This is a genomic window from Vibrio sp. OPT41 (genome assembly GCF_015163595.1).
In the GTDB taxonomy this organism is placed as follows: Bacteria; Pseudomonadota; Gammaproteobacteria; order Enterobacterales; family Vibrionaceae; genus Vibrio; species Vibrio alginolyticus.
The window spans coordinates 231,957-289,627 of record NZ_JADDYH010000014.1; the positions used below are offsets into that span (position 1 = coordinate 231,957).

Below are 57,671 nucleotides of genomic sequence, written 5' to 3' on the forward strand. Positions count from 1 at the left end.
CCCCGATCCGGATGATGATCGTCCAAGCGTGACTATTTCAGACGCTGGCACCATCAATGAGGGTGACACAGCGAACTTCAAAGTGACGCTATCGAACGCGTCTGAAGCGGAAACGCAAGTAGAGTTGGGTCTTAATCTCGGCGATACCGAAGTCGGTGACTTAGGCACCTTAGAATACAACACAGGCTCCGGTTGGGTTGCAGTGCCAAACGATGGCGTGGTAACGGTGCCAGCGGGGCAAACTGAGTTTGATGTGCGTATTGCTTCCATTGATGACGCCGTTTATGAAGGTCCTGAAGATTTCAGTGTGACAGTGACTGGCATTGGTGCAGTGCAAGGCAGCGATACGGGGACAGCAACGATAGTGGATGACGGCAGTGGTCCGGGCCCTGATCCGGATGATGACCGTCCAAGCGTGACTATCTCAGACGCTGGCACCATCAATGAGGGGGATACAGCCAACTTCAAAGTGACGTTGTCGAACGCCTCTGAGTCCGCTGTTCAAGTCGAGCTAGGCCTGAACTTAGGTGACACCGAAGTTGGAGACTTAGGCACCTTAGAATACAACACAGGCTCCGGTTGGGTTGCAGTGCCAAACGATGGCGTGGTAACGGTGCCAGCAGGGCAAACTGAGTTTGATGTGCGCATCGCTTCCATTGATGACGCCGTTTATGAAGGCCCAGAAGATTTCAGTGTCACGGTGACCGGCATTGGCGCAGTACAAGGCAGCGATACCGGTACGGCAACGATTATTGATAATGATGCTCCTCCTTCTATTTCAAATGTTGTGAATGCAGTTGTTTCGGAAGAAGGTTTAGCTAATGGTATCCCTGATAATACAGGATCACCTTCAGACACCACTAACTCCGCAAGTTTCTCAGGAACATTCACAGTTGCCGATCCAGACACGGCGAATGTTTCAGTGGTATTGGCAGGCCCTAACAACCTAACATCAGGAGGGGAGCCTATATCGTGGACGTGGGACAACAGTACTCAAACGCTGACTGCGAAAACTGCTCACCTGAGCGTTGTTGCTACTGTTGTGCTGAGCGAGCCTTCAGCTTCAGGTCAAGGCTCTTGGGACTATACTATTACTCTGTTTGAGCCACTTGATCATCCTGTTAATGATGTGGAAGACATCATCAACTTTGATTTACAGATTTCTGTAAGTGATGGACAAACAACAACATCTCAAAGCTTAAATGTGGCCGTTGAAGATGATTGCCCATACGTGCCTGTTGTTGTTCAACCCGTCGATGTGTCGCTTACTGGTGCACCTAACGTTCTGACAGGGCGCATAGATTTTGCAGGAAGTGAGGCAGACGCAACCAGTCGAACATTTGGGGATGTTGTTGTGACTGCAAACGGTTTTGTGTCTGACGAATCTGTGATGCTGGGAACAGCTGAAATCAATCAATCATCAGAAGGGATTGGCGTTAAAAGTTCTGGTAACAACGGCTTCCAATTAGAAAACGAAGTCGATTATCGATTCGCGGGTAATGAGGGTGTATCAGAGCAGTTAATCATAGACTTAGGCAATAAAGTTGCTTACGGAGCAGAAATAGAATTTGAGAAAATGTTTGGTGGTGAACTTGAGAAAGGAATCGCATCTTTTTATAGAGATGGTGTATTAATTGCTCAGCAATCGTTCAGCTCTGACGCAAGCAGTGGTGATTACGCGGCAAATTTCAATGTTCAACAGGGAGGCTTTGATAAAATCATCCTCGAGGCGACCAGTAATGGCAATGGCCCGGATACTGAAGACAACAGTGACTTTACCGTTAAATCAATAACCTTTACAGGTGCGTACTCTGGCGTGCCAATTGCTAGTGCGGATGGGAACCTCGGTGCTGTATATGGAGCTGATGGCCCTGGTTCTATAGTCTTAAATGGAGGTGAGGCTGGTTTAGAGACTCTAGATGGTAAAGACGTGTTGATATACGTCGATCCACAAAACTCTAATAGACTGATTGCAGAGGCTGATGGAGAGCTTGCATTCGAAGTTCAACTTACACCTAGCACTGGAAAATGGGAGTTCTTCCAATACTTACCTTTGACCTCACCTTATGGCGATGGGGATATCGATTTTAACTACACGATTACTGATAATGATGGAGACAGTAAAACGGGGTACTTTTCTGTCAACCCTTACGCCCCACCAATCGTAGAAGGTGTAACTCTAAACGTTTCTGAGGAAGGCTTAAGCAACGCCATTGCTGATGACTCTGCTCTAAACGGCTTTGATGACACAACTGACTCGAGTACTGATGTAGAACAATTGACGCTGGGTCAAACCGTTGATTCTGTTACGCTCAGTGAACCATCTACAGCTCTTACTAGTAACGGTATCTCTGTAACGTGGACGTTATCAAATAACGACCAAATGCTTATCGGTTCAGCGAACGGTGAAGAGGTTATCAAAATATCAGTCAATGATACTGGAGTGGTATCTACGGAGCTTCTTGGTCCGATTGATCACTCCAACCCATCTGGAGAAGACACCTTAAATATTGAGGTGCCTGTGCTTGTCTCGAATGCTCGTGGTCTTACTAACTCCACAACGGTCAACGTTATTGTGGAAGATGACTCACCAGATTCTGCATCTATTATTCACGATGTAGTTGCAGAAACTAAAGAAAGTGCCAACGTTCAGCTCATAATGGATGTCTCGGGTTCTATGCGAACGGATAATCGCTTGCAGATAATGAAAGATTCGGCAACTCAGTTATTGAATCAATATGAGTCTATCGGTCAAACGCGAGTTCAAATTATTACTTATAGCAGTACAGCATCCACTTACGCTATAGGTGCTGCGACGTGGCTGACGGTCGAGGAGGCCAAAGCGTATATTGAGACGCTAACTGCGGGTGGCGCGACTAACTATAACAACGCGCTAAATGAAGCAAAACAGTCATGGGATGATGTAGGTAAGTTAACCAGTGCGTCGAATGTTAGTTACTTCTTGTCAGATGGTCAGCCAAACCCTGCGTCATCATTTATAAACGACGCTCGCGAGCAGAGTTGGATTGATCACCTAACCGATCCTGATAATCAGATAACAGCCCTAGCGTATGGTATGGGCGTTAATCTTATGCCGGAGCAATTAGATCGCGTAGCATATGATGGCTTTTTGAATCAAGACCTTGATGGTGTTGTGGTTCCTGACGTAACTCAATTACCTCCAGTTATGTTGCAGTCAGTGATTCAACCTGTTGGGGGGAACTTGATGTATACCACTTCTCCAGATACAGGTATTGGTGCAGATGGTGGTTATATTAGCGAAATAGAACATGACGGTGTCACTTATTCGTTTGATGGTACAGACCTAATAGTTACTGACAATAACGATGGTATTTCGCATGCATTTGACGACACAACGATGCAGCTTACTATCTATATCGACAGCAAACATACTCTGGAAATCGACCTAAACGATGGTACGTATGCATTTTATGGTGCGGTGGGTGATACAGTTGAAACGTTAGACTTCGATTATGTATTGACGGATAACGATGGCGATCAAAGTGAGAATACCCTGCAATTCATTATTGATGAAAACGGAGGAGTAAATGCTTCAAGTAATGGCTCTGCAAATATTATTGAAGCTGAAGTAGATGTAAGTCATGACATCTTGATCGGTAATGATAACGAGGCAGATGTCTTTAAATGGGTCAACGACTCCTTGGATACAGGAACAGATCTAATTAGAGGTTTTGAGAGAGATTTGGACACCTTAGATCTGAGTGAAGTAGTTGAAGATGCAGGGCACAATACGATAGAAGAACTTCTTAATAGTATTGACTTGAACATTGATGGCGATGACTTATCTCTAGAAATAACCCATAACGATGGAAACTCAATTCAAACTATCGTAATAGAAAACGGGGCGACAGAGTTTAGTGATTTAATCGTGGGAAATGCGGACTTTGAGAGAGATGTGTTATCCGCACTAACTAAGGTTAACTTAGAGCCATAATGAAAAGGGCCAGTAGGCCCTTTTCTTCTGCTTTGTCTTACTTATTCGTAGCCTAAAGCACTTTACATGCAAAACCTTTTAAGTAGAAGCCTTCTGGATATGCTGTATCGGTTGGGTGGTCAGCGGCTTGCTCAAAACGCTCCACAAACTTTACTTGGCGGTTAGCGTCTACGGCTGCATCAGCGATGATTTTCTGGAACAGAACTTGATCCATCAAGCCAGAGCACGAGTAGGTCAGTAGCGTGCCGCCCGGTTTTAGAATTTGCATTGCTAGCATGTTGATGTCTTTGTAACCACGACATGCGCCGTTTAGTTGTGCTTTGCTCTCTGCGAACTTCGGTGGGTCCATGATCACAACATCGAACTGAGTTCCTTGATCACGATACTCACGAAGCAGCTTAAACACGTCTGCATTTAGGAAGACGGCACGCTTCTTCGAAATATCAAACTCGTTTAGTTCTGCGTTGAATTTTGCGGTATCTAAAGCAGGTTGTGACACGTCAGCGTTAATCACACGCTTTGCATCACCTTTTAGAGCGTAAAGTCCGAAGCCACCAGTGTAAGAGAAGCAGTTAAGAACTTCTTTGCCTTTCATATATTTCATCGCTTGCTGGCGACTATCACGTTGATCTAGGTAGAAACCTGTTTTGTGTCCGCCAACGATATCTACACTAATCTTTACGCCGTTTTCTTCGATGACGACAGATTTTGGAGGCACTTCACCGTGCAATACGCCAGTGGTCTCTTTCAAACCTTCTTTCTTACGAACGGCCACGTCAGAGCGCTCGTACACATTACAATCAGGGAAGCACTCAACCAGAGCGTCAACAATAGCCTGCTTATTGTGTTCTGCGCCAGCACTGAGAAGTTGGCACACAAAGAAATTTTGGTAACGGTCGATCGTAACGCCAGGTAAGCTGTCAGACTCTGCTGCGATAAGGCGATAACCCGTAAGGCCATCACGTTCGATAATGTCTTCACGAAGAAGTTGTGCGTCTTTAAGTCGTTTAACGAAAAACGCGGTGTCGATTTCTTCTTTCTCAAAACTCCAAATACGAGCACGAATTTGTGAAGCTGGCGAATATGCCGCCTTAGCTAGCCATTTACCGTCGTGAGTGAATACATCAACCGTTTCGCCAAGAGCAGGTTCGCCCTCAACTTTGTTGATGCCTCGAGAGAAGATCCAAGGGTGCTTGCGCTTGACCGATTTCTCACGACCTTTAACCAAATAGATAGCAGCTGTCATTTCATTAGCTCTTGTTGAATTTTGAAAGGGGCGTATTGTCCGGGATGTAAATGGTAAAAGCAATATCCCTCGGCAATCCAGTACATTGTAGTGACTTTTAAATACAAAAAAGGTCACTAAAGTGACCCTTTTATTGAATTTGCTGTAATAGATTCCGTTGCTATGCTTTAAGTCCAGTAAGTAGTGCTTCCATTGTGTCGCTTTGCTTACGCAGTTGATCAACGTTTTGTGAAGTCGTGCTTATCATATTGCACACGTTATCTGCTTGAACTCGAATTTCTTCAACGCTTGAGGCGATATTGTCCGCGACTACACCTTGCTCTTCAGCTGCTGTTGCAATTTGAATGCTACTGTCGGAGATAGTTTGATTTTTATCTGCCAAAGAGCCGATTTCGTGATTCACTTCCGTCATGAGGTTATGTCCCTCATTTGCATTATTAACTGTCACTTCCATCAGCTTAGTAAGCGACTGGCTGTTACGCTGTAATGATTCAATCATCGTTTGGATTTCAACTGTCGCTTGCTGAGTGCGTCCCGCAAGAGCGCGAACCTCATCCGCAACGACCGCAAATCCACGACCTTGTTCTCCAGCACGTGCAGCTTCAATAGCCGCGTTCAGAGCAAGTAGGTTGGTTTGCTCGGAGATCCCATTGATGGTTGTCACGACTTCATCAATTTGTGCTGCATTGGCATCTAACTCGGCAACGGCTTGAGACGCAGATTGAATCTCATTAGAAAGGTTCGAAATCGAGTGAAGCGTATTCTCAACTTTCACTTGTCCAGACTGAGCCACGTTACGTGCATCATCGGTTTGCGTGCTTGAATCGTGAGCTAGTGTCGCGACTTCTCGAATCGTTGATGCCATCTGTTCAGTTGCACTCGCAAGAGAGTTGAGGTGTTCCTGCTGAGTCGCTGAAATATCTGAACTGTGATGAATCGATTGATTCAGGTCTGAGCTAATTTGTTGCATTAACGCCACAGACTCTTGAATCGACAGCACCATTTGTTGCTCTCGTTCTGCAACTTTGTCTATCGTAATAGCAATTTCACTAAACTCGTCGCGAACAGGGAAGAAGTTCATTCTCGCAGTTAAGTCGCCACCAGCAAGGGTGTTTAATGCTTTGTTCATCGTGAACATCGCGCCGCCAATAAACGTCATGATGTAGTAAACGCCAAGAGCGAGAATAAACAAGCTCACACAGATGATGCTCACTTGAGTCGTTGATAGGGCAGTCCATAAAGAAAGTTCATGGTTTGCAACCAAGCTGTACGCACCATTTAAAACTGACACGGATTGCGGCCCTGAGCCAATAGAAACGGTTTCTGAACCCGCTATGAGGCTTGCTACTTGAGATTGAGAAAGGTTGCCTGCCTCTATCAGACCTTTCATAAGCATGAGCTCTTCTTGGTACATACTTGAGAGCAGTGTATTAGCCGCGCTATTAAGGACGAGAGTGAGAATGACTAAAGCAAGAAGAGGGAGAACGAAGAGCAAATAGAACTTTTCTTGAATCTTTAAGTGAATGAGATACTTATCAATCCAGCGGAATGGAATTTCTTTCATAATTATAATAACCGTGCAAAAACCCACTATCCTTAGTGGGGTGAATAGACGAAAAGAATATATCACTCAGTAAAAAGAAGCGGTACAAAGATGAACGTAAAGTGTGAGAGATTTATAGTAAAAGGTCATGTTCAAGGCGTGGGCTTTCGTTACCATACTTCCCATCAAGGATTGAAGCTAGGGTTAACAGGTTATGCGAAGAACCTAAACAATGGTGATGTTGAAGTGATGGCGTGTGGAACAGACGCGCAAATAGTTGCGTTTTCGGAATGGTTACAAGAAGGACCGCGAACGGCAACAGTAGAGCATGTGATGCAGGAACCTGCGTCGTATAAGCCGTTACGCGGTTTTAAAATTTTATGAATTTACAAGCATTTAGCTGGCTTTGGTAGGCCGGCTAATTTGGTTGCTTGTTTGGCTGGCCCCTTTTTAAACAGCTTGAATAGATACTTACTGTTACCTTTTTCTGGGCCGTGCGCTTTTTCCATCGCTTTCACAAGCATACGCACTGCAGGGGAGGTATTAAACTCTTCATAAAAGTCTCGCACAAAATGCACAACTTCCAAATGAGCATCCGTAAGCTCGATGTCTTCTTCTTTTGCTAAAAGCTCAATCATACCTTCTTCCCATTGAGTATGATCCAATAAGTAGCCTTGAGCATCCGTTTCAATTTCTTTGCCGTTGTAAACGAACATAACGTTTTATCCGTTAAGTAAACATGGATGTTTATAGATTAGCGACAGCCGAGAATGTTCTCAACAAAAGAATCTCGAAGTCGTATCGAGCGAATCAAAAGCGTACAAAGTAGTGGCCTATAACTGAATACTCTTAAATTATATTTTAAGCATAAGTTTGTTTTTTTATTCGTGTTGTTAGAAAATTTTCGGGGTTGATATCGGTGGTTTTGCATTGTTATGCAATTCGCTTGGTGTGATTGATTTGTCAGTTATATTTATTGTTTTAGATAAGTCGATCACAACGAATATAAACTAGTTTTAAATCAAAAGAATAAATTGAAAAAAATCGTTATGTTCACCCATGCTTAACAACAACACGGAGCAATTCAGGAGTGTATGGAGTGGTCGAATCTTTTCGTTTCCATTGGATGGGCGGTACTGCAAGCATGCTTTAGCATTTTCTCTTTTCTATGTCTGACGGGATTTGTAAAACATAATCCTATAAAACCGAAGTATGCTTGGTTGCAGTACATCTATGGGCCGTTACTTTTTTTGACTTGGGGAGTCATGTTAGTGACACCGATTATGTCGGCCTACATATTTTTTAGCGTAGCTGGTAAATCAGTAGTCTGGTTGCCCGCGCTCAAGATGTTCGGTTATTGGTGGGTTGCGTTTGGAGTATTTTGCTTTTTGTCATCAGTCGATGAGCGATTGCGAAGTCGCGGTTTGAATTAAGACAAGTTATACCTTGAAATCAGTTTACAAACTGAGAGAGGTGATTATAAAGCGCTCATACAAGCGATATAGCGATTGTTTGAGAATTAATAGCTTAAACGTTGTGTTTGTTTTCATAGACCGATATTCTCATTGGATTAATGAAAGCCTGTATTCAGGTTAGAAACAACAATGATGACAAGGAGTTAGTCATGTCGAAACAACGTTACATTGAGATTAATGACAATGTAAAATCCACTTGGTCCATCGAGCGTATTTGGCAACTTGCAGAATCCTTACCTGTAGAAGAAATTTCGATTGATGATATCAAAGGCCCAAATGAAGTGACTTGGTTTAGTCATGAAGGGCCACAGCCAACCTGCCGTGAAATTGCAAAACATTGCCAACGAATCAACAATGCTGATTTGTCGTATCCGGTAATCTTAACCAGTGACTATCGTGTTTTTGACGGTATGCACCGAATCGCCAAGCAAATCATGTTAGGAGAGGAAACGATCAAAGTGAGACGCTTTAGAGAAAATCCAGAAGCTGACGAAGTTATAGAGTTGTCAGTAGAGCAGGCGTAATACACTGAATTGCACACAAAGAAAAAGCCCGAAGGAATTACCTTCGGGCTTTTTTATTCTACTTAACGAGAAACGATTAATCGTCGTTCATGATGCCTAGAATGCTTAGCAGACTAGTGAACAAGTTAAGGATGTTTAGGTACATCGAAATTGTTGCACTGATGTAGTTTGTCTCTTCACCACGAACGATACGACTTGTATCGAATAGGATGAAACCAGAGAACACGAGTGCAGAAACACTGCTGATTACTAGGTGAGCCATTGTTGAACCAACGAAGATGTTAATCAGCGCTGCAACGATCACAATGATCAAACCTGCCATCAGGAAGTTGCGCATGAAAGAGAAATCTTTCTTGCTTGAAATGGTGTAAGCCGATAGGCCAAGGAACACCATACCAGTCAAACCTAGAGCTTGAGCAATGATAGTAGGACCGTTTGGAATTGATGCGTAGTAGTTAAGCATTGGACCTAAAGCACCACCCATTAGAGTCGTGAAAACGAATGTCCAAACGATACCAGATGATGAGTTGATTGCCTTTGGCATAACAAAGAACAAAATACCAATCGCTGCAACCTGCATCACAATTGCCATGATTGGTGAAATTTGCATTGCCATAGTCGCGACTGCTGCGATAGCACTGGTCATCAGTGTCATCGACAGTAGGAAGTAAGTGTTTTTCAGTACTTTGTTAGTTTCTAGTGTATTAGGAACACTTGTTGAACGAGTAAACATTGGACTGTTCATAATTATCCTCAATAAGGGAGTTTACTATTGGTACATTTATGGGGCTGAAAGTTCAAAAAATCAAGCCCTTTTCATGCATATCCTAGATAAAATGATAATGGAAATAAGATGTTATGTATTTGGCAACTTGTAACACAATATTACTGCCTAGCATAGCTATGTTGATTCTCACACAGATTTTTGAATTTAGTAACAAAAGCACTGGCTTCATAGAAACCAGTGCTTTTTTATGTCGATTCGGCTAAATCTTAGTGGTGTAAGATTTGCGCTAGGAAGTTTTGGGTCCTATCCGATTGAGGATTCTCAAAGAAATCGACCGGGTTGTTTTCTTCGATGATCTCTCCTGCGTCCATGAATATCACGCGATCGGCAACCTCTTTAGCAAAGCCCATTTCATGTGTCACACAAAGCATAGTCATGCCTTCCTCGGCGAGTTCGACCATTACATCCAGTACTTCGCGAACCATTTCCGGGTCGAGTGCAGATGTTGGCTCATCAAAAAGCATGACTTTAGGGTTCATACACAAAGAGCGAGCAATCGCCACGCGTTGTTGCTGACCACCAGACAACTGACCGGGATACTTCTCCGCTTGGTCTGGAATTTTTACACGTTCCAGATATTTCATCGCAACTGCTTCTGCCTCATCTTTTGGCATCTTCTTCACCCAGATAGGCGCGAGCGTACAGTTTTCCAGTACGGTTAAATGAGGGAAGAGATTAAAGTGTTGAAAGCACATGCCCACTTCTCGGCGTACTGCTTCAATGTTCTTTAAGTCTTCAGTTAATTCCGTACCAGAGACGTAAATGCTGCCTGTTTGGTGCTCTTCAAGACGGTTAATACAGCGAATCATCGTTGATTTTCCCGACCCTGATGGACCACAGATAACGATTTTCTCGCCGCGCTTAACGTCGAGGTTAATATTTTTTAGTACGTGAAACTCACCATACCATTTATTCATGTCCTTCAATTGGATCATGTAGTCTTGTTGTTGCGTCATAATACGTCCTTGATCTTGATGAGTTATCGTTTGTGACCGGTATGAAGTTTGTTTTCAAGCCATATCGAATAGCGCGACATGCCAAAACAAAATACCCAAAACACTAACGCGACAAATACATAACTTTCTGTAGCAAAACCTAACCATTCAGGGTCGGTATTTGCTGCTTGTCCTATACCGAGTACGTCAAACATGCCAATGATGAGTACCAAACTGGTGTCTTTAAACAAACCGATGAAGGTGTTCACGATAGAAGGAATAGTAATCTTTAGCGCCTGTGGCAAGATAATCAGCCCAGTCTTTTTCCAGTAACTTAACCCAAGCGCATCAGCGGCTTCATATTGACCTTTCGGAATGGCTTGTAGACCACCGCGTACCACTTCTGCCATGTAAGCGGAGGCAAACATAACCACACCTATAAGGGCGCGAATCAGTTTATCTGTCTCTGAGCCTTCAGACATAAACAATGGAAGCATAACCGAAGCCATGAACAAAACCGTAATAAGCGGAACGCCACGCCAAACTTCAATGTAGACGGTACAAATGCTGCGAATGATCGGCATCTCTGAACGTCTACCAAGCGCAAGCACCACACCAATTGGCAGTGAAACTACGATACCAACTAACGCAATAATGAGCGTAACGAGTAATCCACCCCATTTGTGTGTATCGACCACTTCTAGTCCAAAGACACCCCCGTATAACAGCCCAGCGATGATGAATGGATAGATGTTTACGAAGAAAAGCCAAATCCACATCCGTTTCGGTGTCTTCTCATACGCGAGTAAAACGGTAAATATGGCTAATGTGATATAGAAAAGGCGAGGGCGCCATAGTTCGGACTCTGGATAAAAACCATACATGAACTGCTCCCAGCGCACGCTGATAAATACCCAGCAAGCACCATCTCGGCTACAGTCGTCACGCGTTGAGCCAATCCAGTCTGCGTTAATAAACGCCCAATCCACGATATACCATATTGCAGTTACGACAATATACGCAAGAATGACAGTAACAATGGAATTGATAGGGCCATTAAATAGATTTTTCCGCATCCAACCAACGAAGCCTACAGTATTGGCGGGTGGTGGGAGATCCGGTTGAAATTGATGAGTACTCATATTATCTCTCCACCAGCGCGACTTTACGGTTATACAAGTTCATTAATGCAGACGTAATCAGACTTAATGTCAAGTACACGCCCATCGTCATCGCAATGATCTCAATCGCTTGTCCCGTTTGGTTCAGGGTAGTACCAGCAAACACAGAGACAAGATCTGGGTAACCAATCGCCATCGCTAACGATGAGTTTTTGGTGAGGTTGAGATATTGACTGGTTAAAGGTGGAATAATAATTCGTAACGCTTGAGGAATGACAACAAGCTTTAAAGTTTTCGAGCGTGGTAAGCCTAGCGACATCGCTGCTTCGGTTTGACCATGACTAACCGCATTAATACCAGAGCGAACAATCTCAGCAATGAAAGAAGCTGTATAAACACTCAATGCCAAAAGTAGCGCAGCCAATTCAGGAATAATGCTAATACCACCTCGGAAGTTAAACCCTTTTAGTTCAGGATAATTCAGTGAAATTGGCATACCAGCAAGGAAGTACACAACCAATGGAAGGCCAACAACTAAACCCAAAACTATTCTTCCCATTGGGGTTTGTTGCCCAGTGAGACGTTGCTTATTATTCGCCCATACATTAATTAATAAGCTTGCGATTACCCCGAAGATTAACGCGGCAATAACGTAGCTACTGCCGGGTTCCATAGTCGGTGCAGGGAAATATAAGCCACGAACGTTCAGGAAAATAGCTTCACCAAGACTTAAGCTTTGGCGTGGTGAGGGTAATGCTTGAAGAACAGCGAAATACCAGAAGAATATTTGCAGAAGAAGGGGGATATTTCGGAAAGTTTCGATATAAACTGCCGCTAAACGACTAACTAACCAGTTAGAAGAAAGGCGGGCAACCCCCATGGTAAAGCCAATCACAGTAGCCAGAATAATACCTAATACGGAGACTAACGCCGTATTAAGAAGGCCGATGATAAATGTTCTACCGTAAGAGTACGTTTCATCGTATTCAATTAGTGTTAACCCAATACCAAACCCGGCTTCTTGATTCAGAAAACCGAAGCCCGTTGCAATACCACGAGCATCTAAGTTATTGAGAGCGTTGTTTACAATCGTGTAAAAGAAAAATACCAGTGCAGCAATGGCAATGATCTGGAAAATAGCAGAACGAAAGGCAGGATTATAAATCAGGCTCTTGCTTCCGCTTGGTTTGGACATCGTACTTGGCGATGCATCTTGTGTCGGTTTCATACAGCGATAACCTCAAACCTTAGTTATAGATATCGGCCTGTATAAAGAAGTTTCGTCCTTGCTGGCTAAAGAATAACGCTCCATGTCTGGTGACGTACGAACCTTTAAAGCCGTTCCACCAAGCGAGCGCTTTTCGCCATCCAATGAGCGATCCTTACTCATACAGTGAGATATAATCAAGAAAAAGGGCGGCATGAACCGCCCTGATTAACTCTTTCTATCGGATTGGTGGCGCGTACATAAAGCCGCCTGCATTCCATAGCGCATTAACGCCACGAGAGATTTCTAACGGCGAACCAGTACCGACTGTACGTTCGAAGCTTTCACCATAGTTACCAACTTGTTTGATAACCTGGTAGCCCCAATCGTCGCGGATACCCAACCCTTTGCCTTTAGGGCCATCAACACCAAGGATACGTTTGATGTTTGGATCTGTTGACTTCAGCATTTCATCCGCATTCTTCGAACTAATACCGTATTCTTCAGCGTTAATCATCGCAGACAATGTCCACTTAGCGATGTTAAACCATTGATCATCGCCTTGACGAACGACTGGACCTAGTGGCTCTTTAGAGATGATTTCTGGAAGAACGGCCGCAGAGGACGGATCTTTCAAATTCAAACGCAGTGCATAAAGGCCAGATTGGTCAGTTGTTAATACGTCACAGCGTCCCGCATCAAAACCTTTCGAAGTTTGCGCCGCTGTGTCGAATACCACAGGTTTGTACGCCATGCCTTGGTTGCGGAAATAATCTGCAAGGTTTAGCTCGGTTGTTGTACCTGATTGAACACATACCGACGCACCATCAAGCTCTTTAGCACTTGATATACCAAGTTCCTTCTTCACCATAAAACCTTGACCGTCGTAGTAGTTCACACCTACGAAGTTTAGGCCCAGTGCAGTGTCACGGTGGAGAGTCCAGGTCGTGTTACGGGAAAGCACATCAATCTCACCAGATTGAAGCGCAGTGAAACGTTCTTTTGCGGTTAGGGGTACATATTTAACTTTCGTTTTATCCCCAAGAACGGCTGCAGCCAGTGCTTGGCAATATTCTACGTCGATACCTTCCCATTCGCCTTTTGAGTTAGGGTTAGAGAAACCAGGTAGACCGGTACTTACACCACAAGTAAGAAAACCTTGTTTTGTGACTTTGTCCAGAGTAGTGTCTGCTGCTTGAGCTGATGTTGCCATCATCGCAGTAGAAGCCGCTACGACGGAAGCAAGAACTGTGAGTTTATTTGCCATTTGTATCCTTCCTGTATGATCCATGTTTAATCAGGAGTGACCTGAAATAACGTGTCCAATTCGTTAGAGTTATCGTCCTACGTGATTGATTTTCGAAGAAACGGCATTCGATAGATCAACCAGTTATAAGCGTAGGAAAGGATCTGTTAATTCTCAAATATATAATTTAAATGAAGTTTTGAGAGAACTTACAAAGTGCCTTGAGATTTAGAATGACGAAATGTTAATTGTTTGTAAATAGTGCAATTCATGGACAATTTGGTGCATCAGAACAATCAATAGAAGAGTGAACAATACAAAAGAATAAAAAGTTGTTATTAAAACTGTCATTAGCTGAGCAAGGTGAAGTTCAGTAAAAATTCAAACAAAAATTATTTGTGATACCGAAACAGGGTGATGAGCTTGCCCCATTTTTGGTAGCATGGTCTACAACAGCTAATTAGAGTAATCATGGATTGAAATGCGATATTTTCCTCTGTTCTTAGATTTAATTAATAAACCCGTTCTCGTCGTGGGTGGCGGTGAGGTGGCAAGCCGAAAGGTGGAAGCGTTGCTAAAGGCTGGGGCGGATGTGACTATCGTTTCTCCGACGTTGGTTGATTTTCTGTCTAAGCTTGCTTCTGAGCATCAACTGCGCTGGGTACAACGTTTCTATTCGAGTGACATTGTCACTAAAAACTTTGTTCAAGTGTGGGCGACGACAGACAATCCTGAGCTAAATCACCAAGTGTACAAAGATGCCAAAGAGCTAGGCATCTTGGTTAACGTTGTGGATGATAAGCCTTATTGTGATTTCATCACGCCGTCAATGATTAATCGTGGCCGCATCCAAATCGCTATCTCTAGTGGTGGAGCTTCGCCAGTTTTAATTCGAAACATCCGTGAAAAGCTTGAATCGATACTGCCACAAAACATGGGGTTGATGGCGGATTTTGCTAACTCAAAGCGAAACTCAATTAAAGAGGCACTGCCTAGCGTCGATTTACGCCGCAAGTTTTGGGAGCAATTTTTCTCGAATCCCGAGGTGGAAAACGCGCGAGATAATCGTGAGTTAGAAGCAATTTACCAAGCGACCATGGCAACACCTTTAGATGAAAAGGGAAGTTGTACTTGGATACATGTTGGGAAAGATGTTGAGATGTTGCCAATAAAAGCCGTACGCTATATGCAACAAGCGGAGCTGGCTCTGTACTCAACTCGATGTGAAGCGAATGTGTTAGAACTAATACGCAGAGATGCAGAAAGAGAAGCTTTCTCGAGCGCTGCTGAGCTTTCGGATATGCTGGCCAAGGCTAAAGCTGAAAAGCTTCGAATTTGCGTGTTCATACCACAAGGAACGAGCGAATTCGTATTGCTGCAAGGGCAGGACTTGGTTATCTAGCAATGCCAAATGCTAAAAGTGGATACGTAGTTCGTTACACAAAAGCCAATAAAAAACGCCAGCGGATTATGCGCTGGCGTTTTTACTTACTTCTCAGATTGATTAATCACGGAAGTTGTTAAACTGGAATGGGATACCCATCTCTGCTTCACGAATCGCTGCCATTGTCGCTTGCAGGTCGTCGCGTTTCTTACCAGTAACACGTACTTTGTCGCCTTGAATAGAAGCTTGTACTTTTAACTTTGCGTCTTTGATAAGTTTCACTACTTTTTTCGCCGTTGGAGTATCAATACCTTGACGGAAAAGCAGAGTTTGGTGCCAGTTTTTACCAGTAACGTCTGGGTCTTGTGCATCCATTGCGTTCGCGTCAATGTTACGCTTCGCTAAGTGGCCGCGTAAAATGTCGCGCATTTGCTTAAGTTGGAAGTCACCTTCCGCAGACATTTTTACGTTTTCTTCTACTAGCTCAAAGCTCGCATTTACGTTGCGGAAATCGAAACGAGTAGACAATTCACGGTTAGCGTTATCAACGGCGTTACGTAGTTCAACCGTATCGATTTCAGAAACAATATCAAACGATGGCATGAAGATTCCTTGATTATTTTGTTATAGGGACTTTCGGGACTTAACAGCGCTTGCCAGCATATCTAGCATTGTAGCAGTGTCTTCCCAACCTAGGCATGGATCTGTAATAGACTGACCATACGTTAGGTTATTGATGTCAGTCATTGGCTGATTGCCTTCAAGAATAAAGCTTTCAGCCATGATACCCGCAATACGAGTGCTGCCTGACTTAATTTGGTTACAAATGTCTTGAGCTACGTCGATTTGTTTTCTGTGTTGCTTCTGACAGTTTGCATGGCTGAAATCCACAACCAAACGTTGTGGCAATCCAAACTCAGCTAAAGCATCACATGCTTGTTTGACTGATGCTTCATCAAAGTTAGGGCCTTTTTCTCCACCGCGCAGAATAATATGACCGTAAGGGTTGCCACTTGTGCGGTAAACCGTCATTCGACCGTTCTTATCTGGCGAGTAGAAGTAATGCGATGCTTTCGATGCGCGAATTGCATCAATTGCAATTTTTACGTTGCCATTTGTGCCATTTTTGAAACCAACTGGGCAAGATAGTGCCGACGCCATTTCACGGTGAATTTGTGATTCCGTTGTGCGAGCACCAATCGCGCCCCAAGTGATCAAATCCGCGATGTATTGGCCAGTGATCATATCAAGAAACTCAGTAGCAGTCGCAAGACCAAGCTTGTTGATATCCAGTAGTAGTTTACGAGCTTTATGAAGACCAGCTTCAAGTGCGTAAGAACCATCTAGGTTAGGGTCCGTAATCAAACCTTTCCAACCAACTACTGTACGAGGCTTTTCAAAGTAAGTACGCATCACGATAAATAGCTCGTCTTTGTACTTGTCTTGGATTTCACTCAGACGAGTGGCGTAATCAATGGCAGCTTCAGTGTCGTGAACAGAACACGGACCTACAATCGCAAGAAGGCGATTGTCTTCACCCGATAAAATGTTTTCAATCTGACGACGAGATTGAGCGATACGGTCTGCAACGTCATCCGTAATAGGATGTACACTACCTAGCTCTGCTGGGGTAGGCATTGGACCCAAAGGTTGGGTTCTCAATTCATCTGTTTTTATAGGCATGTTATAGCTTTATTCTCTATTGCGAAGGGGTAAAGATAACGGAATTACAGGCAGGAATAAACCGTTTCACGGGAATCTTCGCCAGGAAATACCGAATTGTATACAAAGGTGTAGGTATTCATTTAAATGACTTATGTATAAATGACAAAACTTGATCATTAAATCAATATATATATACATTTGAATTTATAACCATTTTCTCTATCTCGCTGTAAGGTAATCTAAGTAACTGCGATAAACTTCATACCTTACGGGTGACGCCGTCACTTTATGAGGGTTAAATAACTCGTGAGATCGAGCTTTTGTTAACATTTCTTTGACATCTATTTCTTTCGTTGATTAACTGGTCTGACTAGATTGGTAAGGAGACCAAAATGTTATCAGCTCTACGTCGTGCGAATTTGTATCTAAATCTGTTTGGCTTTTCAAAAGTGCCGCTGATTTGGCTTTGCCACCCTAAAATCATTGCGATAGATAGCAAGCATGTTGAGGTTCGTATCCCATTGCGCAGAAGAACGAAGAACCACCTGAATAGCATGTATTTCGGCGCTTTAGCCGTTGGTGCTGATGTTGCTGGTGGTTTTCTTGCTATGAGTAAAGCGCAAGAAAAGGGAGAAGCGATCTCGCTAGCATTTAAAGGTGTGAAAGCCGAGTTTTTAAAGCGCCCGGAAGCCGATGTGCACTTTGTTTGTAACGATGGTCATGTCATTGATGAGATGCTCGAGCACACCTTGGCAACGGGTGAACGAGTAAATCGTGACGTAAAAATTGTCGCGCTGTGTCCTAACTTACATGGTGACGAGCCAATGGCTGAATTCTCGCTTACTCTTTCGATAAAAAAAGCAGCCCAACAAAGAAAAGAGGCTGCCTAGTGGTTTGTGGCTCGTTTGTTTAAAGGCGTTGGCTTAATTGAGTTCAATCTTCTCGATAGAGACGATTTTGGAACGATTTAAGACCACTTTCCAGCGGTAATAAACAGGCTCATCGGTGTGGTTGTCCTCTTTGACAATCACATTGAGCAAATGACGTTTCTCTACTGACTCTTTGGTTACTTGACCTTCATTTAAACGGTAAACTCGGTTTGAGCTTTTATCCATCAAGCGGATGATAGGGCGTAAACTGATGTTCAATGTTTCTCTCGTTTGTTCGTAACCACTCAAGAAAAGAGAGGTCGCCATTTCGGTTTTCTCGTGATAATGAAGAATCTGCTCTTCACGTTGAACGACGCGTTTTTTACGTATTCTTTGAATCTTATCCGGCAAGCTACTTAAGGTACGATAATCGAGCCACTCCAATTTTTTGCCAACCACTTTTTTCGTCGTTGGATCAACATACTTCTTACGCCATTTTGGCTTGCCTTTACGGATCCATCGCCACATGGCATCGCGTAAATCATCTTTAAAGATTTCTCGTAAAGCGTAAATAAAAGACATCGCGATAATGAATGAGGCAGAAATTTCCCCCAGATAATCGCGAGCGAGAATCACGGTCGAGGTCACGACAACCATCACTAAACCGGTTGCAATACCTTTGATAGCGCGCTTAATGTTGTTACCCATCGATATGGTTTCTTCACGAAGCACGATAGGGTGTTCAATCAATCGCCTTAGCAAGCGCATTTTGTTAGATAGGCGAGTAACGTCTTCAACGACTCTTGATGAGTTGTATTTGTTGAGTTTACGATGGGCTTGCTCTTTCTCACATAGCGTGATCAGGCGCTTCTTGATCGTGCCATAGTCGCCTTCACGTGGTAGGTGGGCCACCAGTGACAGGAACTTTTGCTCGGTATACCAGGACAGATAGTTATCGATGTTAACGTAGTAGCGTTTTAAGTTCTCTTCGTAAGGAATAGAACGCCGCAAGCGCTTTAAGATCTCAAGCGTGAGCTCGATAACTTCGTCCACTTCCTCTTCCGTTACGGAGTTGTTCTCATGCTTGTTTAAACTTGCTACCGCTTTGTCTAGCGCGATAACGTATTGGTAAGCGAACAAACTCAAACTTACTCGGTATTGCTGATTCGACAGGCGTCCACGTTTGGCAAGTCGACTGTGTACTAGCGGAAGAAGGATTTCAGTACTGTAATAAGATCGTTGCTGTGTGATTGAGGTGTAATAAAATTCGGATTCACTGATGATATCGGCGTTTAAACCAAGCTCACCAGGTATAAAAAAGTAAATATCTAGGTCGACACTTTTGCTCTTTGCGAGTGCATGACTGATTTTTAATGTTATTGAGTCTTGTTTATCGACGGTGACCAAAGAAAGCTCCTGACTTTGCTAAAGCATTCTTAACTTATGCGTTCCGTTGAGCAGGTAAGTATAAGAGTGCTAAAAGAGTGACTGGGGCATATAGCTGAACGACAACAGCATAACAGAGCACTATGCTTTTCTCTCTGATTTTCTTGTTAGTTTAGGTATAATTCCACGTAAATTTAAAAAGAGACAAAATCAATGATTAAAATTGGTCAAATTAACAGCTTAGAAGCCATTAAAAAGGCTGATTTTGGCGTATTTCTGGATGGCGATGATTACGGTTCTGTTCTACTACCTAGTAAGTATGTACCAGAGGGTACTGAAATTGGTGAGCATGTAGACGTATTTCTGTACTTCGATTCAGAAAGCCAACTTGCTGCGACCATTGAAAGACCAATTGCCCAAGTGGGTGAATGGGGTTTAATGAAGATTGAGGGTGTGAATGCGACAGGTGCTTTTGTAAATTGGGGCATCAAAGAAAAGGACTTACTGATTCCTTTTAGTGAGCAACGCACTCGCTTCTCTGCCGGACAAACCATTTTAGTGTATGTTTATACCGACAAAGCGTCAGGTCGCATTGTTGGTACGACTAAGTTCAATAAATGGTTAGATAAAACTCCAGCGAATTATGAAGTTAACGAGCAAGTTGATTTGATCATCGCAGAGCGTAGTCAACTTGGTTATAAAGCTATCGTTAATGGTAAGCATTGGGGCATGATTTTCCCATCGGATGTTTTTGGTAAGCTTTACATCGGTAAAAAGCTGAAAGGCTTTATTAAGCACATTCGTGAAGATGGCAAAATCGACCTTGCTCTACAAAAAGTCGGTGTGGCGAAAATGGACGATCTTTCTAGTAAGATCCTTGACTTGCTAGAGAAGAAAGGCGGATTTTTGCCTTTGAATGACAAGTCTTCTCCTGAAGCGATTTTTGATGCTTTCCGCACAAGTAAAGGGACTTATAAAAAGACCATCGGTGGCTTATACAAGCAGGGTAAAATTGTCATTGAGAAAGACGGTATTCGTCTAGCGTAGTCCAAACTCACGTATAGTGGAACTACAGCCAAAAAAACGGCCCAAACTTTTCCTTTTTTTGGGCCTAGGGGAAACGGCTCCGCAGAGCCTGCGCTAAACTTGTCCAACAATAATTTTGTTGGTGAACATAGAGAGAAATGCCACATCAAAGCATTACTTTGATACAACTAGTTTAGTACAGCGTGTCCGGATCGCTAGCGAGCCCACTTGCTTTCATACTTACGAATTAAAAAGCCATCGCAAATACGATGGCTTTTCATTTATTTATGGTTCGTTACGTCTTTTAAAATAAGTTCTTATCTCGTACTAATTCGCGAGGGAGACCATTCTTTATTCGGTTGCTTACCCACTTGCCAAGGCCAATAACTGCGCCTTGATAGGTGACAAGCACTTCGCCTTTACCTGTTTTCATTCCCTCAGGAATGGTTTGTGGGCGAACATCACGCCCCATGTACCATTCGCGCGCTTCTTCAATACTGAGTTCAATGGCGTTGCTTTCAGAACCTGTCGCCAGGGCAGTCGCGACTTGGTGTTGCCAACGGTAGCCATTTTTATGGGCTTCCGCGATCTTTATACCCATACGGGAGAAGCGTAATTCGCCGATCATCGCTTCTAAAGCATTAGGGAATAACCAGACATCTTTATCGCGAAGCCATACAGAACTGTCATTTGGAAGTTTAATACCTAACGCGCTTTGGAGTTGTTGAGCAATTTCTGTCGATTCTTTTTTTGAAGTTTTAGCAAAGGGGAATTTCCCCATGCGCTTTTTGACTTCTGGCGCCTCAACAGCAGCCAGTTTGCGAATTCTTGCAACAAAGAACCCTTCACAGTCGTAGACCTGTGGGAAAATATGCAAAAAGCCTTCTTCAGTTAGGGCTGCCTCTGCGTTTTCAAACAAGTTCTCAAGGCTTTCAAACTCTACAGCATCCCCAAAGGTTTCTTTCAAGTGTTGACAAACTTGTTGGTTTTCTTCTGTACTGAGCGTACATGTTGAGTAAACCATCACACCACCGGGCTTTAATGCATGGAAGGCGCTTTCAATAAGATCTTTCTGTGTGTCAGCGATGTCGAGTACGGAAGCTTGCGTCCAGTTTTTCATCGCATCTTCGTCTTTGCGAACGGTGCCTTCTCCAGAGCAGGGCGCGTCGAGCAAAACCGCATCAAATTGTTCTGGTAGCCAACCGCCAAAAACGCGCCCATCGAAGTTACTTAGTGCGGCGTTACGTACCCCACAACGTTCCACATTAGCGTGCAGTACTTTTACACGACTTGCGGCGTATTCATTGGCCACAAGTACACCTTTGTTGTTCATTAGAGCTGCAATTTGAGTGGTTTTTGAGCCGGGAGCGGCTGCGGTATCTAACACGGCATCGTAAGATTCATCATTCATAAACAGAGCAGATACCGGCATCATCGAACTGGCTTCTTGAATGTAGAATAAGCCAGACATGTGTTCTGCTGTGTTGCCTAATGGTACAACTGACTCGTCCGCTTCAATCCAAAACCCCGAGTCACACCAAGGCACAGGAGAAAGCTTCCAGCCTTTTGTTTCTGCTCGTTCTAAAAACGCTTCAACGCTGATCTTCAACGTATTAACTCGAATACTTTTGCGCAGTGGCTTTTGGCAAGACGCGATAAAGTCTTCCATGTTGAGGTGAGCAGGAAGGATCGTTTGGATTTTTTCCAGAAACGCGTCTGGGATGTAAACATTAGGATGCAATGTGGGATCTCGTTTGCAGAATTTGTGGCAAATAATATACGAAAGCGAAGCAGAAACGAATAGTGACAAGGGCCGAGCATTAAAAAAGAGCAGCGATTGCTGCTCTTTTAAAGTGATCAAACTTCAATTGTACATGAATTGAGCTTTATTCTACGGCTTAGGAATCGCTGTACGCCATTGAGTCCAACCCTCTTCAGCTTGTGGATACAAAAAGAAAGATTGCCCACTCTTTGCCGCTGGTGGAATAGTCGATTGCTCTGGCGTTGAAAACGCAATTCCTCCGCGAACTAAACTATCAAAGGTTCCCGCTTTGATGTTAGCGCCGGTAAGCCCGATGGAAACATCTACTCCTGAAACATTCCAGAACACACTGTTTTGACGAACGAGGTAAGCATATTCAGGCTGTATTTTGATAGTCGTGAGGATGCGATCAGCAAATTCTCCTAGGCTTACGTCGGTCACTTGGCCAACTTCCATCTGGCGGTAAAGAATAGGGGTACCGACTTGAACTGAACCTCTTTGTTCACTTTGTAACGTAAACATGATTCCATGCACGCGTTCTGAACTATGTTCTAATTGAAAATCAAATTTAGCTTTACCTTTACCTGGTTCAACACTGATGGATTTCGACACCAACGCCCCGAGGTTTTTAACGCCACCTAAACCAATTTCTGGTTCAGTTAGCCAAAAATGTGAGCCTTCAACCGCAATGTTTTCTACGTATTCAGGTAGGATCCTTGCAGTGACTTCAACCATGTTACGACGAAAATTCGGTACAACCAGAGTGATTTCACCAACTTTAACACCTTGATATTCAATCGGCATTCCTTTAGCAATCTCTTGCGAACCGTCGGTTTCTAAAGCAATGACGCGCCCAAACTTGCGAGCGGTTTTTTGATCAGAATACAGCTTCCAGCTTTCTCCGATTTTGTTTTCAACGCCTGGCACGGAGTCAAAAGCGATGCCACCTTCTATTAACGATTTCAAAGGGTGTGCTTTCACACTGACGCCAGCTAATGATGCATCTATCTCAATCCCTGAACGATTCCAAAAAACGGTTTGTGGCGTTACAAGATAAGCGAAGCGGTTTTCGATAGTAGCCTTAATTAGTACTCCGCCATCAACTAGTTGGAAATCGGAGACGTTACCAACTGGAAGATTACGATAGAGTAGAGGGCTGCCTTTGGAAATCGGCGGCAATTCAGAAGCAAATAGTGTTAGAGCCCTAGAGCCACTTTGATTGTACTGCGCCAATTCAGCCAATGATTCATTTTGGAACAGTTGATACTCTTTTTGAATATCCTGCTTGCCTTCGCTCACAAAACTAATTGACCCGGTTAACAACTGCTTTGCTGGAGGAACGGTAACGCTGAGCCCGGATTCAGTTAACTCTGCTGATGCACTGCCGGTTACATAAAAACGATTGTTTGATTTGATCAGATGTTTGTATTCATGGTCAATCAATACATCCATAAATACTTCGTGTTGTGATTTTTTATCTTCCTTAACTAGGCCCACTTTGATGATTGAACCAACAACGATGCCTTTATAAAGTACATTGGCACCGCTATCTAGGCCAAACGAATTGTCGGACACCAACCGAATCGCGATGGACTTTTCTTGCTGTTGGTTAAACACGTTTTTACGAATGGCAGTAAAGCGGCGAGAGCGTTCACCCGCGCCCGGCACGATCGTTAAGAAGTTCCCTCGCACTAAATTAGCAATGTTTTCTACACCAGAGAGGGACACTTTTGCTTCTTCTAAGACAAATCGAGTACCTGTCGTCAGCATGTCACTAAAAGCGGGTTGAATTGCCGCTGACGCCAATATCACTTCTCGGCCTTCGGAAAGGCTCAAGTCCGTAACTTGGCCAATTTCGATTCCGCGATACATAATTGGAGCGCCTTCTCCGCTGATCTTGCTGTCATCAGGTAGGACGATTTTAACCGCGATGCCTCGACCAGCAGTTTTCAAATCTTTATACAAACGGAACTCGGTGTTCTCTTCTACAGGCTCACCATCATCCGGAGAGTCGACGGCGATGGCGCCACCTAGTAAGGCACTCATGCTTTCTAGTCTTACATCGACACCTTCAAAACCGATGCTGGCACCAATTCCACTGACGTTCCAGAATCGACTGCGGTTGTTAATGATATGTCGGTATTGATCCTGAATGTTGGCCTGAATAGTGATAGATTTTGCATCTTCATCTAGCTGGTAACTGTACACTTCACCGATTGGGATTTTCTTATAAACAATTTGAGAGCCAACCGATACACCACCTAAATCACGGCTTTTGAGCTTAATATTCAAACCTTGAGAAACGCGTAAATCTGTTGGAGCAGAGTCTAACGCATGGAATGTTGTCTCAAACTCTTGACCATCTCCGGGTTGAATCGAGATGTAGTTACCTGAGACGAGCGCATCCAGTCCGGAAACTCCCGTTAGGCTAGCTGTTGGTTTTACTAACCAAAAGCGTGTTTTATCGTTCAGTAACTTTGCAGCTTCAGGATAGATATCAGCATCGACATAAATACTGCCGAGATCTTCGGTGAGGTTAATGTCTCTTACCATGCCGACTTCTAATCCTTGGTAACGGATAGTGGTTCGGCCGGCGACAAGACCAGCGGCATCAGAAAAATAGATTTGCACTCGTTGTCCTGCATCGTGTATCGACTTCACAACAAGCCAGCCAGCTAAGACCATGGTCAAAATTGGCAACAGCCAAAGAGGAGATATGCCTTTACTCCGCTTTACATCTGGTACGTATGACGTTTGAGAACTGTTCTGATCACTCATTCATTGACTCTTTTTCTGATTGTTTTGGGTTTGTTTGGTCCCAGATTAGCCTTGGATCAATACTTTCTGCTGCAAGCATGGTCAACACTACGACAACACCAAATGCTACGGCGCCATATCCTGGTGTGAAATCCAGTATCTGACCACGATCGACTAACGTCATCATGATAGAAATAACAAACAAATCCATCACAGACCATTTACCGATCCATTTAACAACAAAGTAAACCATCATTCGTTGTCTCTTAAACACCGAACGTTTGAATTGGATGCAAAGCATGATGTAGGCGAGCCCAAGTATTTTAATCACCGGGACAACGACACTGGCAACAAAAATGATCGCAGCGATTCCATACATGCCGCTTTTTACCAAACCAGCCACGCCTGAAAAAATAGTGTCCTCCAAACGCTTACCATTGGTAAGCAAGATGGAAATAGGGATCAGGTTAGCGGGGAAGATGGCGACCGTTGCTGCGATGAGGTAAGCCCATGTTTTCTGAATGGAGTTTGGCTTGCGATGATATAACTCGTGATGACAACGTTGGCAATGGTGGCCTTCAGGCTGGGACAAGTGGCATTCATGGCAATGCACATCTTTATGCTCAAAAGCATATAAACTTTCTGGTTTCCAAGCTTCCCAATAACGACGCACGCTGATTCTTGAAACTAACAAAACGGTAAATATCTGCAAAAGAACCAGACCAATTAACCCTGGGCCGACGAAAATGTCGGAATAATCTTGGAGTTTAAAACAGGAAATGGCGATGCTCACTAAGAACACATCTAACATAACCCAATGCTTCAAATGTTGAATTAGCCACAGTGAGATACGAAGCCCACGGAACCATCGTTGATGTAAAGAAATATGCGCCGTTACCACTGAAACACAAACCGTCAGTGGCGCTAGAGAGCTACAAAATAGAATGAGCAATGAAAGAAGAACAAATCCTTCTTCCATCAATGTGAGCATCCCTGAAGGCAGGGTTGCCGGAATCATCACACCAAAGAGTCGGATGCTAATAAAGTTAAAAAAGTGCGATGGAATAAATAGTAGGATGCAGGTTATCGCGACGGCTAGATTACCAGAGAGGCTAGGGCTACCTCCGCGATATAATTGTGTACCACAACGAGGGCAGTGTGCATTTTTGCCATGGGGTAAGTCGACGATGTCGATAGGCAATTCACAACCTTGGCACAAACGTACGTTATTGGGTTGCATGGCGTGCTTAGACAGAGAGGTCATAACGACCTCTCTAGCTTGAACGATTTAAGCGTGGGACTGTATGCCCCCATATAAGGTTTGATATAAGCCTTCTTGCTCAACTAACTCACCATGAGTACCTGTTTGCGTCACTTTCCCATCTTCAAGCACGTAGATCAAATCGGCTTGTTTAACAGCGGACAGTCGGTGCGCAACGATTAATGTTGTTCTACCACGTAAGAACTCGGTCAGTGCTTTGTGTAAAGCCGCTTCAGTAGCGGTATCTAGCGCAGACGTGGCTTCGTCTAAAATAACAAATTGAGGATTACTCAGCACCATTCTAGCAATGGCAAGCCGTTGTCGTTGACCTCCTGACAAACGAATGCCATTACGACCAACTTGAGTATCCAAGCCGTGGTTCAGTTGAGAAATAACATCTTGCAGCTGAGCCACTTCAAGCGCACGCCAAAGTGACATTTCGTCAAAATTACCACCAAGCGTTAGATTATGCCTCAAGGTGTCGTTAAATAGTATAGGTTGCTGTAATACCACGGCAATTTTGTCGCGAATTACTTCAAAACCAATATCTTCTGTTAATTCATCATTAAAGCGAATGCTACCGGAGTTTTGACGGTAAACCCCAATAAGTAATTGTATCAAGGTTGACTTACCACCGCCGCTTGCACCAACTAACGCCACTTTCTTTCCTGCCGGCATATGTAAAGAAAGATTATCTAGGACTTTGTTTTCATTATTGTAAGAGAAATTAATGTTTTCTACTTTAACGTCAACTTCTCTACCTTCTTTGAAAGGATTTACCTTAGGAACCGGTCTCTGCTCTTCTTCTAACTCTAATAAGTCGTTGATGCGTTTTAATGCGGCTTTAGCGCTGTACCAAGAAAACTGAATCCCAAGCAACTCTTGAACAGGAGACAGCATGAACCATAGGTAACCAAAAACGGCAAATATTTGGCCAATAGTAAGGTCACTGAACATGACCATTAACATTGCGACAGCTCTGAATAATTCAAAGCCGATCAAAAAGAGAAGAAAAGAAACGCGACCAGCCGCTTCAGATTGCCAAGCATACTTGTCTGCATCAACGCGAACTTGGTTCGCACTGTCTTTGAGTTGTTGGAGGAATTCTCGCTCTTTATTGGCTGCGCGTAGTTGGTAGATTCCATCTAATGTTTCAACCAAACGGTTTTGGAAAATTTCAAAAGAATGATTTTCCTTCCGTTTCAGATGTTTAACCATACTGCCTAGTTTACGTGAGAAGTAAATGACAATAGGGTTAACTAACAGGATAAACAGACCAAGTCGCCAATCGAGCCAAAGTAGAACGATAGCAGTACCAATAACAGTCAGAAAACTGATAACGAATTTTGCTAACGTAGAACCAATAAATTTATCAATGGTCTCAATGTCAGTGATAAGGTGTGCGTTGATTCCTCCGCTACCTTTGGTTTCGTATTGTCGGATGCTGATACGGCCGAGTTTGTCGATCATTTTACTGCGCATCTCAAACGTGATGGTTTTTGAAACAAGCGTAAATTGTCGGCTTTGAAGGATATTTAATCCTTGGCTCGCAGCTCGCATAAGAACAACCAATAACAGGGTGAAGAAAATATAGCCTGTCGGAGTGTGCCACGCTTCAGGGAGAATGGCATTCATGGCGTCTAAGCCTTTTGCAGGTTGGTCCAATAAGACCTCATCAACCATCAAAGGCATGAGGAGGGGAATTGGAACACTAATCAAGGTTGCAAGCACCGCTATCAAGTTCGCTATGATCAGCTTGGACTTGTGCTTTTTTACTTGTGTTATCAACCAAGAACGGCTAATAGTGTCATTTTTCAGAAGCATTGTAATTGAGAATAAGTCCTATTATAAAGTAGGGCTGCATTTTAGCGCCATACATTGAGAATGGAAGCTTTTATAGTAAGTAGGAATAATATGAACTTAGAACAATACCAAAGACTAACCAAACAAGCTGTTGCTCTAATTGAGTCTGAACCAGACTTTATTGCGAACCTAGCAAACTTGAGCTCATTGCTTTTCATGGAACTTGACGATCTTAACTGGGCAGGCTTTTACCTAACAAAAGGTGAAGAGCTTGTTCTTGGTCCGTTCCAAGGAAAACCAGCTTGTGTTCGTATCCCAATGGGTCGAGGCGTCTGCGGTACTGCTGCACAAACTAATACTATACAAAGAGTATACGACGTTCACGAATTTGAGGGGCATATTGCGTGCGATGCAGCGAGCAATTCAGAAATTGTGATTCCATTTTCTATTAATGGAAAGGTGGTTGGTGTACTTGATATTGATAGTCCAAGTATTGGCCGATTTAATGAAACAGACGAAGAAGGTCTCACTCATTTCATGGTTGAAGTAGAAAAGCTGCTTAATTCACACGCGAACGACGCATAAATTAGCCTTCGAGTGTGGTTTTTCCTTGGCATGTCACTATAATACGAGAATATTTTTTCTTAATGCTCGCGGAAATCCGCTCAAATCAGGACCCCTCATGACTGAAAAGTTAAAAAACAGCAAAGAAGTTATTGCATATATTGCTGAATGTTTCCCTAAGTGCTTTACTTTAGAAGGTGAAGCAAAACCTCTGAAAATTGGTATTTTTCAAGATCTTGCGGAACGTCTAAATGAAGACGAAAAAGTAAGCAAAACACAGCTTCGTGCAGCGTTAAGACAGTACACTTCATCATGGCGTTACCTACACGGTGTAAAACCAGGTGCAGTACGTGTAGACCTAGATGGCAACCCTTGTGGTGAGCTAGAAGAAGAGCACGTTGAACACGCGAAAGCGACACTTGCAGAAAGCAAGGCGAAAGTTCAGGCTCGTCGTAAAGAACAAGCACAAAAAGCTCGTGAAGAGGGTAAGGCGAAAGCGAAACCTGCGGCTAAAAAGCCTCAACAGCCTCGTCGTACTAATAAACCAAAAGTACAAAAACCAACTAAGCCTGTAGAAACGCGCGCTCTAAATGCTGATGAAATCACAGTAGGTAACGCAGTTAACGTGAACATGGGCAAAGGAAACATGGCAGCGACCATTGTTGAAATCAATAAGGATGATGTACGTGTTCAACTTGCTAACGGCCTACAAATGGTTGTGAAAGCGGAGCACTTGCGCGCATAAAGGAGATACTCCTACGCATGAATTGCCGTTCAAAAGTGACCCTGATTGCTGCTAGCTTATGGCTAGCAGCATCAGCTCAGGCTCTTGAAGCCAAACTACATAAAGATGACCTGCCGGTTCTTTCTCCTGAAGTTCAGCATGAAACAGCTAGCAAACGAGTCACCTCGCGATTTACCCGCTCTCATTATAAGCACTTCAGCCTCAATGATGATTTCTCTAAAGCGATCTTTGAACGCTATGTAGAGTTGCTTGATTACAATAGAAATATTTTCACTCAAGCAGACATCGATTCATTTAAAAATTGGTCAGTCGAGCTTGATGATCAGCTTAAATCGGGCAACAACCAAATTGCTTTTGATGTTTACAACCTCTCAATGCAGAAGCGTTTCGATCGTTTTGCTTATGCGTTAACTCTACTCGATGAAGAGATCAAGTTTGATACCGATGACGAGATAGAGTTAGACCGCTCTGAGGCCGCATGGCCAAAAGACGAAGCAGAGCTCAACGAGTTGTGGCGCAAGCGTGTGAAATATGACGCGTTAAATCTGAAACTGACTGGCAAAGAGTGGCCAGAGATTAAAGAAGTTTTAGAGAAGCGTTATAACAACGCGATGAAGCGCATCACACAGACCAACAATGAAGACGCATTTCAGTTGTATATGAATGCCTTCGCGCGACAGGTTGACCCTCATACAAGCTACCTTTCTCCACGTAATGCCGAGCAATTCCAATCGGAAATGAACCTTTCTCTAGAAGGTATCGGCGCCGTTTTGCAAATGACAGACGATTACACAGTAATTCGTTCACTTGTTGTTGGCGGTCCGGCCTCAAAGAGTAAGCAACTTGGTGAAGGGGACCGAATCACTGGTGTTGGACAAGACGGTGAAGAAATTGTCGACGTGATCGGTTGGCGTCTGGATGATGTTGTTCAGTTAATCAAAGGCCCTAAAGGCACAAAGGTTAATCTACAGATCTTGCCAGAAGGTAACGATGCGAAGAGTTACATTGTCACAATTGTTCGTGACAAAGTTCGCTTAGAAGATCGTGCAGTTAAGTCAGAAATCATCGAAAAAGACGGTAAGAAGATTGGTATTTTAGAAGTACCAAGTTTCTACGTCGGCTTATCGAAAGACACCGATAAATTACTAGCTGAGTTGAAAACCAAAAACGTTGACGGCGTAATCGTTGATCTACGCAACAATGGCGGTGGTGCGCTAACAGAAGCAACGGCATTGACAGGTTTATTCATTAAAGAAGGTCCTGTAGTTCAAGTTCGTGACAGCTATGGCCGCATCAAGGTGAATGCCGATACCGATGGAAAAGTGAGTTATGATGGCCCATTGACGGTGTTGATTAACCGCTACAGTGCTTCAGCATCTGAAATTTTTGCAGCGGCAATGCAAGATTATAATCGTGCAATCATCTTAGGTGAAAACTCTTTCGGTAAAGGTACAGTTCAGCAACATCGTTCACTGAATCATATTTACGATCTTTTCGATAAAGAGCTAGGTTATGTTCAGTACACGATTCAGAAGTTTTATCGTATTGACGGTGGAAGTACGCAAAATCGTGGTGTTGCACCAGATATTTCGTACCCAACGCCAATTGAGGCTTCTGAAACAGGTGAAAGTGTTGAAGACAATGCTTTACCTTGGGATCAGATTGATAAAGCACAATATCAAACGTTTCCAAGTAACGACGCCTTAGTTGAAAAACTTACTGCTCTTCATAACAAGCGTATTTCTGATGAAATGGAGTTCCGCTTTATCAATGAAGACATCGAGAAATATCGTAAAGAAAAAGACGATAATACTTTGTCTTTGAACGAAAAAGTTCGTAAGGCTGAATCGGATAAAGCGGAAGCCCTTCGATTACAACGCATAAATGAACGTCAAGTTGCTTTGGGTAAAAAAGCATTTAAAACATTGGATGACATACCAAAAGACTACGAGGCTCCTGATGTTTATTTAGATGAGTCTGTCGCGATTATGGTCGATCTACTTAAGCAGGAAAATCAGTCATAATAACTGGCAATTTAGAATAAAAAGAGTGAGTCTTTCAGATTCACTCTTTTTTTATGCCTTTTTGTCTTCCGCTGTCTCGATATCGAGCAAGATATTCGCTTATTTTCCCCCAATAATTTACGTGATCTACATCTAAAATTTCGCGAAAGTGAGGACTACTGGCTAAGCTAAAAGAAAACGATAAGGATGCCGATATGAAGTGGTTCTTTATTTTACTTAGCTTTTGCTGCTTTAGTGTGTTTGGTGGAGAAAACACCAGAGAAGATGAATTAAGTCACTTTGACACGCCGTTTCTCATCGGAGACTGGTATTTGATGAACCCAAACCCCGAAGAGTCGGCTGAAAACTTTCGTGCGATCAAACTCTCATTAGGTTCTGACTACAGCTTTTCTATTGATATTCAAAAGAAAGACTATTCCGTTGACCATTGGGAAGGGCTGTATAACGCAAATGAAGACACAATCGTTCTTGGTTTAAACACCGACGAGCCTCAAATTTATGCCTATCGCAACAACCATAATACGCTTGATCTTAATGGTGTAACATTCACTAAGGGATTATCCAATTCACTTGCAGGTATGTGGTCTAGCTCTCACGTATCTGGCGACGGTCTTGTGGCCAACAACATTAATCAGATGGATTTGATACTTCAACCTGATTTCGTGTTCATGTTTAGGGTTTCGAACGAAGAAGGGGATGAGTCCATCAAACAAGGTGTGTTTTACACAGAAGATGAGTTTTTGGTTCTGCTGTATGAAAATGGCGAGCATGGAACCACGTATAAGCTCAACAAGAATGAGCTAACGATCGAAGATTCCAATGGTGATATGTACGCCGTACTCAATAGAGTTACGCCATGATGCCTTTAACATGCGCCAAATTACGCGTGCGTACGGTAAGTCATTAATGTTGTTTAAATGTTAATCAAAAAACGGAGCTAGAGCACTAAAAGCTCCGTTTTTTGATGGAAAGACTTGTATTCTGATACCACAACCCCTACAAATAGCTTATATAGTGATACCAGAAATGCATTTTTGATCATGCAGTCTGGTATTTTTGTTGTTCGACATACAAGGATTTATGCTCATGTCTCAAGCTCCCCTGGCCAAATATCGTAAAGATTATAAAGAGCCATCTCATGCGATTACTGATATCGATCTTACTTTTGATCTATATGACAATGACACAATCGTTACGGCGGTATCAAAAGTTGCTCAAAAAGGCGATACAACAACGCTAGAACTCGATGGCGAAGGGCTTGAGCTACGCGCTGTAAAAGTAAATGGTGAGGATTGGGCTCATCACGAGGTGAAGGAGTCATCGCTGGTACTGACCGATCTTCCATCCGAGTTTGAACTTGAAATCGTCACCAAAATTGATCCTGAAGCGAATACAGCACTCGAAGGTTTGTACAAATCAGGCGGCGCATTTTGTACTCAGTGTGAGGCTGAGGGCTTCCGCCGTATCACGTACTATCTAGACCGTCCGGATGTTCTAGCAAAATACACAACAAAAGTGATCGCAGATAAAGCGGCTTACCCATATTTGCTGAGCAATGGTAACCGAATTGCAGAAGGTGATGCAGAGAACGGTCGTCATTGGGTTCAATGGCAGGATCCGCATCCAAAACCAGCTTACTTGTTCGCCCTTGTTGCAGGCGACTTTGATGTATTGCGTGACAAATATACAACGATGTCAGGTCGCAGTGTTGATTTAGAAATCTTTGTTGATAAAGGTAACCTAGATCGTGCAGGCCATGCGATGACATCTTTGATCAACTCGATGAAGTGGGATGAGGAACGCTTTGGCCTGGAATACGATCTGGATATTTACATGATCGTTGCTGTTGATTTCTTCAACATGGGTGCAATGGAAAACAAAGGCTTGAACATTTTTAACTCAAAATATGTGCTGGCGAACGATCAAACTGCGACAGATCGTGATTATTTAGGCATCGAAGCTGTGATCGGTCATGAGTACTTCCACAATTGGACTGGAAACCGTGTCACTTGTCGTGACTGGTTCCAACTAAGTCTAAAAGAAGGCTTAACCGTATTCCGTGACCAAGAATTCTCTTCTGACTTAGGCTCTCGTGCTGATAACCGTATTGATAACGTACGTATTATTCGTGGTCCTCAATTTGCGGAAGATGCAAGCCCAATGTCTCACCCGATTCGTCCTGACAAAGTCATTGAGATGAATAACTTCTACACGCTAACGGTGTATGAAAAGGGCAGCGAAGTTATTCGCATGTACCATACACTCCTTGGCGAAGAGGGCTTCCAAAAAGGAATGAAACTTTATTTTGAACGTCACGATGGTACCGCCGCGACGTGTGAAGACTTTGTTTCTGCAATGGAAGATGCCACCGGTGTTGATTTAAAACAGTTCCGTTTGTGGTACAGCCAATCGGGTACACCAACGCTACGCGTAAATAGCGAATACAACGCTGATGCAAAAACTTACGCACTAACGGTAGAGCAATTTACGGAGCCGACGCAAGACCAAGCAGAAAAACAAGCGCTGCATATTCCGTTCGATATCGAGTTGTATGATTCGAAAGGTCGAGTTATCCCACTGGTGATTAACGGTGAATCTGTTCATAACGTGCTGGATATTAAACAAGATAAGCAAACGTTCGTATTTGAAAATGTCGAAGAACAGCCAGTGCCATCTTTGTTGCGTGAATTCTCGGCACCAGTCAAATTAGAATACGATTACAGCGATGACGAGTTAGTCTTCTTGATGAAGCACGCAACGAACGATTTTGCTCGATGGGACGCTAGCCAAATGCTATTGGCTAAATACATTCGTCAGAATGTGAAAAATGTTCAAGCGGGACAAGAAGTATCACTTTCTGAAGGTGTGATAGATGCTTTCCGCGGTGTGCTGTTGGATGAAACGCTTGAGCCAGCTTTCTGTGCTCAAGTTTTCTCTATGCCTTCAATCAATGAGATTACTGGTTGGTACCAGCAAATTGATATCGATGCCGTAGACAAAGTGCTAAATAGCATTACAGTGTCACTTTCTAAGGAATTAGAAGATGAGCTAAGTGCGACTTATCACACGCTTAAGCAAACAGAGTATACGATCGACCATGCTGCAATTGGCAAGCGTGCTTTACGTAACCGTTGCCTTCAGTACCTAGCATATACGGAAAAAGGTAATGATTTAGTCAACGCACAATACGCATCTGCAAATAACATGACAGATACGATTGCTGCGATGAGTGCTGCAAATAACGCTCAGCTCGAGTGTCGTGAAGCACTTATGGCTGATTACAGCGATAAATGGAAGCACGATGGTTTGGTTATGGATAAGTGGTTTGCACTGCAAGGTAGCAATCCTGCAGAGGATGCTCTTGAAAAAGTAAAAGCAACCATGAACCACGAAGCATTTAGTTTGAAAAATCCGAACCGTACGCGCAGCTTAATTGGCTCGTTCTTAAGTGCGAACCCTGTACGTTTCCATGATAAATCCGGTGTAGGTTACCAGTTTGCCGGTGAAATTCTTCGCCAACTAAATGATTCGAACCCACAAGTAGCTTCTCGAATGATTGATCCTTTGCTTAAGTTCCGTAAATACGATGAAGCTCGCCAAGCAATGATTCGTGCAGAACTTGAAAAGCTCAAAGCAATGGATAATCTTGCTAAAGATCTATTCGAAAAAGTGACTAAAGCACTAGACGAATAGTAAACAACACAATAGGGTGGTCATTAAGGCCACCTTATTTGTTTATGTCACTTAGTTTTCACTTCATGAACTATTACTACTTCAATCTCAACATTTCATATCAAACGTTTTTATCTCATTATTCTGGTGCGGCAAGTGTTGTTCAAGTTGTCACACACAACGGTTTGCGTTTGCAGTTACCCGCCGCGAGATTTAGACCATTTCTTAGTCAATTGGGCGTTAGAGGCCAGTTTAGACTAACAACTGACCAAAATAATAAGTTTCTTAAGTTAGAAACTCTGTGATGTATTGTATTTGCAGAGAGTTAAATAGGAATCTTAGTCACAGAATCGGACATTTCACCTCTTACCACTACGATTAGTTGTTAAACATTTGTAATTATGCTTTTACAATGGGCACATGCATTACCTATGCTTAGTTTCTAAGGTAACAACCTAGCTACTAAGTCCCCCTACAAAACAACAATTCTAATGTGGAGTGTGAATATGACCGCGCGTGAAAATGTAGTGCCGGTTCTGCTTGAAAAGGTTTACCAACTGATTCAAGACAAACTCGAGCTTTCTCACCAAACGCTTGTAACTAAACTTGCTCAACACTTATTCAGTAACATTGCTGATGATGATCTAATTCAGCGAAACGAATCCGACCTTTATGGTGCTGTCGTTAGCCTTTGGCACCATATCAATGAAAAAAAACCAGAAGAGATTTCGGTTCGAGTATTTAACCCGACCGTAAGTCGTCAAGGCTGGCAATCCACACACACAATCGTAGAAATTGTTGTTCCAGATAGTCCATTCTTAGTGGACTCAGTCAAAATGGCTTTAGCACGTTTGGATCTTGTTTGTCACCTAATGTTGAATAACCCAACACAGATTCAGCGTGATAAAAAAAGCCAAGTTACAGACGTAAACGGTGAGGGTGGTGTTCTTCAATCACTTTTCCACATAGAGGTAGACCGCCTTACTAGTAAAGACGAGATGCAAGCGCTTAAAGAAGAGCTGTTAAGAATTCTATCTGATACTCGCTTAGTCGTTGATGACTGGAAGCAGATGGTTGATAAGCTTAAGTTTGTTACTGATGAACTTGAGAAAAATAAAGATCGTGTTTCTATCCAAACTGATCGTATGGATGAAACGATCGCATTTCTTCGTTGGCTAGAAGATCATAACTTTACCTTTATGGGTTATAAAGATTATGACTTAAAAGAGGTCAATGGTGATACCGAACTTGTTCCTGCTAAAGAAAAAGGACTAGGTCTGTTTGCTGATGACAAACGCGTGCGTAGCGTCAAGCTCTCTGAATTATCAGATTCAGCGCGATTAGAAGCGAAAAAACCATACGCTCTGATCATCACCAAAGGTAACAAAGCATCTCGTATCCATCGTCCGGCTTATACTGATTACATCGGTATTAAGAAGTTTGATGAAAACGGTAAAGTAATAGGTGAGCATCGCTTTACTGGTTTATATACCTCCGCCGTTTACAACCAAGCGGTACAAAGTATTCCTTTGATCCGCGAAAAAGTTGACCGTATCCTTGAAGCAAGTGGATACCGTCACGGATCATACTCATACAAAGCATTGCACAATATCTTAGAAAACTACCCACGCGACGAGTTGCTTCAAGCTAATGAAGAAGAGCTGCTTGAGGTGGGAATGGGCGTTGTACAAATGCAAGATCGTGACTTGCTGCGTTTGTTTGTTCGTAAAGACCCATTTGGTCGTTTCTTCAGTTGCATGGTTTATGTCACTAAAGATCGTTACAACACAGAATTGCGTCGTCAAACTCAACGCATTCTTAAGCAGTACTTTGGTTGCGAGCAAGAGGTTGAATTTACAACGTACTTCTCAGAAAGCCCACTAGCGAGAACACATTACATTGTTCGTGTAGACAATAACAACATTGACGTAGACGTGAAAAAGATCGAGCAAAATCTAATGGAAGTTTCTACCTCTTGGGATGACAGACTAAAAGAATCCATCATTGCTAACTTTGGTGAAAGTAAAGGCCTTCCTCTTTCAAAAGAATATATGAGTGCGTTCCCTCGCTCATACAAAGAGGACATGATGCCAGGTTCTGCGGTTGCAGATATCGAGCGCTTAGAAGCGTTAAGTGATGATAATAAACTTGGTATGTTGTTCTACCGACCTCAAGAAGAGGGAGCAGATTCCAAAGCTGTCCGCTTAAAGTTATATCATCGCGATGAACCAATTCACCTTTCTGACGTAATGCCGATGTTGGAAAACCTTGGTTTGCGTGTGATTGGCGAATCGCCATATGAGATCGAGAAAAACAACGGTCAGACCTTCTGGATCCTTGACTTCTCTATGCTGCATAAGAGCGAGAAAACCGTTGACCTTCGTGAAGCTCGTGATCGTTTCCAACAAGCATTTGCTGCCATTTGGGCGGGTAATCTTGAAAGTGATGGTTTCAACCGATTGTTATTAGGTGCGTCTTTATCTGGCCGTGAGATTTCCATTCTTCGCGCTTACGCACGATACATGCGCCAAGTCGGCTTCCCATTCAGTCAGCAGTACATCGAAGACACGCTAAGCCACTACCCAGACTTAGCGACAGGTCTAGTCAAGCTGTTCACCAAGCGATTTGATCCGAAACACAAAGGCAGCGAGAAAGGCCAAAACGATCTAATTAAAAAGCTAACAGAGCAGTTGGATCGTGTAGAGAGCTTGGATGATGATCGTATTATTCGTCGTTATATCGAAATGATCATGGCGACGCTTCGTACCAACTACTACCAAGTAGACGAGAATAAGCAGCCTAAGCCTTGGTTATCTTTGAAAATGAAGCCAAGCGATATTCCTGAGATTCCGCAGCCTGTACCTGCATTCGAGATCTTTGTTTACGCACCAGATATTGAAGGTGTTCACCTTCGTGGTGGAAAAGTGGCTCGTGGTGGTTTGCGTTGGTCAGATCGTCAAGAAGACTTCCGTACGGAGATTCTTGGCTTAGTGAAAGCGCAACAGGTTAAGAACACTGTAATTGTACCAGTGGGTGCAAAAGGCGGCTTCGTTTGTAAACGCCAGCCATCTCTCACCAGTCGTGATGAAATTTTTGCGGAAGGTCAGCGTTGTTACAAACGCTTTATCCGTGCACTGCTTGATGTGTCAGATAACATCATTGAAGGAGAGGTGGTACCACCACAAAACGTTGTTCGTCACGATGAAGATGACCCATATCTAGTAGTGGCTGCCGATAAAGGCACAGCAACCTTCTCAGATTTGGCAAACTCTGTTTCTGCAGAATACAACTTCTGGCTAGGTGACGCATTCGCTTCAGGTGGTTCAAACGGTTACGATCACAAAGCAATGGGAATCACCGCAAAAGGTGGTTGGGAATCTGTTAAACGTCACTTCCGTGAAATGGGCATCAACTGTCAGACCACTGATTTTACTGCAATCGGTGTAGGTGATATGGCAGGTGACGTGTTCGGTAACGGTATGCTGTTATCGAAGCATATTCGATTGCAAGCTGCGTTTAACCACATGCACATCTTTATTGATCCAAATCCAGATTCAGCCAGCAGCTGGGAAGAGCGTAACCGCTTGTTTAATTTGCCAAGATCAAGCTGGGAAGATTACAACAAAGACTTGATCTCTCAAGGTGGTGGCATCTTCTCTCGTCGATCAAAATCGATCCAGTTGACGCCAGAAATTCAGAAAATGTTAGGTACGAAGAAAGCATCTTTAGCGCCTAACGATCTGATAAAGATGATCTTGAAAATGAAAGTCGATCTTCTTTGGAACGGTGGTATCGGCACTTACGTTAAATCATCGACAGAAACTCATACAGATGTTGGTGACCGTGCTAACGACATGCTGCGCATTGACGGCCGTGACTTAAGAGCCAAAGTGGTTGGCGAAGGTGGTAACTTGGGTATGACTCAGCTTGGTCGTATCGAATACGCACTAACTGGCGGTCGAGTGAACACGGACTTCGTTGATAACGTAGGTGGCGTTGACTGTTCGGATAATGAAGTCAACATCAAGATCTTCCTCAATGGACTGGTTTCAAATGGCGATCTTACGGTTAAGCAACGTAACCAAATTCTAGAGTCTATGGAAGACGAAGTGGGTGAAATTGTCTTGGATGATGCTTACCGTCAGTCGGAGTCGATCTCTGTTACTGAACAGCAAGGTGTTGGCATTGTTAAGGAGCAAATTCGATTCATCCACACTATGGAGAAAGCAGGGTACTTGGACCGTGCTCTCGAATACATTCCTGATGATGAAACGCTAATCGAGCGTGAAAAACAGGGACTAGGTCTGACTCGCCCTGAGCTATCAGTGTTAGTTGCCTACGGTAAAATGGTACTTAAACAGCAACTTGTTACGGATGAAATCGCAAATGATGAATTCCATGCAAAACAACTTGTTGAATATTTCCCAAGTGCGTTACGACGTAACTATAAAGATCAAATGGTTAATCACCCACTGCGAGCTGAAATTATCGCTACAGCATTGGCTAACCAGATGGTTAATGAAATGGGCTGTAACTTCGTTACTCGTTTGCAAGAAGAAACTGGTGCAAGTGTTGTCGATATTGCCAACGCTTACAGTGCGGCTAGAGAAATCTTTGATTTAGAAGAAATCCTCAAGCAAACTCGCAAACTTGATAACGTTGCGACAGCGCAAGCTCAATACGAAATTATGTTTTACGTGCGCCGAGCACTGCGTCGAATTGCACGCTGGTTGCTTCGTAACCGTAGCGGCAAATGCACGGTCGGTGAGTTGATTGCTATCTACAAGCAAGATGTCAATGTTATCACTGAAACCCTAGACACTATGTTAGTTGAGTCTGAAGTTGAAGAACACAATGAGTTGGCTCAAGGTTGGATAGAGAAAGGGGTTGAAGAGAAACTCGCTCACCAAGTTGCCCGCTTATCAAGCTTACAATCTGCACTGGATATTTCATCAGTAGCAAGTGAAACAGGTAAAACGGTTGAGCAAGCATCGAAACTCTACTTTAACTTGGGTGACCGTTTATCGTTGCATTGGTTCTTGAAGCAAATTAATAGCCAAGCCGTTGATAACAACTGGCAAGCACTTGCAAGAGCGGCATTCCGTGAAGATCTGGACTGGCAACAACGTCAACTTACCGCTCAGGTACTGACTTGTGGCTGCTCAACCGAAGAGCTTGACGTGATGGCTGCGTTAGAAGATTGGATTGAAACTAACGAGCAATCGTTGCACCGCTGGGAGAGTATCTTAAACGAGTTCAAAGTTGGCTCAGTACACGAATTTGCTAAGTTCTCTGTAGCACTTCGAGAGCTAGTACTTTTAAACCTCAACTGCTCATCGAAAGAGTAGTGGAATAATCAAGTCATAAGTAAAAGCCTCGTTATTTAACGGGGCTTTTTATTATCTATTATTCACATTTGGAAAGAAAATAGTTACATTGTCACATTGAGTTGAAATTAAAACAGAGTGAAATCGATTGCTTTTAAGCGGTTAGTTACGATTTTTATCGCAGAAACTTGATTGTAATTGTTTGTTTTATATTTGAAAATCTTATAAAGATATAGGTTTTTACTTATTACGTTCATTTTCATTGAATTACGATGAAAAACGGTAAATAATATTGTCCCGTTTATACGGGGCTTTTTTCTTTCGGAGGCACAATGCTTTACCGTCTAGCCAGAACTGGCTTTTTCCAACTCGATGCCGAGAAGGCACATGATCTTGCAATCAAGAACTTCCAACGCTTTAACGGCACACCACTTGATCTCTTTTACCGCCAACAGTTACCAACTCGTCCAGTTGAGTGTATGGGTCTAACATTCCGTAACCCTGTTGGTCTTGCGGCTGGTTTAGATAAAAACGGCGAATGTATTGAAGCATTTGATGCCATGGGCTTTGGCTTTGTCGAAGTCGGCACTGTAACGCCACGACCACAACCAGGTAATGATAAACCACGCTTATTCCGTTTAGTGGAAGCAGAGGGGATCATCAACCGCATGGGCTTTAATAACCTAGGCGTTGATAATTTGATCGAGAATGTTAAACGAGCAAAATTCAATTGTGTTCTCGGAATTAATATCGGTAAAAATAAAGATACGCCAATTGAAAAAGGGGCAGAGGACTACCTGATTTGTATGGAAAAAGTGTATGAGTATGCTGGCTATATTGCAGTAAACATCTCATCGCCAAACACTCCAGGTCTTCGTTCACTTCAATATGGTGAAGCGCTTGATGAACTGCTTTCCGAATTAAAAGCGAAACAAGCGGAGTTATCAGAGAAGTACAACAAGTATGTCCCGTTAGCATTAAAGATAGCGCCAGATTTAAGTGACGATGAAATCTGCCAAATCTGCGATTCTTTATTGAAAAACAATATAGATGGTGTGATCGCGACTAACACAACTTTGGATCGCACGATCGTAGAAGGGATGAAACACGCCAATGAGGCAGGTGGCTTGAGTGGTCGCCCTGTGCAATCACGCTCTACGGAGGTCGTACGTAAGCTTCATGAAGAGCTTGGAGACAAACTTCCAATTATCGGTGTTGGTGGTGTAGATTCCTATGTTGCAGCCAAAGAAAAGATCATGGCAGGCGCTAAACTTGTTCAAGTCTACACTGGCTTTATTTACCACGGCCCAGGTCTCGTACGTGATATCGTTAAGAATCTTTAACATATACATCAAAAACTACTGAAAAATCAGTACCTGTTACATAAAAAAGAGGACTTTGTTTCCTCTTTTTTTTTATCCGTTCGTTTGTAGAATTTAAAAATCACGAGTAGGTAATTAAGCGTCTTACCTCTTTACCACTGATTTAACTAGTCAAGAGAGAACGGAATAATGCTTAAACCCAGCGACAAATGGAATTGGTATTTTGACGAGCAAAAAGCTTGCTTAATGCTGGATCTGGGGGAGGAAATGATTTTCCAAACCAATCTATCCCGAAAATTGTTGGTTAACTGTGCCTTCTCAAACAGTGAATTTACCGTTGATGACGCCAGCGCATTTCAAACGTTTAATGAGCGCATTCGCTGTCTCGATATCAGTGAATATCGCCAAGCTGAATTAACACTGTATTGTGTTGCTGCAAAGCGTTTTCATAAACCTGTACAGCCTAAGAGCTGGTTCTTCGATGCACAGTCCTCTGATTATGAACCTCAAGAAGGGGACATGGTCTTTCTCACAAATCAATATTCTGATGGTATGTTCATCGTTCTAGAACCAGGCGAAACATCGAGCTTATGTGCTTATGTTAACCAAGAAGCCTTTGTTCTTGATGGCAATAAGGCGCTTCAATTTGGGCAGCCGATTAAAGTAATGCATGATCGCATGGCTTGTGCAAACCACCTCTTTGCAATGACCCCTATGGCAATGGTGGGTTAAAGCTGTTTAATTTTTCTTTATTTCGTTCCTTTGTTTGCCTTAATCGACCTTAGTGGGTCGATTTTTTTTGTCCTTTCCTCTGACACTCCAATCCGAAATACCATGAAACTGTTTGTTTTCTATGCATGCAAACATGAAGCTGGTCACTTTTATTTTACTTATTTCAATTTGATTACTCCTTTAACTAGGCAACCTAGCGCCTAAAACAACCCTATTTATTCCCCTATAAAGGGTATTTGTAAGTAATTTACATCAATCAATCCACACTGGTATATACCAAAATGAGCGTAAATAAGTATTCACTTCTTCTAAAGGAAACAAAATACGTTCATGAATGAAAAACATTCAAACTAAAGATGTTGAAAGTTTTAGATCATTTGAGTGGTGATGATTTGAACTAACGGGTGGGAAAATACCTTTAAAAACGAGGCATTGATCGTAAAGTCAGGTATAATTGAAGCCATTTTTTATCAGCGAAAGAACACTATGAATCAATATCTCGCGGTAACTTCAAATGGCATGGAAAATTTGCTTGTTGAAGAACTGACTAAACTAGGCATTGAAAATGCGAAACCAGTACAGGCAGGCGTAAAATTTAAAGCGACAAACGAACAGGTTTATCGCTGTTGTTTGTGGAGCCGTTTAGCGTCTCGATTTGTACGTGTTTTATCTGAGTTCACGTGTAACAACGACATGGACTTGTATCTATCCACTTCCACTATTAACTGGGTTAACCAATTTCATAGCTCTAAACGCTTTGTTGTGGACTTTAACGGCACAAACCGTGAGATTAGAAATAGCCAATACGGGGCTATGAAGGTCAAAGATGGCATCGTAGATTGCTTTGAGAATAAAGGCTTGCCACGTCCTAATATCAGCAAAGAACGCCCAGATATTCGTATTCACGTTCGTTTGCATAAAGATAAAGCGTTGCTTGGGGTAGACATGGTAGGTAGTGGTCTTCATCAGCGTGGTTATCGACCAGAATCGGGTCGTGCGCCATTACGTGAAACGCTTGCTTCTGCGATTATCATGCGTTGTGGCTGGGATGGGCATCAACCATTACTCGATCCAATGTGTGGTTCTGGTACTTTGCTTATTGAAGCGGCAATGATGGCAGCCAACATGGCACCTGGCGTTAAGCGCAAACAATGGGGCTTCGAAGTTTTGGAAGACTTTGAACCGGAGACCTGGGCTGAGATTAAATCAGAGGCTAATGTTCAAGCTAGACGAGGTGTCAAGAAAGTTGACGCTAAGTTTTTTGGATTCGATAACGACCCCAAAGTATTAAAAGTCGCTCAAGAAAACGCCCGCAGAGCAGGTGTTGAAGAGTTGATTGAGTTTGCGCAAGGTGATGCTGCAACTATTACTCGTCCCGCAGGATTTGAACACGGTGTTATCGTTTCAAACCCACCTTACGGTGAGCGTCTAGGAACTGAGCCGGGGCTGATTGCGCTCTATACCGCATTCGGTGGACAGCTAAAATCTGAGTTTGGCGGATGTAAAGCATCTATCTTCTCTAGCTCAGACGAGCTCTTGAGTTGCCTTCGTATGCGCGCTGATAAACAGTTTAAATTGAACAATGGTGCGTTACCGTGTCACCAAAAGAACTACAGCATTGCCGAGCGCAGCGCTGATGAAGTGAAAGGTGCAGATACTAACGTTCAAATCGCACCAGACTTCTCAAACCGTTTGAAGAAAAACATTGGCAAGATTGGCAAGTGGGCGCGTAAAGAGAAACTAGACTGCTATCGTATCTACGATGCAGACCTTCCAGAATACAACGTAGCGATCGACGTGTACGGCGATCAAATTGTGATTCAAGAGTACGCAGCACCTAAGAACATCCCTGAAGAAAAAGCCAAGCGTCGTCTAACGGACATTATCCGTGCGACGATTCAGGTGACCGGTGTCGAAGCGAACAAAGTTGTACTGAAAGTTCGTGAGAAGCAGAAAGGTCGAAGCCAGTACCAAAAATTAGGTCAGGTATCAGAGACGCTCGAAGTAAACGAGTACGGTGTGAAGCTGATCGTGAACCTTCATGACTACCTAGACACAGGCCTGTTCTTGGATCATAAGATCACTCGTCGTCGTCTTGGCGAAATGGCACAGGGTAAAGATTTCCTTAACTTGTTTGCTTACACTGGTAGTGCAACAGTGCACGCTGCAGTTGGTGGTGCGCGTTCCACTACAACTGTCGATATGTCAAACACCTACTTGAACTGGGCGAAAGACAATATGCAGCTTAATGGCTGTGTAGGGCGCCAACATAAATATGAACAAGCGGACTGTTTGCAATGGCTAGAAAACGCAAAAGGTGAGTACGACTTGATCTTTATTGACCCACCTACGTTCTCTAACTCTAAGCGTATGGAAACATCATTCGATGTACAACGTGACCACATTAAGCTAATGAAGAACCTCAAACGTTTACTGAGAAGTGAAGGCACAATCGTATTTTCAAATAACAAACGTCACTTCAAGATGGATGAAGAATCACTCGCTGAATTGGGTTTGAAGGCTCAGAATATTTCTTCTCAAACGTTACCATTAGATTTTGCGCGTAATAAACAGATTCATAACTGTTGGCTAGTAACGCACGCGTAGTATAAACAAAAGGATTAATACGTGCTGATATTGTATAGCACGGAGGGATGCCATCTTTGTGAGATGGCATTTGCTCTAGTAGACCAAGTCGGTTTGGCCGAGCAAACAGATATCATTGATATTGCGTTCGATGATGTACTATTTTCTCGTTACGGCGTCACAATACCCGTATTAAAATATCAAGATTCTGAGTTGAACTGGCCGTTTGACTTAGAACAACTCACACATTGGTTGGATAATAATGGCATTACTTACCATTCATAACGCACAACTTGCATTTGGTGACCACCCATTGCTAGACAAAGCGGAGTTCGCTCTTCAAGAAAACGAACGCGTTTGTTTAGTTGGTCGTAACGGAGCAGGTAAGTCCACGTTAATGAAAGTGCTTGCCGGCGACATTTTGTTGGATGATGGCAAGATTCAAATAACTCAAGACGTAGTAGTTTCTCGGCTTGAACAAGATCCACCGCGCAATCAAGAGGGTACGGTTTACGAATACGTATCTGGCGGTTTGGCTGAAATCGGCGAACAATTGAAGATCTATCACGATCTTCTCGATCTTGTTGCTCAAGACCCAAGTGAGAAGAACATTAACCGTTTGGCGAAAGTTCAAGAGCAACTTGATCATTCTAACGCTTGGCGCTTTGATGACCGTGTTAAGAACGTACTTGGCGCTTTAAAACTAAGCCCAGAAACCAAACTGACCGATCTATCCGGTGGCTGGCAACGTAAAGCTGCTTTAGCTCGTGCGCTGGTTTGTGATCCTGATGTATTGCTTCTTGATGAGCCAACAAACCATCTCGATGTGACAACGATCGAATGGTTAGAGAACTTCTTAAAAGACTTCAAAGGCTCGATCATCTTTATTTCTCACGACCGTGCATTCATCAAGTCGATGGCGACACGCATCGTTGACTTAGATCGCGGTCAATTAGCTTCTTTCCCTGGTAATTACGAACAGTATTTGAATGACAAAGAAGAAATGCTTCGCGTCGAAGAAATGCAAAATGCTGAGTTCGATAAGAAACTAGCTCAGGAAGAAGTGTGGATTCGTCAAGGCATTAAAGCACGTCGTACTCGTAATGAAGGCCGTGTTCGAGCCCTTAAAAAACTTCGTGAAGAGCGTCGTGACCGTCGTGAAGTTCAAGGTAAAGTTAACCTAAACATCGATGATGCTTCTCGTTCAGGTAAGATTGTATTTGAAGCAGAAAATGTATCTTTTGCTTACGAAGGCAAGACAATTGTCGACGACTTTAGCTTTAACATCATGCGTGGTGACCGTATTGCACTTATCGGACCAAATGGCTGCGGTAAGAGTACGGTACTTAAATTGCTACTAGGGCAATTGGAAGCGCAGTCTGGTCGTTTACACTGCGGAACAAAATTAGAAGTCGCGTACTTTGATCAGTACCGAGAGATTTTGGATCCAGAAAAGACAGTGATCGATAACTTAGCGGATGGGAAACAAGAAGTAATGGTTGGGGGACGTCAGCGTCATGCGCTGAGTTATCTCCAAGACTTCTTATTTGCACCTAAGCGCGCCAGAACCCCGGTTAAGGCACTTTCCGGTGGTGAGAAAAACCGATTATTGCTAGCCCGTATCTTGTTGAAACCAAACAACTTACTTATTCTTGATGAACCAACTAACGATTTGGATATCGAAACGTTGGAACTTTTAGAAGAAATGCTTGCCAATTATCAGGGTACATTATTGTTAGTGAGTCACGACCGTGAGTTCGTAGACAACACAGTAACAACCAGCTGGATTTTTGAGGGTAACGGTATAATCGAAGAGTTCGTTGGTGGTTATCGTGATGCTAAACAGCAGCGTGACCAAGTTCTTGCTTCGCGCAGTCAGGTTGAAAAACCAACGAAGAAAGAGAAAGTGGTTGAGGAAACTCCCAAAACTACGCAACCTAAGAACAATTCGAAGAAGTTATCGTATAAGCTGCAAAGAGAATTAGAGGCTCTACCAGCTAAACTTGAACAATTAGAGTCGGATATCGAGAGCCTTCAGGAGCAAGTGAACGATCCAGAGTTCTTTGCTAAACCTGTAGAGCAAACTCAGCCGGTATTGGAACAGCTTGCTGCACTAGAGCAGGAGTTGGAAATCGCATTCGAGAGATGGGAAGAACTCGAAGCAATGCAACAGGATAGTTAAGAATTCAATGAATTGTAGTAATAAATTCAAATTGACCGCCATTGCAATGATGGTTGGTACCACAATGAACGCACAGGCGGCATTGTATCAAGTTGTTGAGGTTTCACCTCAGGATCATGGTTCAAACGGTGACTACCAAACGGCTTACGGGGTTGCAATTCAACAGGGCGATGCAGGTACAGATCCTTCAACAGGTTCACCTTTCGCTTTAGGCTGCTTTGATGCAGCAGCAAACTGCACGCCAGAGCAGTTTAAACTTGCAATGGAAACTCGCACTACGCCGATTTCAGCGACACAAGCCGTGGATGGGAACAGCTATCGTGAAGAAATCCCATTCGGATTAGACGCTGGCTTTTATTACATCCAAGAACTCAAAGACTTTGAGCGTTACTGTTACAACCAGCTTCGCTATTCCACCTGTGACTCATGGGCTTCAGTAAACTGGACGCCGTGGAATAAAGAACGTAGTAAAGACTTTACTTCTAATGCGTTAGCGTTCATAGAAGAAGATTCTGCTGCTTATAAAAATGAATATAACAATGTTATCAACCAGCTTACCGAGGGTGGTGCAGCTGTCGGTAATCAGAGTAAAGTTAGCACAGAAAATACTTCTACATTAGAAACACGAAATACCGTAGTTGCACCAGTAGAGCCAAATATTCTTACTGGCGATGGTGACGCAAGTGTTGTGCAAAGCCATGCTTGGAGCACAGACGGCAATTTTACTGTTGGCAGTGTTTCTCGAACAGCAAGCAATACCAATGGATCTCACCACACATCAAAAGCAGCGATTTGGGATCAAAGCGGAACCGTCAGTGAATTGGCTTGGCCTAGTGGCACATCTAAAGATGGAGAAAGGTTAGCTCAAGGGAGCATGCGTGACCTTGTCACTGATGGAACTACGGTCTATGGCGTAGGTTACAACACTTACAGTGATGATAACTACCTGAATGCGACTGTTTTTGTCGGAACTCTAGAAGCCGAAGGTAGCGTTGAAAACGCAACTTGGAAAAACAAAGTTGTTGTAGGAGCTAGACAGCGCGAGGGTGATGATACGGTTCATACAAACTCACGATTAACCGACGTTAACTCTAATTTTGTTGCTATTGGTGAAGCAAAACGTTCGGGCGGATACTTAATGCCAACGGGCTCTGCTCCGAATCGTCTCTTTATCGTAGATGATGTTCGTAAGGATTCTATTAGCGCTTTTTACCCAACTACTGGCATTTTCTTTAGCGGTGCGGGCGGTAAGATGGGCGGTATCAACTCTTACAATGAAATCGTCGGGCAACTTGATGCGGAAACGACTCGTGAAGACGATGGCAAGCCACGTCGTAAGCGCGGTTTTATCTATCCATATAGCGTAGGTGGCGAGACTAGTGAACGTGCTGCAACATTATTCAATGGAAAAGCTTGGTTCCTAGACAGTTTGACTAACGGCGGTGATTACTCTGAACAAAACAATCAGTTCCGTATTATCGACGCAACTGATATCAATGATGCAGGTGTGATCTCTGGTACTGCTATGAAATGTGCAGGTGGTTATAGTACAACAGCAAACAATGCGACATGTAGCTCTGAAGAGCAAATTGTAGCAGTCAAACTAGTACCTATTGCTGACGCAACTAAGGACGACATCGTATCTCGAAGCATTGACTCAACGACGACAGAGCGTCAAGGTGCAGGCCTTAGTTGGTTAGCTTTGACCATGCTTGGATTGTTTGGGTTCCGTAGAAAATAGTTAAAAATCGTCAGTAATTTTTAAATCAAGCAGAGGCTCACACATTTGAGTCTCTGCTTTTTTTATGCCTTGAGAAATTGCCTACTTTGATCGATTCTTATAAGTGGAGTCATAAAAACTCCATCAAAGTTTCACAATAACAGCTGTACGTTAGTAAATGGACCTGTATGAGGAATTAACTATGAAGAGACAAAAGCGTGATCGCCTAGAACGAGCTCAATCTCAAGGCTACAAAGCTGGATTGAATGGAAGGTCTCAAGAGGCTTGCCCATATCAACAAGTTGATGCTCGGTCGTATTGGTTAGGTGGTTGGCGTGATGCCAGAGATGAAAGACAATCTGGTCTCTACAAATAAACTCTCCACATACAAAAAAGAAGGATTCGAAAGGGCTCTACGGAGCCTTTTCTACATTATAGGTACATAGGGAAGTAGGTTAACACTCGATAACAAAAAGGCTCCTAAATAGGAGCCTTAATAAATCAATTAAAACCGTGATTAGAAGCTTGAAGTGTCTTGGAACAAGCCAACTTTCAAATCTTTTGCTACGTAGATTTCTTTGCCGTCTACACATACATGACCGTCAGCCAAACCCATCACAAGTTTACGGTTTACAACGCGTTTCATGTGGATTTCGTACGTCACTTTTTTCGCTGTTGGCAAGATCTGACCTGTAAACTTCACTTCGCCAACACCCAGAGCACGACCTTTTCCTTTGCCACCAACCCAGCCAAGGAAGAAACCAACAAGTTGCCACATCGCATCAAGGCCAAGACAACCCGGCATTACAGGGTCGCCAGGGAAGTGGCAGTCAAAGAACCACAAATCTGGAGTAATATCCAATTCCGCCAAGATCAAACCTTTACCAAAATCGCCTTCAGTCTCAGACATTTTAGTAACACGATCCATCATTAACATGTTTGGCGCAGGAAGCTGAGGGTAACCAGGCCCAAACAGTTCGCCTTGACTAGAAGCAAGTAGATCGTCACGGTTATAAGAATCACGTTTGTTTTGCATTATCAATTACTCCAATTTTTGATAGCTGCATCTTAGTGAACACGTGTACGCTAAACAACTCCGATCAGTACTAGACAAACCAGTTTTTGATGCGCTGCACAATTCCTTCTGGATGCTCATGTCTTTCAAAGTTTTCAATACGTTCCGCTATTTTGCCAATAATGCTATCGTCTTCACCTCTAAAAGGTTTATTCATTACAATCGGAATAGCTTCATCTACGGTAGAAACGGACCAAATATGGAAATCACCATTTTTAATGCTTTCTATTACATCTTTATGTAATGCAAGGTGTTTAAGGTTTGATTTTGGCATCACAACACCTTGATTTCCTGTAAAACCTTGATGTTTACAAACCTGATAAAAACCTTCAATTTTTTCGTTCAAGCCACCGACGGCTTGCACTCGACCAAACTGATCAACAGCCCCTGTAACCGCAACTTGTTGATTAATTGGAGATTCAGATAAAGCACTCACCAAGCAACAAAGTTCTGCAAGAGATGCGCTGTCACCATCAACTTCACTATAAGACTGTTCAAATACGATGGAGGCAGAGTAAGGCAGTGGTTCATCCAGTTTCAGAGCAGAGCTCAAGAAAGCTTGCATAATCATCATGCCTTTTGCATGTAGATTGCCTCCAAGTTCAGCTTTGCGCTCAACATCGGAAACATCGCCATCACCAAAATGAATTACACAAGATATTCGTGCAGGCTCACCATAGCTGACAGGGTGCCCAGCCATATCAATAACGGTTAGGCCATTGATTTGACCAACTTGTTCCCCAGTTGTCTCAATGATGACTTGTCCATCTAAAATATCGTACACGGCACGCTGAGGAAGGTAAGATTCTCGGTAATACTTGTCGTCAATCGCTTTATCTAACGACTTGTAATCTAATGCGTGACCATCACTGAACTGGCTGGCAAGCGTTAGAAGTTGAGAGTGCCACATTACTCCTAAAGGCAGATAATGTTGATCTTCAGTAAATCTCATACCGGCTAGCAACAATCTTCTAAAACCACATTCAGTTAAGTGAGGCAGCTGATATTGAGAACATATCCAGTTCACTAAACCAAAGTAATCTGTCAAATTCTGCTCTGACAGATGAATATCTTCTTCAACTTCCGTATACATGGCAAAGCCAGAACAGAAGTCGTCATCGATGTATTCTAGCTCTGCTAACTGACTTCTTTCTCCTGTTACAATCAGTTTTACATCATAAGCTTTAGCTTGCGGTACTGAAGTAGGTAAACGAGTAGGGCTTAGGTTCAGTGGCTCGATAAGGTTTTGTTGAATTGCAGACTTTATATTTGGCCAAAGTCCTAGGTTAGCCAAAATTAGATTAGCCGGTACAATTAAGTAACCGCTATCTGCCTGTGAAATTAAGCCAGGTTGGAAGGCAATATCACCACTTAAATCGACACTGTAACGGTCAAATAAGCGTTTGGCATCAAGTGATTCCGACAAAACAATCGCAGCGTTAGACTGGCTCTGAAGAGCTTTACTGATGAACTCTCTATAGACAGAATTATCTACGCAGTTAATGAGTAGTACTCGCGTCAATCCAGAAATTTTTGAAAAACGAGATATCGTTGCCGACATTCTCGGTTGGAGCTCAGTAAAAGACTTCTTTGGTAACGAAGGTGCAGACTTTAAAAGTGCTTCGTACTGCTCAAGTGAAGGTGTTACGTCTTGCCAATTAAGTTGGTTCATTAAAATTCATCGTAATTCAATCTTGCCGACATTATAACGAAACGGACTATAACACCCTAGCACCAATTTGGTTTGCTCACGGCATTCAACTCTCAATGAACAATACTTAGACAAATGAGTGATCAACATCGATACTTCTAAGAGTTTTATTTGCCCAAGTAAACCATCTGGGTTACACTGTCACTAGGTTATGTTTATGGGTCGGAACAAATGAAATATCAGCAGCTTGAGAATCTAGAATGTGGGTGGAAATGGAAGTATCTCATCAAAAAATGGAAAGATGGTGAAGCGATTACCCGACATATTGATACAAGCGAAGCAGATGCAGCGGTCGCAGAACTAAAACGCCTTGAACACGAGCCTACACTTGTCTTGGCTTGGATAGAAAACCACATGTCAGAAGAGTTAGATAATAAACTCAAGCAGGCTATCCGAGCGAAACGGAAACGTCACTTCAATGCAGAGCAAGTCCATACAAAGAAGAAATCCATTGATTTAGATTACCGAGTTTGGGAAAAGCTTTCTAGTAGAGCGAATGAACTTGGTTGTACGTTATCTGACGCAATTGAATATTTGCTTTCCGAAGCGTCGAGAAGTGAAAAAGCGAGTCAAAAAGTTACCTCAATTAAAGAGGATTTGAGTAAATTGCTATCTAGCTAGGATAGGGAGTGCCAAATGTTATATGTAATCTTAATTGCAGCCATCGTGATCTTTTGGTTGATCGCAGTCGATAGGCCGGTGTTAAAAGTAAAGTTCGATAATGGCCATATTAGTAACGTAAAAGGGCATCTACCTCCTTCTTTCAAACACAACTTACAGGATATTAGTGAGCATAACCCGTTTACTGGTGAAATGAAGGTGTATAGCCAACGGACAGGAATGCGCTTAAGCTTTTCCAAAAGCGTTCCCAAAAAAGTTCAACAGAGGATTCGTAACGTTTTTCCGCATCAGGGCTTCAAAGCAAACAAAGGCAAGAAGCGCGCTTAATTACATATCAGTTACTTCATCATGTTAAATGGGACGCAATGTGGCGTCCCATTTTCGTATCTACAGAAAAATTACTTATCATCGAACAATCAACAACATAAACGGACCAAAACGATGAGATACGTTGTAACTTTAATGATACTGATCTTTGCAAGTACTTCAGTTTTTGCTGACGATTCAGAAACGAACCTGTTGGCTAAAAAGATTAAGACTAAGCTTCAAAAGAAAGTAGACAATAAGTTTGATGACTATCAAGGTTATTGTGACGTCATGATAGAAATGGAGCACAAAAGTAAAAACGCAGTAATAAAAAGAGTAACGAGTAGTGGTGACCAAAAAGTGTGTAGGTACGTTAAGTCCAACTTGAAGAAAGGAAAACGCTATCGTTACAAATACCCCGAAAAGTACATTCGCCTCCATATAACCACAGGCTTATAAATGTTTCAGAACGCCTTGATTAAGAGCGAGTGAACTGAGTTCGTGTAGAGCGTTTAGCTGATTTTTGCTGTTGTACGAGACGAGCATGAAAGGCTTTTTGCTCAGCAGCGCGTTTGAGTTCGTTAAAGTAGTTATGACATTGAATGGCGAACTCAGTGAGTTGGCCGTCACCATCATAGATATATTGATTCTCAGGTGTTTAAGGAAGAACACACCAGTAAAGTAAGTCGAGGACTAAGCGCGCATCAATTTTCAATAAGAGATTTGATTTGCTTCGTAAGCATAACCACAAACCAAACTAGCGATTGCAAGTCCACAGGAACCTCGGTTAAAGCCTCAAAAGCAAACAATGTTGTTAATCTTAGGAGGACATTTTAAAGTAGCTAAAACCGGACATTATTGCTTTGAGACCCCACCCCTTGGTACGCATTATGTATATTATGTTAAATTGTATATTGCTGTACGCTAAATGTTGTCTGAGTATGCTCCTATTCCCTTGCAGATTTTAAATTTAAGGGCTTTAGCATTAAACATAATGGTTATTTACCATAAAATACTTAATATAGATCTTAATAATCTATCGATTGTTAAGATCTATATTAACGCCTTTTTACTTATTGAAATGACCGTATAGCTTCAAATATATCTTGTCTTCTAACAGGCTTGGAAATGAATCCGTCCATCCCGGCATCCAGGCATTTATCTCTATCGCTTTCTAGCGCATGTGCAGTTAACGCTATAATTGGAGTCTTGAGGCCTTTATCTCGAATAAGTCTTGTTGCGGTAATTCCATCCATCACTGGCATCGAGACATCCATGAGAATCAAATCGATTAAATCCTCATTCTCCTCTAAAAATGTTAATGCCTCTGCTCCATGGCTTGCGATATGAACATTATGGCCAAGCTTATTTAAGATAAGCTTTATTACGAACTGATTCGACTCGGTATCTTCTACGACGAGAAGTTCCATTGCTTTTGTCGGTTGATTGGTTTCGATTCTAACTGGACGATTTTGATTGCAACGAGTCAAAACTGGAATCGAAATCGTAAAGGTTGAACCAACATGCTCATCACTTTTAACGGCAATCTTGCCACGCATCATTTCAACTAAATGCTTGGTTATTGCGAGCCCCAGTCCTGTACCACCGAAGCGTCTCGTGATGGAACGGTCTCCTTGATGAAATGCCGTAAACAAGTGCTCTTGCTTTGCTTTAGATATACCAATTCCAGTGTCAGATATTGAGATCACAAGTTCAGCATCTTGCTCAGATACAGAAACTTTTACTTCACCTTCGTCTGTAAACTTTATTGCATTCCCTATTAGATTAAACAGAATTTGAGATAACCGCGTGGAGTCAATCCAAAATTGTTTGTCATTAGTGACAGTACAGTTGAGCTTGAATTTAAGATTTTTCTTCTTAGCGATTTGTTTTTGCTGAGAAATAACAAAAGTGACAGTGTCTCTTAAGTTAATCCATTGTTCATTGAGCTGAAAGCGACCTGACTCGATTTTAGAAAGATCAAGAATGTCACTGATTATCGCGAGAAGTAACTCTGCAGAGCACTCCATTTGGCTCAAAGCATCAATTTGTTCTTCTGACAAGGTTGATTGCTTCAGTATATCTAGCACTCCAAGAACGGAATTTAAAGGGGTTCTTATTTCATGGCTCATCATCGCTAAGAACTCCGACTTAGAGCGGTTCGCAAGCTCTGCTTCTTCTCTTGCTTTAGCGAGCTGAGTTGTTCTTACCTCAACGATACGTTGTAACTTCTCTTTGGTCTCGATATCAATGACCGCCCTTTCAATTAAGGGACGAAACCGCCTCAAGGTTTCCTTATTCTCTATGCTAAAGTGCCCTTTCTGAGCTCCAATAAGTAGGATTACGGTTTGCGTTACTTCTGAACGTATACCAGTTAAAACGACCGAGTTTACATGGCTTTTTATAAAGCTGTTTAAGTTAACAAACTCAGCGAGTTTATCTGGCTCGAACAGTAGAATGCATTCACCATTGAGAGCTCTTTGATAGGTGTTACCGTGTAACCAGGATACATTGTCAAATACGCTATTAGTTGATATCAATGTCCTGAAGGGATATCGCTCACCATCGCGAGTCAGTACAATAAAATCATCGAAGTTGATGTACTTTTTGAGGACATTGTTTAATCCCGTAAATATCTCATGCCGATTCTTTGCCTCACTCATCGCAGATATCGCGGAAAGAATGGCCTTGTTTTCATCGGCGAGTAGTCGTTCTCTTTGTCTAGCCTGCTTTAGCTCAACTAACGCTTCTTGAAGCGCTTCCTGTTGATATATGTCTAAGTATTTATCTTTCATAAGGTTTATGGAATATAGCCGATGAGATCATCAGGTTTCCATGTCCATTCTCACCACCAATAAATCTACCTTGCTCGCCGAAAGTAAAAGGGCAAATAAAAGGCAAATGTTCTAGTTCTTGGTTAATTTGTTCACAAACGCTATTCATGTCTTGCATTAAGTGCAACATGGGACCTGCGCAAAAGATATTTATCACTCCAATTTTTCGAGACTCTTCTAATTTTTGGTTAAAAGCGGCATTGACGACTTTTGCAGCGCGCGCAACGAGATGCTCACGACTTCCTTTCATTAATGTGAGCTCGTCACCCTCTTCTATTCGTGTAAACAACTCGATTCCACCATCTGGCGTCTCACGGATCGGATGGGATAACTTGTAATATGGGCGATCATAGAGATGACCTGCGATCCGCCCTAATGGATAAGCACTCGAGTTTGTAAACAGCATATTATCTTTACCTACTTGGTTATCCTGGTGATTTGTCCACCTTCTATAAACATTGAGCGCAGGTTCATTATCAATTTCAAGTAAGCATCTATCGTTGGTCTTGGTTGCAACACCTTTGATATTAGTTGGTGTATGCCCAGCGCTAAAAGCGATATCAACAGGTTGAGAGGAGTAAAAGAGAGTTAAGCTTAAACCTGAAGTTTGAGAGCCTTGGGCGGTTATCACAGACCATTTCCCAGCGATGTTATTATCAGCGGCCGAACCACCAATAATTGGAATTAGAGTTCCAAATCTTTCATCTATAGACGCAATGATTGATTCCTCTTGCCCTGGTGTAGCATGAAGTAGAATTAAGTTTGGTACCTCTCCTACACGGTTTGCGTTCTCAAGGGCCATATCCAAAGCCTTGGTGACGCTGTCACCTGAGTTGTGATTAGAAATACCAGTACCATAAGCATGAGGACCTGTATCATAAACAGCAAGTGCCGCAATTACTGGTCCTGTATGAAAGCCCTGATCTGTCATTACGGCTTGACATGAACTGGCGCCATGAAAAGGCACACCAGGAAAATGCGCAAGAAACGCTTCTCGAATCAACTCGAAATTGTATTCTTCCGTGTAGTAACACATCACGTAAGACAAGTTCTGTTGTGTCAATTCGGACCTGAGCGTTTTTATCGCTGAGTCTTCATCTTTAATATGAGTAAAAACTGATTGGCAATGCATACGATTTTATAATTGGATATCACTCTGCTGTTATACCATTCCAACCAATTTTCTCTAGGTAAGAAGGTGTTAATTTCATTAATAAGTTACGATTATCTCGTGATAGATCGTATTTATAATTGAACTACAACAATGTTTTCACCTTTTTTAAAGGTGATTTTTTTCGATTCAGGCATGATGTCTCATTCTACTGACTTATGCTTTTCGTTGAGATTGATAAAATTACCAGATTGATTTAGATCAATTTTTAGAGTGCTACTTTCTGTCGTTTCGAGCGAAATTCCCATTGAGTCACTATTAATCGTGATTATTTCTCCTTCAATTGTTACATCGCATCGTTCTTTTTGTGAACAGTCAACGCTATTAACACTCTCGTGTGTAAAGGTACGCCAGAAAAATGCGCCTATTAAAACACTGAGCATGATTAAGATTTGTGCAAGTCGCGCCTTTGTTAACTTTTGTGCAGGCATAATTACTAATATCCTTGTTACAAACTTCAAACTTTTTAAATAAAAAATGATTTCCAGAGGTCCAGTAAGGTTACTACCCTGTCATTGAATTGTTAATTCAAGTATAGTGTCACGCTGAAAATGCCACTTTTTATTAAAGTCAGCAATGGAAATAAGGTGATGATAACACTTGAATTCTAGAGTTTACTTGGGTGGTGTTACGACGCAAGTCGTGTTGGAAGTAAAAGTGTAGTTAATTAGAAATTGGAAGCATGCAAATGAGCCAAGTAAAGCAGCTTGAACAAAACTACAACTATACAGTCGTTCGCCAATTTACCCTTGTGACCATTTTATGGGGCATAGTTGGTATGGCTGTTGGTGTTTTGATTGCCGCTCAATTAGTTTGGCCACAGCTAAACTTTGATACGCCGTGGTTGACGTACAGTCGCTTACGTCCACTGCATACTAATGCGGTAATTTTTGCGTTTGGTACCAGTGCTCTGTTCGCAACGTCTTATTATGTTGTACAGCGCACATGTCAAACACGTCTTTTTGGTGGCCCACTCGTTGCCTTCACCTTTTGGGGTTGGCAAGCAATCATCCTGGCAGCAGCCATTACTTTGCCTCTCGGTTTAACATCGGGTAAAGAGTATGCTGAGCTAGAATGGCCTATTGATATCGCAATTGCGCTAGTAT

Annotated in this window: 43 protein-coding genes and 1 pseudogene (1 of these 44 only partly in view); 24 read left to right on the forward strand and 20 right to left on the reverse strand. The window is 42.8% G+C overall.

Annotated elements, in window-relative coordinates; genetic code table 11:
• A partial coding sequence (locus tag IQP38_RS04730; protein ID WP_193837357.1) for a VWA domain-containing protein occupies window positions 1–3,976 on the forward strand: 3,976 nt, incomplete at its 5' end.
• Window positions 3,977–4,028: 52 nt separating this feature from the next.
• Here the strand turns inward: IQP38_RS04730 and IQP38_RS04735 are convergent.
• On the reverse strand, window positions 4,029–5,222 hold the full coding sequence (locus IQP38_RS04735) for a class I SAM-dependent methyltransferase (protein WP_193837358.1): 1,194 nt from the start codon (window positions 5,220–5,222) through the stop codon (window positions 4,029–4,031).
• A gap of 160 nt (window positions 5,223–5,382) precedes the next feature.
• On the reverse strand, window positions 5,383–6,786 hold the full coding sequence (locus IQP38_RS04740; protein ID WP_193837359.1) for a methyl-accepting chemotaxis protein: 1,404 nt from the start codon (window positions 6,784–6,786) through the stop codon (window positions 5,383–5,385).
• A gap of 90 nt (window positions 6,787–6,876) precedes the next feature.
• Here IQP38_RS04740 and yccX point away from each other — a divergent pair, with 90 nt between their 5' ends.
• Window positions 6,877–7,149, forward strand: coding sequence for an acylphosphatase (gene yccX, locus IQP38_RS04745; protein WP_017634611.1), 273 nt, complete (start codon window positions 6,877–6,879; stop codon window positions 7,147–7,149).
• A 2-nt stretch (window positions 7,150–7,151) separates the two neighbouring features.
• On the opposite strand, the gene IQP38_RS04750 is transcribed toward yccX, so the two are convergent.
• A complete protein-coding gene (locus IQP38_RS04750; RefSeq protein WP_005377396.1) occupies window positions 7,152–7,481 on the reverse strand; it encodes a TusE/DsrC/DsvC family sulfur relay protein in 330 nt (109 codons plus the stop codon).
• Window positions 7,482–8,389: 908 nt separating this feature from the next.
• Here IQP38_RS04750 and IQP38_RS04755 point away from each other — a divergent pair.
• The gene (locus IQP38_RS04755; protein ID WP_005377398.1) at window positions 8,390–8,764 is read left to right on the forward strand and encodes a chromosome partitioning protein ParB; all 375 of its coding nucleotides are present in this window, start codon (window positions 8,390–8,392) and stop codon (window positions 8,762–8,764) included.
• Between the two features lie 76 nt (window positions 8,765–8,840).
• Here IQP38_RS04755 and IQP38_RS04760 read toward each other — a convergent pair whose 3' ends face one another.
• The 5 genes from IQP38_RS04760 to IQP38_RS04780 all read right to left on the reverse strand — a co-directional run bounded on the left by IQP38_RS04760 (window position 8,841) and on the right by IQP38_RS04780 (window position 14,081).
• Complete coding sequence (locus tag IQP38_RS04760) at window positions 8,841–9,509, reverse strand: Bax inhibitor-1/YccA family protein (protein WP_017634610.1); 669 nt, start codon at window positions 9,507–9,509, stop codon at window positions 8,841–8,843.
• Window positions 9,510–9,757: 248 nt separating this feature from the next.
• On the reverse strand, window positions 9,758–10,507 hold the full coding sequence (locus IQP38_RS04765) for an amino acid ABC transporter ATP-binding protein (RefSeq protein ID WP_017634609.1): 750 nt from the start codon (window positions 10,505–10,507) through the stop codon (window positions 9,758–9,760).
• A 23-nt stretch (window positions 10,508–10,530) separates the two neighbouring features.
• Window positions 10,531–11,628, reverse strand: a complete 1,098-nt coding sequence (locus IQP38_RS04770) for an amino acid ABC transporter permease (protein WP_005389988.1) — start codon at window positions 11,626–11,628, stop codon at window positions 10,531–10,533.
• Between the two features lies 1 nt (window position 11,629).
• On the reverse strand, window positions 11,630–12,835 hold the full coding sequence (locus tag IQP38_RS04775; RefSeq protein ID WP_005377402.1) for an amino acid ABC transporter permease: 1,206 nt from the start codon (window positions 12,833–12,835) through the stop codon (window positions 11,630–11,632).
• Between the two features lie 217 nt (window positions 12,836–13,052).
• Complete coding sequence (locus IQP38_RS04780) at window positions 13,053–14,081, reverse strand: amino acid ABC transporter substrate-binding protein (RefSeq protein ID WP_005377403.1); 1,029 nt, start codon at window positions 14,079–14,081, stop codon at window positions 13,053–13,055.
• A gap of 460 nt (window positions 14,082–14,541) precedes the next feature.
• Here IQP38_RS04780 and IQP38_RS04785 point away from each other — a divergent pair, with 460 nt between their 5' ends.
• Window positions 14,542–15,462 (forward strand): precorrin-2 dehydrogenase/sirohydrochlorin ferrochelatase family protein, encoded by a 921-nt coding sequence (locus IQP38_RS04785; RefSeq protein WP_033905330.1) that lies wholly within the window; start codon window positions 14,542–14,544, stop codon window positions 15,460–15,462.
• A 102-nt stretch (window positions 15,463–15,564) separates the two neighbouring features.
• Here the strand turns inward: IQP38_RS04785 and IQP38_RS04790 are convergent, their stop codons facing one another.
• Together IQP38_RS04790 and IQP38_RS04795 are read right to left on the reverse strand one after the other, a co-directional pair.
• Window positions 15,565–16,047, reverse strand: a complete 483-nt coding sequence (locus IQP38_RS04790) for a YajQ family cyclic di-GMP-binding protein (RefSeq protein ID WP_005377415.1) — start codon at window positions 16,045–16,047, stop codon at window positions 15,565–15,567.
• Between the two features lie 21 nt (window positions 16,048–16,068).
• A complete protein-coding gene (locus IQP38_RS04795; RefSeq protein WP_005377417.1) occupies window positions 16,069–17,127 on the reverse strand; it encodes a 3-deoxy-7-phosphoheptulonate synthase in 1,059 nt (352 codons plus the stop codon).
• A 374-nt stretch (window positions 17,128–17,501) separates the two neighbouring features.
• Between IQP38_RS04795 and IQP38_RS04800 the strand changes: the two genes are divergently transcribed.
• Window positions 17,502–17,999 (forward strand): DUF4442 domain-containing protein, encoded by a 498-nt coding sequence (locus IQP38_RS04800; RefSeq protein ID WP_005377418.1) that lies wholly within the window; start codon window positions 17,502–17,504, stop codon window positions 17,997–17,999.
• 33 nt (window positions 18,000–18,032) lie between these two features.
• Here the strand turns inward: IQP38_RS04800 and IQP38_RS04805 are convergent, their stop codons facing one another.
• Window positions 18,033–19,385 (reverse strand): hypothetical protein, encoded by a 1,353-nt coding sequence (locus IQP38_RS04805; RefSeq protein WP_053304486.1) that lies wholly within the window; start codon window positions 19,383–19,385, stop codon window positions 18,033–18,035.
• A gap of 192 nt (window positions 19,386–19,577) precedes the next feature.
• On the opposite strand from IQP38_RS04805, the gene IQP38_RS04810 reads away from it, so the two are divergent.
• A complete protein-coding gene (locus tag IQP38_RS04810) occupies window positions 19,578–20,411 on the forward strand; it encodes a S1 RNA-binding domain-containing protein (protein WP_193837360.1) in 834 nt (277 codons plus the stop codon).
• A gap of 283 nt (window positions 20,412–20,694) precedes the next feature.
• Here the strand turns inward: IQP38_RS04810 and rsmF are convergent, their stop codons facing one another.
• The 4 genes from rsmF to IQP38_RS04830 form a co-directional block, all read right to left on the reverse strand.
• Complete coding sequence (rsmF, locus tag IQP38_RS04815; protein ID WP_053304487.1) at window positions 20,695–22,131, reverse strand: 16S rRNA (cytosine(1407)-C(5))-methyltransferase RsmF; 1,437 nt, start codon at window positions 22,129–22,131, stop codon at window positions 20,695–20,697.
• Between the two features lie 150 nt (window positions 22,132–22,281).
• Window positions 22,282–24,930 carry an MlaD family protein gene (locus IQP38_RS04820; RefSeq protein ID WP_053304488.1) on the reverse strand — a complete coding sequence of 883 codons (2,649 nt, stop codon included), beginning with the start codon at window positions 24,928–24,930 and terminating at the stop codon, window positions 22,282–22,284.
• Window positions 24,923–26,173, reverse strand: coding sequence for a paraquat-inducible protein A (locus IQP38_RS04825; protein WP_193837361.1), 1,251 nt, complete (start codon window positions 26,171–26,173; stop codon window positions 24,923–24,925). Before IQP38_RS04825 ends, IQP38_RS04820 begins: the two co-directional genes overlap by 8 nt.
• Window positions 26,174–26,197: 24 nt before the next feature.
• On the reverse strand, window positions 26,198–27,994 hold the full coding sequence (locus IQP38_RS04830) for an ABC transporter ATP-binding protein (RefSeq protein ID WP_193837362.1): 1,797 nt from the start codon (window positions 27,992–27,994) through the stop codon (window positions 26,198–26,200).
• Window positions 27,995–28,084: 90 nt separating this feature from the next.
• On the opposite strand from IQP38_RS04830, the gene IQP38_RS04835 reads away from it, so the two are divergent.
• From IQP38_RS04835 to rmf, 14 genes are all read left to right on the forward strand, one after another.
• A complete protein-coding gene (locus IQP38_RS04835) occupies window positions 28,085–28,558 on the forward strand; it encodes a GAF domain-containing protein (RefSeq protein ID WP_005377433.1) in 474 nt (157 codons plus the stop codon).
• A 97-nt stretch (window positions 28,559–28,655) separates the two neighbouring features.
• On the forward strand, window positions 28,656–29,282 hold the full coding sequence (proQ, locus tag IQP38_RS04840; protein WP_005377435.1) for an RNA chaperone ProQ: 627 nt from the start codon (window positions 28,656–28,658) through the stop codon (window positions 29,280–29,282).
• A gap of 17 nt (window positions 29,283–29,299) precedes the next feature.
• Entirely contained in the window at window positions 29,300–31,306 is a 2,007-nt protein-coding gene (gene prc / locus IQP38_RS04845; RefSeq protein WP_017634279.1) for a carboxy terminal-processing peptidase, read from the forward strand.
• A gap of 194 nt (window positions 31,307–31,500) precedes the next feature.
• Entirely contained in the window at window positions 31,501–32,166 is a 666-nt protein-coding gene (locus IQP38_RS04850) for a hypothetical protein (protein ID WP_053304489.1), read from the forward strand.
• 226 nt (window positions 32,167–32,392) lie between these two features.
• Window positions 32,393–34,999 (forward strand): aminopeptidase N, encoded by a 2,607-nt coding sequence (gene pepN, locus IQP38_RS04855; protein ID WP_193837363.1) that lies wholly within the window; start codon window positions 32,393–32,395, stop codon window positions 34,997–34,999.
• Between the two features lie 65 nt (window positions 35,000–35,064).
• Complete coding sequence (locus IQP38_RS04860; RefSeq protein WP_005377440.1) at window positions 35,065–35,283, forward strand: DUF2835 domain-containing protein; 219 nt, start codon at window positions 35,065–35,067, stop codon at window positions 35,281–35,283.
• 201 nt (window positions 35,284–35,484) lie between these two features.
• Complete coding sequence (locus IQP38_RS04865; protein ID WP_193837364.1) at window positions 35,485–40,326, forward strand: NAD-glutamate dehydrogenase; 4,842 nt, start codon at window positions 35,485–35,487, stop codon at window positions 40,324–40,326.
• A 311-nt stretch (window positions 40,327–40,637) separates the two neighbouring features.
• Window positions 40,638–41,648, forward strand: a complete 1,011-nt coding sequence (gene pyrD, locus IQP38_RS04870) for a quinone-dependent dihydroorotate dehydrogenase (RefSeq protein ID WP_017634281.1) — start codon at window positions 40,638–40,640, stop codon at window positions 41,646–41,648.
• Window positions 41,649–41,816: 168 nt separating this feature from the next.
• Window positions 41,817–42,359, forward strand: coding sequence for a cell division protein ZapC (locus IQP38_RS04875; RefSeq protein WP_005377444.1), 543 nt, complete (start codon window positions 41,817–41,819; stop codon window positions 42,357–42,359).
• A gap of 486 nt (window positions 42,360–42,845) precedes the next feature.
• Window positions 42,846–44,966, forward strand: coding sequence for a bifunctional 23S rRNA (guanine(2069)-N(7))-methyltransferase RlmK/23S rRNA (guanine(2445)-N(2))-methyltransferase RlmL (gene rlmKL / locus IQP38_RS04880; protein ID WP_053350765.1), 2,121 nt, complete (start codon window positions 42,846–42,848; stop codon window positions 44,964–44,966).
• Between the two features lie 21 nt (window positions 44,967–44,987).
• Entirely contained in the window at window positions 44,988–45,230 is a 243-nt protein-coding gene (locus tag IQP38_RS04885) for a glutaredoxin family protein (RefSeq protein ID WP_017821808.1), read from the forward strand.
• A complete protein-coding gene (locus tag IQP38_RS04890; RefSeq protein WP_193837365.1) occupies window positions 45,208–47,127 on the forward strand; it encodes an ABC transporter ATP-binding protein in 1,920 nt (639 codons plus the stop codon). The genes IQP38_RS04885 and IQP38_RS04890 overlap by 23 nt, the downstream gene beginning before the upstream one ends.
• A 7-nt stretch (window positions 47,128–47,134) precedes the next feature.
• Window positions 47,135–48,868 carry a DUF3466 family protein gene (locus tag IQP38_RS04895; protein ID WP_193837366.1) on the forward strand — a complete coding sequence of 578 codons (1,734 nt, stop codon included), beginning with the start codon at window positions 47,135–47,137 and terminating at the stop codon, window positions 48,866–48,868.
• A gap of 181 nt (window positions 48,869–49,049) precedes the next feature.
• Window positions 49,050–49,223, forward strand: coding sequence for a ribosome modulation factor (gene rmf / locus IQP38_RS04900; protein WP_005377453.1), 174 nt, complete (start codon window positions 49,050–49,052; stop codon window positions 49,221–49,223).
• Window positions 49,224–49,364: 141 nt separating this feature from the next.
• Here rmf and fabA read toward each other — a convergent pair whose 3' ends face one another.
• Both fabA and IQP38_RS04910 read right to left on the reverse strand, forming a co-directional pair.
• Window positions 49,365–49,883: a bifunctional 3-hydroxydecanoyl-ACP dehydratase/trans-2-decenoyl-ACP isomerase gene (gene fabA / locus IQP38_RS04905; protein WP_193837367.1), complete on the reverse strand. Its 519-nt coding sequence runs from the start codon at window positions 49,881–49,883 to the stop codon at window positions 49,365–49,367.
• Window positions 49,884–49,953: 70 nt separating this feature from the next.
• On the reverse strand, window positions 49,954–51,594 hold the full coding sequence (locus IQP38_RS04910; protein WP_193837368.1) for a S16 family serine protease: 1,641 nt from the start codon (window positions 51,592–51,594) through the stop codon (window positions 49,954–49,956).
• 210 nt (window positions 51,595–51,804) lie between these two features.
• Between IQP38_RS04910 and matP the strand changes: the two genes are divergently transcribed.
• From matP to IQP38_RS04925, 3 genes are all read left to right on the forward strand, one after another.
• Window positions 51,805–52,254: a macrodomain Ter protein MatP gene (gene matP, locus IQP38_RS04915; protein ID WP_005396497.1), complete on the forward strand. Its 450-nt coding sequence runs from the start codon at window positions 51,805–51,807 to the stop codon at window positions 52,252–52,254.
• Between the two features lie 15 nt (window positions 52,255–52,269).
• Entirely contained in the window at window positions 52,270–52,581 is a 312-nt protein-coding gene (locus IQP38_RS04920; protein WP_017634286.1) for a DUF3634 family protein, read from the forward strand.
• A 114-nt stretch (window positions 52,582–52,695) separates the two neighbouring features.
• Window positions 52,696–53,019 carry a hypothetical protein gene (locus IQP38_RS04925; protein WP_017634287.1) on the forward strand — a complete coding sequence of 108 codons (324 nt, stop codon included), beginning with the start codon at window positions 52,696–52,698 and terminating at the stop codon, window positions 53,017–53,019.
• Between the two features lie 614 nt (window positions 53,020–53,633).
• Here the strand turns inward: IQP38_RS04925 and IQP38_RS04930 are convergent.
• The 3 genes and pseudogenes from IQP38_RS04930 to IQP38_RS04940 form a co-directional block, all read right to left on the reverse strand.
• On the reverse strand, window positions 53,634–55,355 hold the full coding sequence (locus IQP38_RS04930) for an ATP-binding protein (protein ID WP_017634894.1): 1,722 nt from the start codon (window positions 55,353–55,355) through the stop codon (window positions 53,634–53,636).
• Window positions 55,345–56,526, reverse strand: coding sequence for an FIST signal transduction protein (locus tag IQP38_RS04935; RefSeq protein ID WP_017634895.1), 1,182 nt, complete (start codon window positions 56,524–56,526; stop codon window positions 55,345–55,347). The genes IQP38_RS04930 and IQP38_RS04935 overlap by 11 nt, the downstream gene beginning before the upstream one ends.
• Window positions 56,527–56,639: 113 nt before the next feature.
• A pseudogene (locus IQP38_RS04940) lies at window positions 56,640–56,996 on the reverse strand (hypothetical protein).
• Window positions 56,997–57,253: 257 nt separating this feature from the next.
• On the opposite strand from IQP38_RS04940, the gene ccoN reads away from it, so the two are divergent.
• Window positions 57,254–57,671: the 5' end (the start) of a cytochrome-c oxidase, cbb3-type subunit I gene (gene ccoN, locus IQP38_RS04945; RefSeq protein ID WP_005396488.1), read on the forward strand. 1,010 nt of this gene lie beyond the right edge of the window; the window shows 418 of its 1,428 coding nt (coding positions 1–418); it begins with the start codon at window positions 57,254–57,256; the stop codon falls past the right edge of the window.

Excerpts from the sequence above, each read along its gene's own strand:
- IQP38_RS04890 (WP_193837365.1), top strand. The coding sequence starts at position 45,208 with ATGGCATTACTTACCATTCATAACGCACAACTTGCATTTGGTGACCAC.
- IQP38_RS04765 (WP_017634609.1), bottom strand. The coding sequence starts at position 10,507 with ATGACGCAACAACAAGACTACATGATCCAATTGAAGGACATGAATAAA.
- IQP38_RS04935 (WP_017634895.1), bottom strand. The coding sequence starts at position 56,526 with ATGCATTGCCAATCAGTTTTTACTCATATTAAAGATGAAGACTCAGCG.
- IQP38_RS04865 (WP_193837364.1), top strand. The coding sequence starts at position 35,485 with ATGACCGCGCGTGAAAATGTAGTGCCGGTTCTGCTTGAAAAGGTTTAC.
- IQP38_RS04800 (WP_005377418.1), top strand. The coding sequence starts at position 17,502 with ATGTTATCAGCTCTACGTCGTGCGAATTTGTATCTAAATCTGTTTGGC.
- IQP38_RS04925 (WP_017634287.1), top strand. The coding sequence starts at position 52,696 with ATGAGATACGTTGTAACTTTAATGATACTGATCTTTGCAAGTACTTCA.
- matP (WP_005396497.1), top strand. The coding sequence starts at position 51,805 with ATGAAATATCAGCAGCTTGAGAATCTAGAATGTGGGTGGAAATGGAAG.
- IQP38_RS04785 (WP_033905330.1), top strand. The coding sequence starts at position 14,542 with ATGCGATATTTTCCTCTGTTCTTAGATTTAATTAATAAACCCGTTCTC.
- IQP38_RS04895 (WP_193837366.1), top strand. The coding sequence starts at position 47,135 with ATGAATTGTAGTAATAAATTCAAATTGACCGCCATTGCAATGATGGTT.
- IQP38_RS04850 (WP_053304489.1), top strand. The coding sequence starts at position 31,501 with ATGAAGTGGTTCTTTATTTTACTTAGCTTTTGCTGCTTTAGTGTGTTT.
- IQP38_RS04930 (WP_017634894.1), bottom strand. The coding sequence starts at position 55,355 with ATGAAAGATAAATACTTAGACATATATCAACAGGAAGCGCTTCAAGAA.
- IQP38_RS04775 (WP_005377402.1), bottom strand. The coding sequence starts at position 12,835 with ATGAAACCGACACAAGATGCATCGCCAAGTACGATGTCCAAACCAAGC.
- IQP38_RS04875 (WP_005377444.1), top strand. The coding sequence starts at position 41,817 with ATGCTTAAACCCAGCGACAAATGGAATTGGTATTTTGACGAGCAAAAA.
- IQP38_RS04835 (WP_005377433.1), top strand. The coding sequence starts at position 28,085 with ATGAACTTAGAACAATACCAAAGACTAACCAAACAAGCTGTTGCTCTA.
- IQP38_RS04820 (WP_053304488.1), bottom strand. The coding sequence starts at position 24,930 with ATGAGTGATCAGAACAGTTCTCAAACGTCATACGTACCAGATGTAAAG.
- pyrD (WP_017634281.1), top strand. The coding sequence starts at position 40,638 with ATGCTTTACCGTCTAGCCAGAACTGGCTTTTTCCAACTCGATGCCGAG.
- IQP38_RS04810 (WP_193837360.1), top strand. The coding sequence starts at position 19,578 with ATGATTAAAATTGGTCAAATTAACAGCTTAGAAGCCATTAAAAAGGCT.
- IQP38_RS04750 (WP_005377396.1), bottom strand. The coding sequence starts at position 7,481 with ATGTTCGTTTACAACGGCAAAGAAATTGAAACGGATGCTCAAGGCTAC.
- IQP38_RS04795 (WP_005377417.1), bottom strand. The coding sequence starts at position 17,127 with ATGCCTATAAAAACAGATGAATTGAGAACCCAACCTTTGGGTCCAATG.
- IQP38_RS04760 (WP_017634610.1), bottom strand. The coding sequence starts at position 9,509 with ATGAACAGTCCAATGTTTACTCGTTCAACAAGTGTTCCTAATACACTA.
- IQP38_RS04755 (WP_005377398.1), top strand. The coding sequence starts at position 8,390 with ATGTCGAAACAACGTTACATTGAGATTAATGACAATGTAAAATCCACT.
- IQP38_RS04830 (WP_193837362.1), bottom strand. The coding sequence starts at position 27,994 with ATGCTTCTGAAAAATGACACTATTAGCCGTTCTTGGTTGATAACACAA.
- IQP38_RS04790 (WP_005377415.1), bottom strand. The coding sequence starts at position 16,047 with ATGCCATCGTTTGATATTGTTTCTGAAATCGATACGGTTGAACTACGT.
- yccX (WP_017634611.1), top strand. The coding sequence starts at position 6,877 with ATGAACGTAAAGTGTGAGAGATTTATAGTAAAAGGTCATGTTCAAGGC.
- prc (WP_017634279.1), top strand. The coding sequence starts at position 29,300 with ATGAATTGCCGTTCAAAAGTGACCCTGATTGCTGCTAGCTTATGGCTA.
- IQP38_RS04740 (WP_193837359.1), bottom strand. The coding sequence starts at position 6,786 with ATGAAAGAAATTCCATTCCGCTGGATTGATAAGTATCTCATTCACTTA.
- IQP38_RS04735 (WP_193837358.1), bottom strand. The coding sequence starts at position 5,222 with ATGACAGCTGCTATCTATTTGGTTAAAGGTCGTGAGAAATCGGTCAAG.
- rlmKL (WP_053350765.1), top strand. The coding sequence starts at position 42,846 with ATGAATCAATATCTCGCGGTAACTTCAAATGGCATGGAAAATTTGCTT.
- IQP38_RS04780 (WP_005377403.1), bottom strand. The coding sequence starts at position 14,081 with ATGGCAAATAAACTCACAGTTCTTGCTTCCGTCGTAGCGGCTTCTACT.
- fabA (WP_193837367.1), bottom strand. The coding sequence starts at position 49,883 with ATGCAAAACAAACGTGATTCTTATAACCGTGACGATCTACTTGCTTCT.
- IQP38_RS04825 (WP_193837361.1), bottom strand. The coding sequence starts at position 26,173 with ATGACCTCTCTGTCTAAGCACGCCATGCAACCCAATAACGTACGTTTG.
- pepN (WP_193837363.1), top strand. The coding sequence starts at position 32,393 with ATGTCTCAAGCTCCCCTGGCCAAATATCGTAAAGATTATAAAGAGCCA.
- rmf (WP_005377453.1), top strand. The coding sequence starts at position 49,050 with ATGAAGAGACAAAAGCGTGATCGCCTAGAACGAGCTCAATCTCAAGGC.
- IQP38_RS04920 (WP_017634286.1), top strand. The coding sequence starts at position 52,270 with ATGTTATATGTAATCTTAATTGCAGCCATCGTGATCTTTTGGTTGATC.
- IQP38_RS04770 (WP_005389988.1), bottom strand. The coding sequence starts at position 11,628 with ATGAGTACTCATCAATTTCAACCGGATCTCCCACCACCCGCCAATACT.
- IQP38_RS04860 (WP_005377440.1), top strand. The coding sequence starts at position 35,065 with ATGAACTATTACTACTTCAATCTCAACATTTCATATCAAACGTTTTTA.
- proQ (WP_005377435.1), top strand. The coding sequence starts at position 28,656 with ATGACTGAAAAGTTAAAAAACAGCAAAGAAGTTATTGCATATATTGCT.
- IQP38_RS04910 (WP_193837368.1), bottom strand. The coding sequence starts at position 51,594 with ATGAACCAACTTAATTGGCAAGACGTAACACCTTCACTTGAGCAGTAC.